The sequence below is a fragment of the Paenibacillus sp. MSJ-34 genome (genome assembly GCF_018918005.1).
Taxonomy (GTDB): domain Bacteria; phylum Bacillota; class Bacilli; order Paenibacillales; family Paenibacillaceae; genus MSJ-34.
This window is the reverse complement of the sequence record NZ_JAHLPR010000008.1, coordinates 1-57,671: the sequence shown is the minus strand read 5'-3', so window position 1 is coordinate 57,671 and position 57,671 is coordinate 1. Positions and strand designations below refer to the sequence as shown.

General features: G+C 51.5%; 46 protein-coding genes (1 of these 46 running past the window's edge). 14 read left to right on the top strand and 32 right to left on the bottom strand.

Going from position 1 to position 57,671, the window contains the following annotated elements; all coding sequences use genetic code 11:
* From sufB to KQI79_RS05865, 6 genes are all read right to left on the bottom strand, one after another.
* Positions 1 to 1,191, bottom strand: partial view of a Fe-S cluster assembly protein SufB gene (sufB, locus tag KQI79_RS05890; protein ID WP_216537296.1) — the 5' portion only. 207 nt of this gene lie to the left of the window's left edge; the window shows 1,191 of its 1,398 coding nt (coding positions 1–1,191); it begins with the start codon at positions 1,189 to 1,191; its stop codon lies off the left edge, out of view.
* Between the two features lie 94 nt (positions 1,192 to 1,285).
* Positions 1,286 to 1,717 (bottom strand): Fe-S cluster assembly sulfur transfer protein SufU, encoded by a 432-nt coding sequence (gene sufU / locus KQI79_RS05885; RefSeq protein ID WP_216537295.1) that lies wholly within the window; start codon positions 1,715 to 1,717, stop codon positions 1,286 to 1,288.
* On the bottom strand, positions 1,704 to 2,930 hold the full coding sequence (locus tag KQI79_RS05880; RefSeq protein WP_216537294.1) for a cysteine desulfurase: 1,227 nt from the start codon (positions 2,928 to 2,930) through the stop codon (positions 1,704 to 1,706). The genes sufU and KQI79_RS05880 overlap by 14 nt, the downstream gene beginning before the upstream one ends.
* The gene (sufD, locus tag KQI79_RS05875; protein ID WP_216537293.1) at positions 2,927 to 4,231 is read right to left on the bottom strand and encodes a Fe-S cluster assembly protein SufD; all 1,305 of its coding nucleotides are present in this window, start codon (positions 4,229 to 4,231) and stop codon (positions 2,927 to 2,929) included. The genes KQI79_RS05880 and sufD overlap by 4 nt, the downstream gene beginning before the upstream one ends.
* Positions 4,232 to 4,254: 23 nt before the next feature.
* Positions 4,255 to 5,037 (bottom strand): Fe-S cluster assembly ATPase SufC, encoded by a 783-nt coding sequence (sufC, locus tag KQI79_RS05870; protein ID WP_216537292.1) that lies wholly within the window; start codon positions 5,035 to 5,037, stop codon positions 4,255 to 4,257.
* A 114-nt stretch (positions 5,038 to 5,151) separates the two neighbouring features.
* Positions 5,152 to 5,751, bottom strand: coding sequence for a DUF1802 family protein (locus tag KQI79_RS05865; RefSeq protein ID WP_216537291.1), 600 nt, complete (start codon positions 5,749 to 5,751; stop codon positions 5,152 to 5,154).
* Between the two features lie 236 nt (positions 5,752 to 5,987).
* Between KQI79_RS05865 and mtnA the strand changes: the two genes are divergently transcribed.
* A complete protein-coding gene (gene mtnA / locus KQI79_RS05860; RefSeq protein ID WP_216537290.1) occupies positions 5,988 to 7,046 on the top strand; it encodes an S-methyl-5-thioribose-1-phosphate isomerase in 1,059 nt (352 codons plus the stop codon).
* 91 nt (positions 7,047 to 7,137) lie between these two features.
* Here the strand turns inward: mtnA and KQI79_RS05855 are convergent, their stop codons facing one another.
* Entirely contained in the window at positions 7,138 to 7,440 is a 303-nt protein-coding gene (locus tag KQI79_RS05855) for a YunC family protein (RefSeq protein ID WP_216537289.1), read from the bottom strand.
* A 269-nt stretch (positions 7,441 to 7,709) separates the two neighbouring features.
* On the opposite strand from KQI79_RS05855, the gene KQI79_RS05850 reads away from it, so the two are divergent.
* Positions 7,710 to 8,003: a hypothetical protein gene (locus tag KQI79_RS05850; RefSeq protein ID WP_216537288.1), complete on the top strand. Its 294-nt coding sequence runs from the start codon at positions 7,710 to 7,712 to the stop codon at positions 8,001 to 8,003.
* A gap of 48 nt (positions 8,004 to 8,051) precedes the next feature.
* Here KQI79_RS05850 and KQI79_RS05845 read toward each other — a convergent pair whose 3' ends face one another.
* Together KQI79_RS05845 and KQI79_RS05840 are read right to left on the bottom strand one after the other, a co-directional pair.
* A complete protein-coding gene (locus KQI79_RS05845) occupies positions 8,052 to 9,710 on the bottom strand; it encodes a putative bifunctional diguanylate cyclase/phosphodiesterase (RefSeq protein WP_230190734.1) in 1,659 nt (552 codons plus the stop codon).
* Between the two features lie 13 nt (positions 9,711 to 9,723).
* Entirely contained in the window at positions 9,724 to 10,101 is a 378-nt protein-coding gene (locus tag KQI79_RS05840; protein WP_216537287.1) for a DUF423 domain-containing protein, read from the bottom strand.
* A gap of 186 nt (positions 10,102 to 10,287) precedes the next feature.
* On the opposite strand from KQI79_RS05840, the gene KQI79_RS05835 reads away from it, so the two are divergent.
* The 6 genes from KQI79_RS05835 to KQI79_RS05810 all read left to right on the top strand — a co-directional run bounded on the left by KQI79_RS05835 (position 10,288) and on the right by KQI79_RS05810 (position 15,187).
* Positions 10,288 to 10,683 carry a hypothetical protein gene (locus tag KQI79_RS05835; protein ID WP_216537286.1) on the top strand — a complete coding sequence of 132 codons (396 nt, stop codon included), beginning with the start codon at positions 10,288 to 10,290 and terminating at the stop codon, positions 10,681 to 10,683.
* A gap of 243 nt (positions 10,684 to 10,926) precedes the next feature.
* The gene (locus tag KQI79_RS05830) at positions 10,927 to 11,649 is read left to right on the top strand and encodes a Crp/Fnr family transcriptional regulator (RefSeq protein WP_216537285.1); all 723 of its coding nucleotides are present in this window, start codon (positions 10,927 to 10,929) and stop codon (positions 11,647 to 11,649) included.
* Positions 11,650 to 11,781: 132 nt separating this feature from the next.
* The gene (gene yhbH, locus KQI79_RS05825; protein ID WP_216537284.1) at positions 11,782 to 12,930 is read left to right on the top strand and encodes a sporulation protein YhbH; all 1,149 of its coding nucleotides are present in this window, start codon (positions 11,782 to 11,784) and stop codon (positions 12,928 to 12,930) included.
* Positions 12,930 to 14,363: a SpoVR family protein gene (locus KQI79_RS05820; RefSeq protein ID WP_216537283.1), complete on the top strand. Its 1,434-nt coding sequence runs from the start codon at positions 12,930 to 12,932 to the stop codon at positions 14,361 to 14,363. Before yhbH ends, KQI79_RS05820 begins: the two co-directional genes overlap by 1 nt.
* 114 nt (positions 14,364 to 14,477) lie before the next feature.
* The gene (locus KQI79_RS05815; protein WP_216537282.1) at positions 14,478 to 14,870 is read left to right on the top strand and encodes a nucleotidyltransferase substrate binding protein; all 393 of its coding nucleotides are present in this window, start codon (positions 14,478 to 14,480) and stop codon (positions 14,868 to 14,870) included.
* On the top strand, positions 14,867 to 15,187 hold the full coding sequence (locus KQI79_RS05810; RefSeq protein WP_216537281.1) for a nucleotidyltransferase family protein: 321 nt from the start codon (positions 14,867 to 14,869) through the stop codon (positions 15,185 to 15,187). Before KQI79_RS05815 ends, KQI79_RS05810 begins: the two co-directional genes overlap by 4 nt.
* A 33-nt stretch (positions 15,188 to 15,220) precedes the next feature.
* On the opposite strand, the gene KQI79_RS05805 is transcribed toward KQI79_RS05810, so the two are convergent.
* The 9 genes from KQI79_RS05805 to KQI79_RS05765 form a co-directional block, all read right to left on the bottom strand.
* Positions 15,221 to 15,568, bottom strand: a complete 348-nt coding sequence (locus KQI79_RS05805; RefSeq protein ID WP_216537280.1) for a hypothetical protein — start codon at positions 15,566 to 15,568, stop codon at positions 15,221 to 15,223.
* A gap of 68 nt (positions 15,569 to 15,636) precedes the next feature.
* On the bottom strand, positions 15,637 to 18,729 hold the full coding sequence (locus KQI79_RS05800; protein ID WP_216537279.1) for an SbcC/MukB-like Walker B domain-containing protein: 3,093 nt from the start codon (positions 18,727 to 18,729) through the stop codon (positions 15,637 to 15,639).
* Positions 18,686 to 19,885, bottom strand: a complete 1,200-nt coding sequence (locus tag KQI79_RS05795; RefSeq protein ID WP_216537278.1) for an exonuclease SbcCD subunit D — start codon at positions 19,883 to 19,885, stop codon at positions 18,686 to 18,688. The genes KQI79_RS05800 and KQI79_RS05795 overlap by 44 nt, the downstream gene beginning before the upstream one ends.
* 479 nt (positions 19,886 to 20,364) lie before the next feature.
* The gene (locus KQI79_RS05790; RefSeq protein WP_216537277.1) at positions 20,365 to 21,594 is read right to left on the bottom strand and encodes an MFS transporter; all 1,230 of its coding nucleotides are present in this window, start codon (positions 21,592 to 21,594) and stop codon (positions 20,365 to 20,367) included.
* Positions 21,563 to 22,039, bottom strand: coding sequence for a MarR family winged helix-turn-helix transcriptional regulator (locus KQI79_RS05785; RefSeq protein ID WP_216537276.1), 477 nt, complete (start codon positions 22,037 to 22,039; stop codon positions 21,563 to 21,565). The genes KQI79_RS05790 and KQI79_RS05785 overlap by 32 nt, the downstream gene beginning before the upstream one ends.
* A gap of 605 nt (positions 22,040 to 22,644) precedes the next feature.
* Positions 22,645 to 23,388: an NAD-dependent protein deacylase gene (locus KQI79_RS05780; RefSeq protein ID WP_216537275.1), complete on the bottom strand. Its 744-nt coding sequence runs from the start codon at positions 23,386 to 23,388 to the stop codon at positions 22,645 to 22,647.
* Positions 23,389 to 23,408: 20 nt separating this feature from the next.
* Positions 23,409 to 23,879: a DUF3939 domain-containing protein gene (locus KQI79_RS05775; protein WP_216537274.1), complete on the bottom strand. Its 471-nt coding sequence runs from the start codon at positions 23,877 to 23,879 to the stop codon at positions 23,409 to 23,411.
* A 106-nt stretch (positions 23,880 to 23,985) separates the two neighbouring features.
* A complete protein-coding gene (locus tag KQI79_RS05770) occupies positions 23,986 to 25,638 on the bottom strand; it encodes a response regulator (RefSeq protein ID WP_216537273.1) in 1,653 nt (550 codons plus the stop codon).
* Between the two features lie 6 nt (positions 25,639 to 25,644).
* On the bottom strand, positions 25,645 to 27,462 hold the full coding sequence (locus KQI79_RS05765) for a sensor histidine kinase (protein ID WP_216537272.1): 1,818 nt from the start codon (positions 27,460 to 27,462) through the stop codon (positions 25,645 to 25,647).
* 199 nt (positions 27,463 to 27,661) lie between these two features.
* Here KQI79_RS05765 and KQI79_RS05760 point away from each other — a divergent pair, with 199 nt between their 5' ends.
* The 3 genes from KQI79_RS05760 (at position 27,662) to KQI79_RS05750 (ending at position 30,888) form a co-directional block, all read left to right on the top strand.
* Positions 27,662 to 29,020, top strand: coding sequence for an ABC transporter substrate-binding protein (locus KQI79_RS05760; protein WP_216537271.1), 1,359 nt, complete (start codon positions 27,662 to 27,664; stop codon positions 29,018 to 29,020).
* 62 nt (positions 29,021 to 29,082) lie between these two features.
* Positions 29,083 to 29,967 carry a carbohydrate ABC transporter permease gene (locus KQI79_RS05755; RefSeq protein ID WP_216537270.1) on the top strand — a complete coding sequence of 295 codons (885 nt, stop codon included), beginning with the start codon at positions 29,083 to 29,085 and terminating at the stop codon, positions 29,965 to 29,967.
* 27 nt (positions 29,968 to 29,994) lie between these two features.
* A complete protein-coding gene (locus KQI79_RS05750) occupies positions 29,995 to 30,888 on the top strand; it encodes a carbohydrate ABC transporter permease (protein ID WP_216537366.1) in 894 nt (297 codons plus the stop codon).
* 52 nt (positions 30,889 to 30,940) lie between these two features.
* Here the strand turns inward: KQI79_RS05750 and KQI79_RS05745 are convergent, their stop codons facing one another.
* Together KQI79_RS05745 and KQI79_RS05740 are read right to left on the bottom strand one after the other, a co-directional pair.
* Complete coding sequence (locus KQI79_RS05745; protein WP_216537269.1) at positions 30,941 to 31,300, bottom strand: DUF1634 domain-containing protein; 360 nt, start codon at positions 31,298 to 31,300, stop codon at positions 30,941 to 30,943.
* Positions 31,297 to 32,136: a sulfite exporter TauE/SafE family protein gene (locus KQI79_RS05740; protein WP_216537268.1), complete on the bottom strand. Its 840-nt coding sequence runs from the start codon at positions 32,134 to 32,136 to the stop codon at positions 31,297 to 31,299. Before KQI79_RS05740 ends, KQI79_RS05745 begins: the two co-directional genes overlap by 4 nt.
* A 208-nt stretch (positions 32,137 to 32,344) precedes the next feature.
* Here KQI79_RS05740 and KQI79_RS05735 point away from each other — a divergent pair, with 208 nt between their 5' ends.
* The gene (locus tag KQI79_RS05735) at positions 32,345 to 32,800 is read left to right on the top strand and encodes an Lrp/AsnC family transcriptional regulator (RefSeq protein WP_216537267.1); all 456 of its coding nucleotides are present in this window, start codon (positions 32,345 to 32,347) and stop codon (positions 32,798 to 32,800) included.
* Positions 32,801 to 33,868: 1,068 nt separating this feature from the next.
* On the opposite strand, the gene KQI79_RS05730 is transcribed toward KQI79_RS05735, so the two are convergent.
* From KQI79_RS05730 to KQI79_RS05690, 9 genes are all read right to left on the bottom strand, one after another.
* Entirely contained in the window at positions 33,869 to 34,036 is a 168-nt protein-coding gene (locus KQI79_RS05730; RefSeq protein WP_216537266.1) for a hypothetical protein, read from the bottom strand.
* Between the two features lie 149 nt (positions 34,037 to 34,185).
* Positions 34,186 to 36,231 (bottom strand): DUF5050 domain-containing protein, encoded by a 2,046-nt coding sequence (locus KQI79_RS05725; protein ID WP_367398142.1) that lies wholly within the window; start codon positions 36,229 to 36,231, stop codon positions 34,186 to 34,188.
* Positions 36,212 to 37,435 (bottom strand): ABC transporter permease, encoded by a 1,224-nt coding sequence (locus tag KQI79_RS05720; protein ID WP_216537264.1) that lies wholly within the window; start codon positions 37,433 to 37,435, stop codon positions 36,212 to 36,214. Before KQI79_RS05720 ends, KQI79_RS05725 begins: the two co-directional genes overlap by 20 nt.
* The gene (locus KQI79_RS05715; protein ID WP_216537263.1) at positions 37,429 to 38,301 is read right to left on the bottom strand and encodes an ABC transporter ATP-binding protein; all 873 of its coding nucleotides are present in this window, start codon (positions 38,299 to 38,301) and stop codon (positions 37,429 to 37,431) included. The genes KQI79_RS05720 and KQI79_RS05715 overlap by 7 nt, the downstream gene beginning before the upstream one ends.
* Positions 38,302 to 38,316: 15 nt before the next feature.
* Complete coding sequence (locus KQI79_RS05710) at positions 38,317 to 39,528, bottom strand: transcriptional regulator (protein ID WP_216537262.1); 1,212 nt, start codon at positions 39,526 to 39,528, stop codon at positions 38,317 to 38,319.
* 18 nt (positions 39,529 to 39,546) lie between these two features.
* A complete protein-coding gene (locus tag KQI79_RS05705; RefSeq protein ID WP_230190747.1) occupies positions 39,547 to 40,380 on the bottom strand; it encodes a beta-glucanase/beta-glucan synthetase in 834 nt (277 codons plus the stop codon).
* Positions 40,381 to 40,636: 256 nt separating this feature from the next.
* Positions 40,637 to 41,968 carry a M56 family metallopeptidase gene (locus tag KQI79_RS05700; RefSeq protein WP_216537260.1) on the bottom strand — a complete coding sequence of 444 codons (1,332 nt, stop codon included), beginning with the start codon at positions 41,966 to 41,968 and terminating at the stop codon, positions 40,637 to 40,639.
* Between the two features lie 3 nt (positions 41,969 to 41,971).
* On the bottom strand, positions 41,972 to 42,349 hold the full coding sequence (locus tag KQI79_RS05695) for a BlaI/MecI/CopY family transcriptional regulator (protein WP_216537259.1): 378 nt from the start codon (positions 42,347 to 42,349) through the stop codon (positions 41,972 to 41,974).
* A 102-nt stretch (positions 42,350 to 42,451) separates the two neighbouring features.
* Positions 42,452 to 45,763, bottom strand: a complete 3,312-nt coding sequence (locus KQI79_RS05690) for an ATP-binding protein (RefSeq protein WP_216537258.1) — start codon at positions 45,761 to 45,763, stop codon at positions 42,452 to 42,454.
* Between the two features lie 213 nt (positions 45,764 to 45,976).
* Between KQI79_RS05690 and KQI79_RS05685 the strand changes: the two genes are divergently transcribed.
* Positions 45,977 to 46,750, top strand: a complete 774-nt coding sequence (locus KQI79_RS05685; RefSeq protein WP_216537257.1) for a copper amine oxidase N-terminal domain-containing protein — start codon at positions 45,977 to 45,979, stop codon at positions 46,748 to 46,750.
* Positions 46,751 to 46,837: 87 nt separating this feature from the next.
* On the opposite strand, the gene KQI79_RS05680 is transcribed toward KQI79_RS05685, so the two are convergent.
* Complete coding sequence (locus KQI79_RS05680) at positions 46,838 to 54,106, bottom strand: carbohydrate-binding protein (protein ID WP_216537256.1); 7,269 nt, start codon at positions 54,104 to 54,106, stop codon at positions 46,838 to 46,840.
* A gap of 703 nt (positions 54,107 to 54,809) precedes the next feature.
* Between KQI79_RS05680 and KQI79_RS05675 the strand changes: the two genes are divergently transcribed.
* Positions 54,810 to 55,544 carry a hypothetical protein gene (locus tag KQI79_RS05675; RefSeq protein WP_216537255.1) on the top strand — a complete coding sequence of 245 codons (735 nt, stop codon included), beginning with the start codon at positions 54,810 to 54,812 and terminating at the stop codon, positions 55,542 to 55,544.
* Positions 55,545 to 55,603: 59 nt separating this feature from the next.
* On the opposite strand, the gene KQI79_RS05670 is transcribed toward KQI79_RS05675, so the two are convergent.
* The gene (locus KQI79_RS05670) at positions 55,604 to 56,527 is read right to left on the bottom strand and encodes a copper amine oxidase N-terminal domain-containing protein (protein ID WP_216537254.1); all 924 of its coding nucleotides are present in this window, start codon (positions 56,525 to 56,527) and stop codon (positions 55,604 to 55,606) included.
* A 27-nt stretch (positions 56,528 to 56,554) separates the two neighbouring features.
* Positions 56,555 to 57,397 carry a copper amine oxidase N-terminal domain-containing protein gene (locus KQI79_RS05665; protein ID WP_216537253.1) on the bottom strand — a complete coding sequence of 281 codons (843 nt, stop codon included), beginning with the start codon at positions 57,395 to 57,397 and terminating at the stop codon, positions 56,555 to 56,557.
* Between the last annotated feature and the right edge of the window lie 274 nt (positions 57,398 to 57,671).

Genomic DNA, 57,671 nt, shown 5'->3' with positions numbered 1-57,671 from the left:
GTCGTTCATGATTTCGTTGTACGGAATCGTGTCCGAAGTAGATTCGTTATCCAAAATGAGCGTGTCGCATTTGACGTTCGCTTTGGAACCTTCGGAATTGCGCCCGAATGTCGCCAGCCCGCGATACGTTACTTTGCCGCCATGCTTGCTGATCGATTTGGAAACGATCGTCGACGTCGTATCCGGAGCCAAATGATGAATCTTCGCGCCCGCGTCTTGATGCTGTCCTTTGCCCGCAACGGCGATGGACAATACCATCCCTTTCGCGCCGCGTCCTTTCAGGATAACGGCCGGATATTTCATCGTCAGCTTGGAGCCGATGTTGCCGTCGACCCACTCCATTGTCGCATTTTCTTCGGCGACGGCGCGCTTCGTCACGAGATTGTAAATGTTCGGCGCCCAGTTCTGAATCGTCGTATAGCGAACGCGGGCGTTTTTCTTACAGATAATTTCGACAACCGCGCTGTGCAAGGAATTCGTACTGTAGATCGGCGCCGTACAACCTTCAACGTAATGTACGAAGCTGTCTTCATCGGCGATAATGAGCGTGCGCTCGAATTGGCCCATGTTCTCGGAATTGATGCGAAAATAAGCTTGCAGCGGAATTTCGCATTTGACGCCTTTCGGCACGTAAATAAAGCTTCCGCCCGACCAAACCGCACTGTTCAGCGCAGCGAATTTGTTATCCGTCGGCGGAACGACCGAACCGAAATGCTCCCTGAAAATTTCCGGATGTTCCTTCAAAGCGGTATCGGTATCCATGAAAATAACGCCTTGCTCTTCCAGATCTTTCTGCATGCTGTGATACACGACTTCCGACTCGTATTGCGCCGAAACGCCGGCCAGAAATTTCTGTTCCGCTTCCGGAATCCCCAATTTGTCGAACGTTTCTTTAATTTCCGCAGGAACTTCTTCCCATGTTTTCCCTTGTTTCTCGGACGGTCTTACATAATATTGAATGTCGTCGAAGTCCAAGTCGTCCAAATTGCCTCCCCAACGAGGTACCGGCATTTTTTGGAATTGGGCCAACGATTTCAAACGGAAGTCCAGCATCCATTCCGGTTCGCCTTTAATCCGCGAAATCTCTTTGACGATTTCCGGAGTCAAACCTTTTCCGGTTTGGAAGACAGCCTTATGTTCGTCGCGAAAGCCGTATTTATACTCTTCCAGTTCAGGCATTTTCTTCGCCATTTCGAATCCCTCCTAAAAGTTTGGTAAAGGGGCGTCTCCGCCTCGAAAGCGTTCGTTCGCCATCGTTAGGCGAGGCTTCCCCGTAAGTCCACATTTAATGTTTATGCTGCTCTTGCTCTATTCCTTTGCGCAAAGCGTTCCAAGCCAGCGTGGCGCATTTGATGCGCGCCGGGAACTTATTGACTCCGGCCAACGCTTCGATATCTTCGTATTCTTCGAATTCGGCCGCTTCGCCTTTCATAAGCGAAGAGAAGCGCGCTGCCAAATCCATCGCTTCTTCCAACGTTTTTCCTTTGACCGCGTCCGTCATCATCGATGCGGAGGACATGCTGATAGAGCAGCCTTCGCCGGTAAATTTCGCCGCTTTCACGATGCCGTCTTCCACTTGCAGCTGCAGTGAAATCCGGTCCCCGCATGTCGGGTTGTTAAGGTCGACCGTTACGGCTTCCGCGTCGAATTTCCCTTGATTGCGCGGATTTTTATAATGATCCATGATAACGCGGCGGTATAAATCATCCAATTGCATCGCCGAAGAACTCCTTTGTTTGGATTAAGGCGCTCGCAAGACGGTCGACATCATCTTCCGTATTGTATAAATAGAAGCTCGCCCGCGCCGTGGCGCTCGCCTTCAGCCAGCGCATCAGCGGTTGGCAGCAATGATGTCCGGCGCGGATCGCGATTCCTTTCGAGTCGAGCACCGTCGCCACGTCATGCGGGTGAATATCGCTTAGATTGAACGTAATGAGTCCGGCGCGTTCCTCGCGCGGCCCGTAAATCGTTAATCCTTCGATTTGCGAAAGCCGGTCCAGCGCGTAGACCGTAAGCCGCTTCTCATGACGATCGATTTCATCCATGCCGATCTCTTGCAGAAAATCGATTGCGGCGCCAAGTCCGACCGCGCCGGCGATGAGCGGCGTGCCGCCCTCGAATTTGTAAGGCAGTTCCTTCCAGGTCGACTCGTACAAATCGACATGATCGATCATCTCGCCGCCGAATTCGATCGGCTCCATCCGATCGAGCAAATCTTTTTTGCCGTACAAGACGCCGATTCCGGTCGGACCGCATAATTTATGGGCAGAGAACGCGTAGAAATCGCAATTCAAATCCTGCACGTCGATTTTCATATGCGGGGTGCTTTGCGCCCCGTCGACAACCATGACCGCGCCGCGGCGGTGGGCAATTTCCCCAATTTGCTTGATCGGGTTCACGACGCCGAGCACATTGGACACATACGTCATGGCGACGATTTTCGTGCGGTCGGTAATGGTCCGCTCCGCATCGCTCAGGTCGATCGTGCCGTCTTCTTGCAGCGGGATATATTTCAACGTCGCTCCCGTCGCCTTCGCCACCTGCTGCCACGGAATCAGATTGCTATGATGCTCCATCGGCGTAATGACGATTTCGTCGCCTTCGCGGCAAACCGCCCTTCCGTACGACGAAGCGACGAGGTTCAAGGACGTCGTCGTTCCGCGCGTGAAAATAATTTGTTCCGAACGCTCCGCGTTCAAAAACTTCGCCACTTTGGCGCGGGCGCCTTCATACGCATCGGTTGCGCGGGACCCGAGCGTATGTACGCCGCGATGCACGTTGGCGTTATCGTGTTCATAGTACTGTTTCACGGCCTCAATGACCGAGACCGGCTTTTGCGAAGACGCGGCGCTGTCGAGATACACTAACGGATGCCCGTTAATTTCCTGATTCAAAATCGGAAAAAGCTCTCGAATTTGCGCGGCGTTCATTGTCCTAACTTCCTTTCAACGAGGCTTTGCAGCTGATTTTGCGTGCCCTCGTGCGTAATTTCCGCAATGACGGGAGCCAAGAAACCGTATATAATGAGCCGTTCGGCCTCTGCTTTAGAAATGCCCCGAGACATCAAATAATACACTTGCTCCGGATTGACCTGTCCGACCGATGCGGCATGTCCCGCCGTAACGTCGTCCTCGTCGATCAACAAAATCGGGTTCGCGTCTCCGCGCGATTTCGGGCTGAGCATCAACACTTTTTCGGTCTGCTCCCCGTTCGCTTTCGTTGCGCCTTTTTCGATTTTGGTAATCCCGTTAATAATCGCCGTCGCTTCGTCGCGCATGACGGCGCGGGTAATCATTTGGCTGTCCGAGCTTTTGCCGAAATGGACGGCTTTCGTCGTAATGCTCAAATTTTGCGAATGGTTGCCGATCGCGATGATTTTCGCATCGGATTCGGAACCGTTTCCTTGCAATACGGACATCGTCTCCGACATCGCATTGCCGTTATGCATCTCTCCTACGACCCATTCGATCCGGCCGTCGTTCTCAACGACGGCGCGGCGGTATGTCAAATCCGTCGCCGACTCGCCCAAATGATGGACGGAAGCGTAATGCACTTTCGCGCCCGGTTTGACGAATACTTCCACGATGCCGTTATGAACGAATGGCTCGGCCATGTCCGCCGAAAAATAACGGTCGATATACGTTACCCGGCTGTTCGAGTCGGCAACGATCAACACATGCGGCGCAAACGTCGCTCCGGCGTCGTCAGCCAGGAAGCAAGCTTGCAGCGGCACTTCGACTTCCACGTTCTTCGGCACGTAGACGAACACGCCTCCGTTCCACAAAGCCGCATGAAGCGCGGTCAAACGGTTTTCGTCCTTCTTGACGGCCGTCATGAGATGGCGTTTCACCAAATCCTCATGTTCCTTGGCGGCCGTCTCCAAATCGGTCAGAATGACGCCTTTGGCCGCCAATTCGGCAGACAATTGCTTCAAGACGGCGCTCGAGTTGCGCTGCACGACCACATTGCTTGCGTCGTCCAATTTGGCCAGATCTTGCACGGTCTGCGGCAATTCCGCCACGGATTTCACCGCATCCGCTTGTTTATAGGAACCGTAGGCGTCCAAATTCCAACGGTTGATTCTCATTTTCTCCAATGTTGGCCATTCCAACCGGCCGGCGAGTTCCAAAGCGTTCAATCGCTCGGCGGACAGCCAAGCGGGTTCGTTCTTGCTTTGCGACAAGGCGGCAACAGTTTCGCGGTCAACCGGAAGAATCGTTTGTGTACTCATGTTTCCTCATCCCTCCTCCGGTGTTAGGCTTCTTGGCCCACGGTTTCGTCAACGATGCCGAGTTCTTCTTTCACCCAGTCGTAGCCTTCGTTCTCGAGACGTTCCGCCAGTTCCGGACCGCCGGATTTGACGATGCGTCCTTGCATCATGACATGCACGAAGTCCGGTTTAATGTAGTTTAACAAACGCTGGTAGTGCGTAATAATCAAAAAGCCGCGGTCTTCTTGACGCATTGCGTTGACGCCGCTCGCCACGATTTTCAAAGCGTCGATATCCAAACCGGAGTCGATTTCGTCCAAAATTACGATTTTCGGCTCAAGCATCATCATTTGCAAAATTTCGTTCCGTTTTTTCTCCCCGCCGGAGAAGCCTTCATTTAAGTAACGGTGCGCGAATTCCGGATTCATTTCGAGCTCTTTCATTTTGCCTTCCATTTGGCGAATGAACTTGATCAATGAAATTTCGTTGCCTTCGCCGCGGCGGGCATTGATTGCGCTGCGCAAAAAGTCGGAGTTGGTCACGCCGGCAATTTCGCTCGGATATTGCATGGCGAGGAACAAACCTGCGCGCGCGCGTTCGTCTACTTCCATTTCCAGCACATCTTCTCCGTCCAATGTAACGGAACCTTCGGTCACTTCATATTTTGGATGCCCCATAAGCGCGGAAGCGAGTGTACTTTTCCCCGTTCCGTTCGGTCCCATGATGGCATGGATTTCTCCGCCATTCATTTCCAGGTTGATGCCTTTCAAAATTTCTTTTCCTTCGATGGTAGACTTTAGCCCATCAATAACAAATTTCGTTGCCATGATTTTGCTGCTCCCTCCGAGATCGTATATTTTGAAAATCAGAAAAGGTATTACGTTGTAATTATTCTAAAATGATTCTCATTGATTCTCAATATACTCATCTTATAATATTTTTTATAATAAATCAATTGAACGGCAAGCTTTTTCGATTTGTTCAAGCTGGATTTCAAATTCGCGATCGCCTATAACCGGGCTCATCCCGGAGGCCGAATTTCCCGCGTCGAGACCGACCCACGACTTGCAGCCGAGATGCTCCGGAACGATCGGAATTTCCAGCGGATCCTGCAAGCGGTAGACGCGAAGCACGATAACATGCAAAGGATGCTTTCTCTTCCATTTCAGCCGCTCTTCCGCGAAACGGTCGGTCCATATGTGTAAATGACGCAACCGGTCTAGCGTTTCTTGATCTCGTATTTCGATATCGCGGACGGCTTCCGCGTAAGCGGCGATCGTAACGGACGAATCATTCGGAGACCAATCGGCAAGCGTTTCGTTCAAGACGTGCTGATATGTGTCTTTCAATAAATGTTTACGTTGATGCTCGTATGTCGGGTATAAGTAAAAAGAATGGCTCTTCAGTTCGAAATGTTTCGTCTCTTCTACGATCCCGCCTTTGCGCATGACGATCGTTTGCCGGCCATCCAGCAACGCTTGAACGGCGACGGCCCATTCTTTCAAAGCGACGGCCTGTCCGGTTTGCGACAGATGTGCCATATCGTCCGTTTCCACCTCCCGTCTTATTAGAGTCGCCCCTATTATACCGAAATTACGCGGCGGTTCAACCGTAAATGGAAAATTTAATATTTTACCCTGCCCGAATATTCGCTATACTAGAAGAACGATCGCCCTTTCGGACGCGATACCGGAATGTTCGTTCGACAAAGACGGGCGTAGAATCCATTATTAGAATGGCCATTTTCCAATAAATCATAAATGCAAGGAGTCATAGGATGAAAACTACAACGCTTCAATCCGTCAAATGGGCGGGTACACATCTCGATTTGCTCGATCAGCGGCTTCTTCCGGGCGATATTGTCATATTGGCGTTAACGACGGCGGAGGAAGTATGGGAAGCGATCCGTCATCTGAAAGTGCGGGGCGCGCCGGCGATCGGCATTGCCGCAGCCTACGGCGTCGTCCTCGGCGCCCGCAGCTACGTTGGCGAGAACCGGGCGGACTGGCTGCGCGAAGTCGAGCGCCGGGCGGATTATTTGGCGACATCCCGTCCGACTGCGGTCAACTTGTTCTGGGCGCTCGACCGTATGAAACGGCATGCGGCCGAACTGGCAAACGGCGGGGACAAGTCCGTTTCCGAATTGAACGAAGAGTTGCTTGCCGAAGCGAATCGGATTCAAGCGGAGGACGAGGAGGTGTGCCGCCGGATCGGCGAACATGCGCTTACGTTATTCGAGAGCGGTATGGGCGTGCTGACGCATTGCAATGCCGGGGGACTCGCCACGGCCAAATACGGAACGGCGCTCGCACCGCTTTACTTGGCCCAGGAGCGCGGCATCCGTTTGAAAGTGTTCGCGGACGAGACCCGTCCGGTGCTGCAAGGCGCGCGGCTAACGGCGTTCGAGCTGCAGCAGGCCGGCGTGGACGTAACGCTGATTTGCGATAATATGGCCGGGCACGTCATGTCCAAGGGCTGGGTGCAGGCCGTCATCGTCGGCACAGACCGCGTTGCCGCAAGCGGTGACGTCGCCAACAAAATCGGCACGTACAGCTTGGCCGTACTGGCGAAAGCGCATGGCATCCCTTTCTACGTTGCCTGCCCGCTATCGACGATCGATTTGCAAACGAACACCGGAGCGGAAATTCCGATCGAAGAGCGTCCGGAGAGCGAAATTACGGAAGGTTTCGGCATGCGCACCGCGCCGCAGGGCGTGCGGGTGTACAATCCGGCGTTCGATATCACCCCCCACGATTATGTAACGGCCATCATCACCGAACGCGGCATTGTCCGTCCGTCGTACCGCGAGAATCTGGCGAAATTGTTCGAATCGTAATCGATCACGGCTTCATCGGGGCTGCCGCGCAGGCAGCCCCGTACTTTCTTCCATTCGCCCGGCAGTCGTTAACGTCGCGGAACTGCGCGGACTACAACATTTTCAGTACGGCCTCTTTCCCTTTCATTCCGGCGAATATGCCTAATTCTTCGGCGCCGTAAGTAACCGATTCCAACGGGGCTTCCAGTAAATCGCCGATGGTGCGGACCCCTACCGCCCTGCCGGCGACAATGCGGCGATCCCCCAGTTTATCGTTGAGCAGTTTCACGTCCAGCGCTCCGCACATAATGTAGCCTTTGTCCGTCGTAACGGCAAGCAGCGTCGTTTTCGGAAGTTTCACTTCGATGCCGACAACGGTCATCCCTTCGATTTGCAGCGGCTCGACTCGGATCATCTGCATGCACCTCCTTCAACCTGTCTGACTATACTATATGCGCGACTTTTTAACAGGTGCGGACATACGGGCGGGAGGCATGGCGGAACTTCCGTCCCGGCCGGGCGCTTGCCAATAAAGACCTGGTCGTTCCTTAGACGGATATTTCCTACATTCCTACTATATATCCCGACCAATTCATGGTACAATATATTGGAAATGTAATAGATATTTTATTCACTCTAACCAATTCGTCTCATTAGTCTGCTTGAAGTTGGGGGCCATTAGTAATGAAAGCATTGTCATCTACGTCAACGAACAGATCACCGGACTACTTATTCAACGTTGACCTCAGTTCGGCCATCTTATCTTCCGATATGTCCATTGAAGATGTCATTTTTGCATGCATTCAGCAAAATCGTTTAATTCGTTTTAATATAAATAAAGGATTAGGCGTAAAACTAAGCGTTCCCGGACGTTTGCTCGATTACGATCCCGAAACGCAAATCATCTGCGTGTATCACGACGACGAGAAACAGGTTTATACGTTCCAATTAAATGAAATTGACGATCTTGTCGTATAGAAAGGGAGAGCCGATTGGTCGGTTCTCCCTTTCTCGTCGTCCCGTCGGTCACATCGCGAGCAGCATCTCTTCGAGCTGCTGCACCGGAACCGGAGGGCTGTAATAATATCCTTGGATTTCGTCGCAACGGTGCTCCTTCAAAAAATCGAGCTGCTCTTCCGTTTCGACGCCTTCGGCAATGACCTGCAAATTCAAATTATGGGCCATGGCGATAATGGCCGCTACGATCGCCGCGTCGTTCGGATCCTGCATAATATCACGAACGAATGAGCGGTCGATCTTCAAGCGGTTGATCGAAAAATTTTTCAAATAACTTAACGAACTGTATCCCGTCCCAAAATCGTCGATGCTGATCCGAATGCCCAATTTGCTAAGCTCCATTAAACAATGGGATGCGCGATCGACGTCCATCGTCATGCTCTCCGTAATTTCCAAATCGAGATAGCGGGCGTCCAGTCCCGTCTTCTTCAGTACATGCTCCACCTTCTCGTACAGATTCTGGAGCAGAAATTGCCGCACGGACAAATTGACCGACACCGGAATTGGCGGCAATCCGGCATCTTGCCACGCTTTGTTCTGCCGGCAAGCTTCTTCCAATACCCATTCGCCCAAAGGCACAATTAAACCGTTTTCTTCCGCGAGCGGAATGAACACGCTCGGCGAGACCATTCCTTTGACAGGATGATTCCAGCGCAACAACGCTTCCGCACCGACGATTCGCCCGGTTTCCATCTCGATCTGCGGCTGGTAATGCAGCACGAATTCCCGGTTGCTCATCGCCTTGCGCAAATCATGCTGCAGCGTCAACCGTTCCAACGATTTCATATTCATATCGGGGGAATAACCCCGGTAATTGTTACGTCCTTGCTCCTTAACGAGCGTCAGCGCGATATTCGCCTTCTTGATCAGCGAGCCGGGATCGTCGTTGCGATCTTCGTTCATTGCGATGCCGATGCTGGCCGTCAGCAAAAAAGGATGATCCTGCAGTACGAACGGCTCCTCAAGCAGTTGGGTAATCAATTCTCCCTTTTGCAACGCTTCCGATTCCGATTCGACATCGACGAAGAACAACGCGAATTCGTCGCCGTCCATCCTCGCAACCATATCGCGCTCGGTCACGCATCTCGTCAGCCTTTCGGCAACCTGCATCAGCAGCATGTCGCCGAATTCCTGCCCGAAGGAATCGTTAATCAATTTAAATCGGTCCAAATCCAAATAGAGGACGGCAATATAGCGATCCCGATACAATTCCAGCGCATTGTCCAAATGATCCATAAATTGTTTCCGGTTCGGCAGTCCTGTCATATCGTCATAATTCGACAAGTAACGAATGCGATCGTTGATCCTCCTGCGCTCGCTGATGTCTTGGCAAATGAACAGCACGTGGCTTACGTTTTCGTCGATGGCGACCGGCGCCGCAGTAATTTGCAGATCGACGCGGTAACCGCTTTTATGTACAAGATAAGATTCGAATCTTTTTTTGTTTCCTTGCAGCACATACTGAATATCGGCGACGGGGCATTCCGACAACATATGCAGCGGGCGCCCGACCAACTCGTGGTCCTCATAACCCGACATTTCCCAAGTGTACGGATTGGTGCGGAGAATGGTTCCCGACGTATCCAGTACGATGACGGAAATGGGGCTGTAATCCAGCATCGTTTGCAGCAATCGTTCCTGTTGCAACAGCAATCGCTCGTTCATCATGCTCCCCCTCCGATTATGATTTACGAACCGCAGCGAGCGCAAGCATGAGCCAACCCGCCAAAAAAGCCACTCCTCCGATCGGGGTAATCGCCCCGAGCATTTTCAGACCGCTGACGCTTAATATGTACAAGCTTCCCGAGAACAAAATGATTCCAATCCATAACAATCTTGCGGACCATAAGACTTTCCGCGAAGAAGACGGAAGCGAACCCGCAAGCAACGCGACGAGCAAAATGCCGAACGCATGCACCATATGATATTGCACAGCCGTCTCATAAGTCGCGATCTGCGACGCGGTCAACGTCGACTTTAATATATGCGCCCCGAATGCGCCCAGTCCTACCGCCGCCAACATATTCAAACTTCCGATGATTACATAATTACGCAGCAATCCGAGACACCTCTCTTCATTGTTGTACCGCATAGTTACTAATCTTATCATAAACAAATCTATACGATTTTACCATCATGAATTGTCATACCGGAAATAATGATTGCAAAAAACGTGAAACACATAGAAAATATATGGAAGAGACCATGAATCAAATGTTTGGTTTAGAAAGGAGTATTTTGTATTATGGAAGCAACTTTCACCCCGTATCCGCAGCACCCGAACGAACGAATGAAACATTCCGGGCCGGGCATCGCCTCCTTTATTATCGGATTAGTCGGTTTAGTTTCGTTAATCGGGCTATTGATCGGAGCGGCCGTCGTCACCGTCAACTTAGTATCCGATTTTTCCGCCGGCGAACTGCCGTCGCAGGAAGTGCTGGAGCAAAGCGGCGGCATTATCGTTATCGGACTGCTCGCCATTCTCATCATTTTCATGATTTTGATCGGATTGATTTTAGGCATCGTCGGACTTGTCCTTAAAAACCGCAAAAAGGCATTCGCCATAACGGGTACGGTCATAAACGGCCTGCTGCTGATCGGCACCGTTTCTTTGATCGTCCTCGGCCAATACGCAGCCTAGAATCCGCATGCTTCCCTCTTCGCTTCGGAGAGGTTTTTTTCGATCATGCGCACAACCTCATTATTATTTATCGGCTATTCAACATCAATGAAAAAGATCATGGAACGATCGCATTGCGTGTCGCGAACGAGGAAGAACCTCCGGTCTCAGGGCCGGAGGTTCTTTTGTGATTTTCTTTATATTCAGTGCATTGCATATATCCTTATACTGTTGATGATCAGGATTATCAAAGGGGGAGAGCGGATGCGCAATATGATGCCTTTACTTCCGCGATCGAGGAATACGGATTGCTTCTCCGATACCAGCATTCGGAAGCTGCAAGAAGCGATGCTGCCGTATCGGGCCGGGGCGGACGGCTTCCTGTTTACGGAAGGAGAACCGGCGACGAAGGCGTTTTATATCGAGACAGGCCGGGTGAATTTGACCAAAGCGAGTGACGACGGGAAGGAACTCGTCTTTTTTACGTTTCGGGAAGGCGATTTGGTAGGACAAATCGAACCGTTTCGCGATACGAGACAAAGCTTTAACGCCAAACCGTCGGACAACAGTCTGTTAGGCATCGTCGATAAAAAAGATATTGAGGCGTTATTGCTGCGGCATGGCGATTTCGCGGTAGAGTTTATGAAATGGATGGGACGCATGCATGCGCTCACGCAAAACCATTTCGTCGATCTCCTGCACCACGGCAATCCGGGTGCGCTCTGTTCCGCGCTGCTCCGCTTGTCCAACCTGTACGGAACGGAACATGAAAACGGCATTTGCATTTCGGAAAAAATGGCCGTCGCGGACCTGGCCGCCTATATCGGGGCGACGGGAACGAGTGCGAGCAAGATGCTGGAACATTTGCGCCAAGAACAGATCATCAGTTATGAAAGCGGTTATATCGTCCTCAAGGACTTGGACTATTTGCGAAAGGGCTGCCATTGCGAGCATTGTCCGGAACCGGTTTGCCGCATATCGCGCTAGCCCCGTTCGCCGGTCCGCAAAGGTTGACGGATGCAATTTACGCCGATTCCCCTCACATATCATTCTCCCGTTTGAATATATTGAATAACAACGGATTTCTACTTTTATACTTCAACGAGGGGGTGTTCTCCTATGGATCCGTCCGTCTTTATCGTGTCCCGCGAGGATTGGTCGCTGCACCGCAAAGGGTTTCAAGATCAGAGCAGACACCAGCAAAAGGTGCGCGAAGCGATCAAACAAAATTTGCCCGATCTTGTAACGGAAGAGAACATTATTATGTCCGACGGCAAGCAAATTATTAAAGTGCCGATTCGCAGCTTGGATGAGTACCGTTTTATTTATAATTACAATAAAAGCAAGCATGTCGGCCAAGGGGACGGGGACAGCCAGGTAGGAGACGTGCTTGGCACCGATCCGGCGCAATCGCCGGGCAAAGGCGATACGGCGGGCAATCAGCCGGGGAGCGATATTATCGAAGCCGAGGTCAGCATTGCCGAACTGGAGGAACTGTTGTTCGAAGAACTGGAACTTCCCCATTTGGAGGATAAAGATAAGGAACAGCTCGAGACGACCGATATTCGGTTTAACGATGTCCGCAAAAAAGGGATTATGTCCAATATCGACAAAAAACGCACCATCCTCGAAAATTTGCGCCGCAACGCGATTACCGGCAATCCGGGAATTCACGGCATATCTCCGGAAGATTTGCGTTTCAAGACATGGGAAGATATCGTCACCTCCCATTCAAGCGCCGTCATCATCGCGATGATGGACACTTCCGGATCGATGGGCAGTTTCGAAAAATATTGCGCCCGCAGCTTCTTTTTCTGGATGACCCGCTTCCTCCGCCATCAATACGAAAAAGTGGAAATCGTCTTCGTCGCCCATCATACGGAAGCCAAAGAGGTGACGGAAGAGGAGTTTTTTACGCGAGGCGAGAGCGGAGGAACCATTTGTTCATCCGCCTATATCAAAGCGCTTGAAATCATCGACCGGCGTTACCCGCCTTCGCAATATAATATTTATCCGTTTCATTTTTCCGACGGCGACAATTTAACGTCCGACAACGAACGCTGCGTCAAGCTGATCCAGGAATTGCTGAGGCGATGCAATATGTTCGGATACGGGGAAGTTAACCAGTACAACCGCAGCAGCACGCTCATGTCGGCCTATCGGCATATCGACAATCAAAAATTCGCATATTACGTCATCAAAGAAAAGGGCGAAGTATATCGGGCCCTCAAGACGTTTTTCAAAAAAACGCCGGGGGTGACGCGCTAATGTCCGATGAAATCGCCCGCTTGGAATACGCGATTCGCGAAATTATGGAGGTGGCCGACGGCTTCGGCCTTGATTATTATCCGATGCGGTACGAAATTTGTCCGGCGGATATCATTTATACGTTTGGCGCATACGGGATGCCGACCCGCTTCAGCCATTGGAGTTTTGGGAAAACTTTCCATAAATTGAAGATGCAATACGATTTTGGCTTGAGCAAAATTTACGAATTGGTCATTAACAACAATCCATGTTACGCCTTCCTGCTCGACGGCAATTCGCTCATCCAGAACAAGCTGATCGTCGCGCATGTGCTTGCGCATTGCGATTTTTTCAAGAACAACGTCCGCTTCTCCGCCTCGAACCGCAATATGGTGGAAAGCATGGCCGCAACCGCCGAGCGCATCAGCCGTTATGAAATCGAGCATGGGACGGAAGCGGTCGAGAAATTTATCGACGCCGTGCTCGCCATCCAGGAACATATCGACCCGGGGCTGATCAAGCCGCAGCGTCTCGACAAAAAACGGTATACGGATTTGCTGCTGAAGCAGCAAAAAGAACGCGCGCAGCAAGGGAAGGAGCAAGGCGAGTACGACGATTTATGGAATTTGGACGATCTCGGCCACTTCCCTTCCGCCGGGTCGAAAGAACGTCATTTCCCTCCGGAACCGGAAAAGGATCTCGTTTGGTTCATCCAAGAGTTCTCCACCGTTCTCGAAGACTGGCAGCGCGACATTATGTCGATGCTCCGCGAAGAAATGCTCTATTTCTGGCCGCAATTGGAAACCAAAATTATGAACGAGGGCTGGGCTTCATATTGGCATCAGCGCATCATTCGCGAGCTCGACTTGACGTCGGAGGAAACGGTCGAATTCGCGAAGTTGAACGCTTCCGTCGTCCAGCCGTCCACCCGCAGTCTGAACCCGTATTATCTCGGGCTGAAAATATTCGAAGACATCGAGCGGCGCTGGGAGCATCCGACCGAAGAGGAGCGGGAAAAGCTCGGGCGCAAGCCGGGCCAGGGGAGAGCCAAAATATTCGAGGTGCGCGAGTTCGACTCGGATCTGTCGTTCATCCGCAACTACCTGACCAAAAAATTGACCGAAGAACTCGATTTGTACGTGTTCGAAAAGAAAGGGTCGGAGTGGAAAATTACGGATAAAACATGGGAAAACATTCGCGACCAGCTCGTCTATTCGCGCGTCAACGGCGGTTTCCCTTACATCGTCGTGCAAAACGGCGATCATTTGCGCAACGGGGAATTATACTTGCTGCATCGTTTCGAAGGAATCGAGCTCGATTTGAAATATGTGGAGCGCACGCTGCCATATGTTTATCATTTATGGGGGAAAACCGTCCATTTGGAAACGGTTGTGGAAGATAAGCAAGTGCTGTTCACATACGACGGCAAAAAGCATAATCGCAAATTTCTATGACAAGAACGCGGGGGAACCTCTTCCCCTGCGTTCTTGAGCAAATTGACTGTTGCCTGACCCAAATCTATAATTAGAGATAATCAAAGCATGCCGAAAAGGAGGCTCCCTAAAACGATGGAAGAATATCGTTGGAAGCAGCGGTTCGACAACTACCGGAAAGCCTTTTTGCAACTGACTGAATTTATAGATAAAGGCCGGCTGAATAAATTTGAAGCTCAAGGACTAATTCAATGCTTCGAGTATACGTTTGAATTAGGTTGGAAGACGCTGAAAGATTATTTAGAGCAAGAAGGTTTTGATGTAAACAGTCCTCGATCGGCGATCCAAACCGCATTCCAAGCGCAATTGATAACAGACGGACATATTTGGATCGACATGCTGGAAAAAAGAAATATGATGGCGCATACATATAATGAAAAATATGCGGAACAAGCGGAACGCCTCATTCGCGAGCATTACTTCCACGTATTGCAAGATCTTAGCGTCATTCTTGGTGCGAAACGATGAAATTCGGGCTGAGCAACGAAGACTTGAATGAAATCGTACAAATCATTTCCGCGTTCGATGCGATCGAGAAAGCCGTCTTGTTCGGATCTCGCGCCAAAGGAAAATTCAAACCCGGATCCGATATCGATATTGCTATCTATGGCGATAAAATAAACTTCCATGTCGTTTCCAAATTGCATGCACAGCTCGAAGACAACAGCAAAATGCCTTACTTGTTCGATATCGTTGACGGCACGCATCTAACGAATCTTGAACTTCGAAATCATATCGAACAAGTTGGACAAATCATTTTCTCCAAATCGGCGCCAAAACTATAACATCGCCCCGCAGCGGATCGGCGGGGCGATGTGTCATTTCTTATCGACTTGCAGAAGCGTTATGTTCTTGATGGTGTAAGTGTCCTTAATCGTATCCTCGGTAATGACGTTCAGTTTGATCAAGCTTGCAATCTTCGACGGATCGGGCCGCGAAAGCATGCGCCAAACGTCCGGATCCGGCAGCGCCGCATAAAGCTTGTTGTCGTCGTACTCCTTCCGTTCCTGGAATACGGTTCTCACCCTATAGCTCCCGATTTCGCATTCGGATACGCCCAGTTCCGCGCAATAATCCGTAATTTGTTCGCGCAGTTCCGACAGTTCCCGCTCGATTTCCCTTTGTCTTTGCTTTAACTGGTAATACCGCTTCACCTGTTCGTTCATTCGCGTTCACGCTCCTCTACTTCTACATATGTATGCGAAGCGAGGCGCGTTAAGACAAGAAACGCGAATCAGCTTACGTTGAAACGGGTATAGCTGTATCCTTCCTTCGTTTTCTTCACTTCCAGCACGGCCGGGATCGCCTGTTTCAATTCCTGGACATGCGAGATGACGCCGATCGTCCGTCCGGACTGCTGCAAATCGATCAATGTATCGATCGCCTTGCTCAACGATTCCTCGTCCAAGGCGCCGAAGCCTTCGTCGATAAACATCGTTTCCAGCGAAATTCCGCCTTCGTAGGATTGAATGACGTCCGCCATGCCGAGCGCCAGACAGAGCGACGCATTGAATTTCTCTCCGCCGGACAACGTCTTGACGTCCCGCAATTGTCCCGTGTAATTATCGTAAACGTCAAGGCCGAGACCGCTTTGCCTGCCCCGTTTTTCCAGACGGTCGCTGCGGACCAAATAATATTGTCCGCTCGAAATCCGCTGCAGCCGCTCGTTTGCGATATGAATAATTTGTTCCAAAAACTCGATTTGCAAGTACCGCTCAAAGGAGATTTTTTTGCCGTTCTCTCCGCGGACGACATCATATAAATCTTTTATGACTTGATGCTGGTATTCCGCTTCTTTCCAATTGCGCTCGGCTTCGATAATGTTCGCCTTGGCCTCCGTTCCTTTCTTGTAGTCGTTCTGAGCTTGCATATGTAAGTTGCGGACGGATTCGATTTGTTGTTCCAACGCTTGCAAACGTCCTTGAAGCTCGGCAAGATTTTGTCTTGCCTTACCCGAGAGCGTCCCGGTCAACTCCTCGATTTGCCGGCGCAAGGAGGACAGTGTGAGATGGTATTCCTCGATCTGTCTTTTCAGTTCCGTTTGGGCCGATTCGCTCATCTTGGCCGCATGATAGGCGGCTTCGTCCTCAAAGCCGGCTTGCCGCATCGCTTGGACGAAGCTGCGGCCAGCCTTCTCTTTGTCCGCCTGCGCTTCGATCCGTTGATTTTGCGCGTGGCTAACGCCTGCCGCCGCTTTCACATACCGCTCGTTTCCTTCCTTGTACTGCTGCTGCGCTAATTTCCAATCGGCCTCCAACTGCCGCTTGCGTTCTTCCGTCGTTCGCATCCGCTCCGCGAGCCTTTCATAATCGCGCACTTCTTCGGGGATCGCCGCCAGCGCTTGCTGATAAAGTGCTTTCTCCGCGGCATACGTTTCTTTCGTATCCTGGAGACTTCGATTCAGATCGTCTTTAAGCTTGCTCAATTGCTCAACTTTGGCGTCGAGCTCCTCAAGCGACTGTTTCAGAGCGGACAGTTTGACGCTATCGTCTTTTAATCCGTTCACTTCCGCGGCTAACGATTTGCCTTCTTGCACAAGCGCTTGGAACCGTTCCTGGATTCCTTCGATAAGGAAACCGTGCTCTCTCATCCGCTGCTCTTTCTCTCTCATTTGCTTGACGGTCGCCGCGAGCATCGCTTTCGATTGGAGATACTGCTGTTCCATGCCGCTCTTCTCGCTTCTTATCCGGTCCAGTTCCTCGCGAGAAGGAATATTGCCGGTTTCCTCCGCCTTCCTCGGATGCTCGGCGCTTCCGCAAACCGGACAGGGATCGCCGTCATGCAAATGACGGGCGAGAATGCCCGCTTGTCCTTCCACCCAGCGGATTTCGAGTTCCGAATAAGCCCGCTCCGCCTGCTCGAAAGCCGCTTGATGCCGCGCTTCTTCCCTCCGCTCTTGTTCCGCGGTTTGCACCAGTTTCAAGTATTCTTGCACGACAGCCGCTTGCTCCCGCAGCGCCGCGAGTTTCTCCGTTCGCTCCGATAACCGGCCGACCCGTTCCTCCAACGTTTTCAGTTGCGCCGATATCGATTCCCGCTCGGTTCGTTTCGCGGCAAGCTCCGCCTCGGCGGCTTGCAATTGCTTCCCCTTATGCGCCGTTTCGGCTTCCAATTCGGCAATGGCGTTCCGCTTCCGCTCCAAATTTTCCACGATCGGCGCCAATCCTTGCAATCGTTCCAACTCGCGCACCGCCTGCTCGCGCAGCTCGCCTTTCGCCTCTTCCCGCTCGTACCGAACGCGGGCGTCTTGCAAAGCGGCCTCCGCTTGCGAGCATTCGGCCGCCGCCTCTTCATACAGCTTCGTTCTGCGAACGAGCAGGGCGGACATTTCCGCATCGTGGCGCTCATACATTTCTAAATGGACGGCTTTCTCGGCCGAGTGCAATTGCTTCGTCTTGTGTTCGAAATGTTGGGCTTGGTCTTCAAGCTGTTGTTTATCCGCAATTTTCCGGTCCAATAGATCGAATTGTTCGTTCACGCTTTGCGCTTGATGATACAACGCCGTCTGTCGTTGGAACTCGGCCGAAAGCTCCCGCAGCTTATGGCTCAGCTCTTCGATTCGCGCCGCATAATGCTCCGTCTCCCGATCCAGCGCTTCCAGAACTTGATGCGTATTATAATGCTCCTGAGCAAATACGCGCTGCAGGTCGGAGCCTTCGCGGCCGGACAGAGCGCCTTGCACCTGGTTCATATGGTATTCCCGGATGCCCGCCAATTCCTCGCAAACGCGCTGCATCTGTCTGCGCTTCTCGTTCAACCGGTCGGCAACGATTTTATATAATCCTGTTTTGAAGATGCGGCGCAAAATTTCCTCTTTATTCTCCGTTTCGGAAGTCAGCAATTTTCGAAATTCCCCTTGCGGCAGCATGACGATCTGGCTGAACTGATCTTTCGTCAGCCCGATCATTTCGGACAGCTTCTCGTTCACTTGCGTAACGATAAAGCGGTCCGTCAGCGGCGTTTCCCGGCCGTCTACGATCCCGTACAGCTCGTAGCGGTCGCCGGTCGCGCTTTTGTTGCCTTCCTTCACATGGGCGAGCTGCCGGAAGACGCGGTATACCTGGCCTTTCAGCTCGAACTGGAAATCGACCGACGTATACGTATCGTCATCCGCGAAATGACTGCGCAGCATTTTACTGTCATTGCGGTCCTCCCCGCTCGCTTCCCCGTACAAGGCAAAGCAAATAGCGTCGAAGATCGACGTTTTGCCGGCGCCCGTATTGCCCGATACGACGAATAACCGATGGCCTTCCAGTTCGGTGAAATCGATCTCCTCTCTGTCTTTATACGGCCCGAACGCCGTCATGATAAGCTTCAGCGGCCTCATCGCGCTCACCTTCTTCCTGACGCAGTTCCTGCAGCGTTTCGACGAACAGCTGCTCCGTTTCCGGCGGAAGCACCGTTCCTCTGACTTCATAATAAAATGCTTGAAACAGCGAAAGATCGTCCATCTTGGCCCGCCCATTTGCGGCGGCTGCCGCCTCTCCGCCAAGTCCGGCGACGGGCGTCTTCCGTTCCACATGCATCGCATTCGGGTATACAGAACGAATCCGCTCCATCGGCGACAACACCGGAGCCTCGTCCAGCAAGCGCACGAACACATAGTCTTCGTTGATCCGATGCCGCTCGATCTCCTCGATTCGTCCCTCGACGGTCCGCATGTCGCGTCTTGGAATCAGCTCCCGCTTCTCGATATGCGAGTTCCCCTCGCGATCCAGCTCCACGATCAAATATCCTTTGCGGTGATGTTCCTCCGAGATGGAGTATTTCAGCGGCGAACCTGCGTAACGGATCGTCCCGCTTCCCACATGATGCGCCTGATGCAGATGACCGAGCGCCGTATAGGCAAAGCCCCGGAAATGTTCCGCGCTCACATGCTCCGCCCCGCCGATGGACAGCGGACGTTCCGAATCGCTCGTATTGTCCCTGGCTTCCCCTTGCGGCGTGACGAAAGCGTGGCCGACCAGCACATGGCGGGCTTGCGGATCCATCTTCGCGCGAATCGCTTCCGTTATTTTTCCCATGGCGTCGTTATGGGTTCTAATCCTTTCATCGCCGAACAAATGGCGCACCTTCCCCGGCTCGGCATAAGGAACCAGGTGGAAATGAACTTCGCCGTCTCCGTCCCGCATTACGATCGGTTCCAGCGGATATGTAAGCTCTCCCACGATATGTAATCCTGACGCTCGCATCAAATTGCTGCCAAAGTTCAGGCGGCTCGGACTGTCGTGATTGCCCGCAATCGCCAGAACCGGAACTTTCAATTGGAGCACGATCGTTTCCAGGATGCTGTCAAGCAATTGCACCGCCTCTGCGGGCGGAACCGCACGGTCGTATAAATCGCCGGCAATGATGACGGCATCCGGCCTCTCCGTTTCGATGTCGGCAATCAATTGCGCGAGCGTATATTGCTGATCCTCGGTCATATTGACGCCCTGCACCAATTTTCCCAAATGCCAGTCGGCAGTATGAAACAGTTTCATATTCGAAAACCGTCCTTCCCCCATGCTTGTTTCTATCCGCTATCCGTCTCAAACATACAATGGCATGATTTCTATGAATATAGCTTTGTCTTCTTCATTATAGTATACCAAAAGTCCCCTGTCATGAGCGGAACGCAGAACCTTTGTTTGCATATTTTGGGATTAACAATGCTGTCTCGTGCGACCCGCCGGTCACCATTGGAATATATACAACAAAAAACGCCATTTTGCCGAGTTAAATGATGATCTATTGGAAAACATCCAATAGATTGATCCCAATTTTGTTTTTCGGCCGCGTTTTTGCGGAATCTATTGGATAGAATCCAATGAAATGCCGCCGCGGGGTTTGCGAATAGCCAAAGCATTGGAGGAATTCCAATGCCGGTCGATTCCATAACAAAAGAACCTAAGAGCGTTCCTCTTAGGTTCTTCGACATTTCCGCGAAACAGGGGTCGGAACGACGCGACGCCTCCTCCGCTTATCCTGCCGCTTTTTCGGTTGCGGCTACCTCCACTCGTTTCGCCAAGGCGAAAGACAAGCCGTAAATGACTAGAAACAAGGCCATAAACAAAGCCGATAAACGGAACATCATCGCGTAGCTGCCAAGCTTCAATGCGATCACGCCCAAAGCGAGCGAACCGATCGCAATGCCCAAATCGATCGAATTGTAGAACATGCCGTTCGCTACGCCGCGCCGTTCCGGGTTGACCCGCTGAATCGACCACGCTTGCAGCGAGGGCTGAATCATGCCGTACCCGATCCCGTAGCAGACGGCCGATACGACCAGCATGCCGAACGACGTTGCGAACGACAATATCGTCAGGCCCGCGATAACGAATAATCCGCCCGCCGGCAAAATCGCGATATGCCCTTTCGCATCGAAAATTTTGCCCGAGAACGGCCGAACCAGCAATACGGCCATCGCATTAAACAAGAAAAACCACCCGACGTTGGCAAGATGGTTTTCTTTGCCGAATAACGTAATAAAGCTGATCAATCCTCCGTAAGTAACGGACAACAATAAATTCAAGGAGAAGGGAAGCAGCACTCTTTTATCGAAAAAATCGAATTTTTTGCTTCCCGCTCCGCTTGCGCGGGCCGGCTGAAGGATGCGTGCAGCCTTTCCGGAGCCGAAACGAATCATCGGCACGAATAACAGCACGACGCCTACCAACAAAGTGGAAATGAAAATAAGCCGCCCGAAGCCGTAAGAATCCAGAAGCCAAAGACCGATAACCGGAGCGATGGACATCGACAAACTCGTCGACAAACCGAAATAGCCCATTCCTTCGCCCATCCGTTTCGCCGGCACGATGTCGGAGACGACCGTCCCCATCGTCGTGCTTACAATACCGAAGCCGACGCCGTAAATAATGCGGATCAATACGATCAGCGCGATCGTCCCTAACCAATAATAACCGGCCGACGCCAATATATAAACAAGTAGGCCTGCAACGAAAAACTTCTTCCGGCTAACGTTCGCGAGCGCCTTTCCGGCAAACAGCCGGGCCACGATCGCCGAGAGCGCAAAAGAACTGACGACCAGGCTGATCGTAAAGCTGCTTGCCGCGAAACGGTCCGCGATATAAGCCGGCAGGGCGGGCGTAATCATTTGCAAGTTCAAGTAAATGAATAAACTCGATAATGTAAACAATATAAAATCTTTGGTCCATAGTCTAGCGTTGTTGTTCTCTGTCTGTTCCTTCAAGCATGACACCTCTAGTCTGTATAATCGTAAGCATTTGTCTGAATAAAACCATTTGTTCTTCCGGGATTCCCTCCGTCAATTGTTCCAACGTTTCCTTTTCGATCGGAAGCAATTGGGCGGCAATCCGGCGGCCTTCCTCCGTCATATAGATCGAATAGGCGCGTCTGTCGTCCGTTTTCGGTTGCCTGCGAATCATTCCTTTGCGCTCCAAGCAATCCAAAATGCGCGTCGTGGTCGGCTGATCTTTGCCGCTGCGTTCCGCCAGCTCCTTCTGCGTAATCCCGTCGTCTTCGTGCAAGCGAAACAATACCGCAAATTGTTCCAGCGTAATGTCAAACGGCTTAAACCGCATCGTCAGCACATGGCTGATTTTCCGGTAAGCTTGTCCGATTAGAAATCCGATCGATTCCTGCCCCGCGCCGTTCCTTTCGCCGTCATCCCGCATCCTTCTGTCCTCCGTCTTTCGTCTCATTCACAAGCATCGATTTCCGCATTGCCAGAATACTTGTTATACTAATTATATCTAAAACAATTAAATTTGAAAAGTATTTTCTGAAAACGAATGTTTCAAAACCGTTTCCAATCGATTTCATTGCATGAAAAAAGGCCTCGCCGGCCATGGCTATCCGGACCGTACGGCCGTTTTTTTGCGTCAAAACCGCTTATTTGCTGTTTAGGCGGACATTGGTTCCGTTATTCATTCCTCGGAGGGCTTGTTTTTGCGCTTTTGCCGCGAATAAAGGATCGTCTGTCCGCAAACCATCCGAAATCGGGCCGTCTGTCACAATTAACGTATCCTGTGTCCGCGAATTTTGGGAGCAGGGCGGTAGAAGGAATGTGTGTGAAGGATTAGCATGGTGATCCACACAGCTGTTTTAAGATTGCTAAGAAAAGTTAATGCAACGCCAAGGCCTCGCCGGCCATTGTTTGAATTCATATCGGGGAATAACTTTCATGAATTGAAAAGAAGGATAAAACGAGCAAAACCCCGGATCGACCCGTTATGCTAAACGTGCGGTCGCCCCGAGGCGGGAGAACTCGATAAGAAATTTATGGCTCGACAAATGCGCTCATTACTTTGCCGATGCTTTCCTGCAATACATAGTTGGCATGTCCGTCATATGCCGTCGGGGATTTGTTGATCAGGATCAATTTATTTCCCCGGTAATAGCGAACCAATCCCGCCGCCGGATATACCGTCAGCGAAGTGCCTGCCACGATAAACACATCCGCTTCTTCGATATGCCGGATGGCGCGGTTCAGCGTCTCTCGATCCAGTTCCTCTTGATACAACACGACATCCGGTTTCACTACGCCTCCGCAGCGGCTGCAGCGCGGTACGGCGCCCGCGTCGCCACCCCCGGCCGCAAGCACGTCGTCGAGCGAAGCAAACGCTCCGCAATCCATGCAATGATTCCGATGCACGGAGCCGTGTAGTTCCAAGACGTTAACGCTTCCCGCCAGTTGATGCAAACCGTCGATATTTTGCGTGATGACCGCCTTCAGCCGCCCTTCCCGTTCCAATGCGGCCAAAGCGGCATGCGCCGCATTCGGTTTCGCGTCTTGATAGATCATGCGGGTTCGGTAAAATTCGTAAAATTCCTCCGTATGACGCATGAAAAAATCGCGGCTTAACATCGTTTCCGGGGGATAGCGATGCCGGCTCTTCGTCTGATATAGTCCGTTCGCCGAGCGAAAATCGGGAATATCGCTTTCCGTCGACGTGCCCGCGCCTCCGAAAAAGACGATATTGCCGCTTTCTTGCACGAGCTGTTTCAAATGCTGCAAATCCACTTCGATCTTCGTCCTTTCTTCTATCCGGATTCCGGCTTGCGGTGCGTAACCATAAATTCATCGTCGGTAATATACATCGGAATCGGCGGTTTTTCCTTTAAATAACGATCCCGTAGCAACAAATCGTAGTGCACCAGGCCGTCCGGGCGATCCGGCACGACGGGCAGCTTGTTATGTTCCGACACGTAATCGTCGACCGCCGCCTGCACCGAATCCAAATATTGAGGAATCATCTTGTCGTTCTCGCCGAATATTTCATAGGTTTCTTTGCTCATATAGAAAGATTCGCTCGGCTCCCCGCCCAAAAAACGGGTTAACTGCGAAAAGTCGATACGATTGTCCTTCCCGATCAGTATCGTTCGTTTCACCGTGGGCGGAAGCTGTTCTTCAAACTGCAATACGGCGTTTTCTACCTCTTTCAGAGTTGCGTGAATGCGTTTCGATTGTTGCGGTTGTTCTTTCGCTTTCTTTTTCCGTTTCCAGAACCACATTCCGAATCACTCCTTCAACCGATTGATAGAAGCGCTTGCATCCTGTTTGCAGATGAGAAATAATCTACTACTTATATTTTACCATATATTTAATCTATTATCGATTTTATTGCAGCCCTTTCTGATATTGCGAAGGCGTCAAACCGGTCCACTTTTTGAACGTTGCGCTGAAATGCCGCTCTTCCTGATATCCGACAAGCTTGGCGACCGCGAACATTTTCAAGTTTTGGGCGAGCAGTTCTTTCGCTTTTTCGATCCGGTACTGGTGCAAATAATCGAGAAAATTGATTCCCAACTCCTGTTTGAACAAAGAGCTCAAATAAGTATTGGAGACGTAGGCCGCCCGGGCGACGGCATCCAAGGTAAGATTCGTATTATACTTTTCCCGGATCAGATCGACGGCAAGCTGTACCGTTCGATGGAGCGAACGCTGACGGCATAGAGCCTCTACTAGACTTTGCATAATTTTCTTCATAATGGTCGATAATTCGTCGAGCGTCTCGACTTGGGGAATTTGCTCCATCCAGTTGACCAAATGTTGTTTCCATTCGAAGGTCGTCGCGTTTTTCTCCTCCGCCAACCGCTGCAGTTCGAGAATGAACGCCGTCGCGCGAACGTTTACTTCGTGCTTGCCGTACCGCGGCGCCGTCTGGAAGCGTTCAAGCCAGCGCTCCATCTTGTCCAGCGCTTGCTCATAAGCGGCGCCTCGCATTTGCATGACGATTTCCCGTTCAAGCCGGTCGAAGGCTTCATCGTCCAAAATCGTCCCTTCCTCCTGCTCTCCTTCCTTGCGCGCCGTCTCGTTATACAGGAAGATTCCGCCTTTGCTCCGGTAAAATCGCACATTCATCGCTTGCAGCGCCTCCCGGTAAGAGATGTGCGCATCGTCGACCGATTCCCGGCACGTGCCGACCGCAATGCTGACGGATAAATTCAAGTAGATTTCGAGATTGCGCTGCAATAAGCCGAGATTGCTTTTCAACTCCTCATCCGCGCCGGTGCCGGTCTCGCCGGCACTTGCTTCCGCCAGCGTCGCGTTAGCGATCCATAGCAAATCGTCTCCGTCGCGAAACGCTTCGATCTTTCCCCGGTAAACCGGAGCTAACGTTTCCAGAACGATGTTGAGCGCCGCATATCGGATTAATTCCCAATCCGGTTCGCCGTAATTGGGCGAGAACCGCGTCGTATCGAAACGGATTAGTCCGACTTGCAGCATAACCGGAACGATGGCCATCTGCAATTCCGCGATCAGCCCTTCGCGGCGCTCAAGCGGTATTTTCGGATAATGAATCCATTGGGACAGCACTTGATTTTTGAGCAAATGCATATTTCTATTCCATGCCTGGTCCCGTTTATTCCGGTCGAAATTGGCCGATTGCTCGGATTCGATCGCCAACTTCGCCTCCAAAACGATCTTCAAAATATCGTCGGGCCGGCACGGCTTCAATATATAGTCCAACACTCCGAGTTTCAGCGCTTGTTTCGCGTAGGAAAATTCATTATATCCGGACAGCACGATCGCGCGAAAATCAAGGCCCGCCCGCTGCGCCTCTTCGATCAATTGCAGCCCGTCCATGTACGGCATGCGGATATCGGTCAGCAATACGTCCGGCCGGTGCCGTTCCAGCAAAGGAAGCGCCTCTCTCCCGTTCGCCGCCTCGCCGCATACATCAATTTGATGCCTCTCCCAATCGATCATCGACAGAATGCCTTCGCGTATCGTTTGTTCGTCCTCCACGATGAACAATTTTAACGCCATCGATCGTCACTCCTTTACCTGAATTTGAATTTTCACGCAAGTTCCCGCCCCTTCGGTACTGTCAAGTTCGATGACCGCATTGGGAAACGCCAACTGCAGCCGTTCCCGCATATTGGCGAGCGCGAAACCGGAACGCCGTTCCATCCGGACGGCGCCCGCGCCGTTCGCCGTCTCCGCAGCGGCGCGCAGCAAAAATTCGAGCCTGCCCGTCTCCATGCCGATACCGTTATCGAGCACCTCGATCGTGACGAGATCTCCTTCCTTGCAAGCGCGTATCGAAATATGGCCGTTGCCTCCGAGCGGCTCGATCCCGTGAATGACGGCATTTTCCACAAGCGGTTGAATCATAAGCTTCGGAATGACGAAGCCGCGGACTTCGGGAGCGAGCTCGATGTCGAAATCGAATTGGCCGGCATACCGGGTTTTATGTAAGAACAAATAATGTTTGACCAGCTCAATCTCTTGTTCCAGCGTAAAAAAATCTTTGCCGTCGTTTAAGCTTAAACGGAATACTTGCGATAAGGAATAAACCATGTCCGCGATTTCCCGCTCTCCTTTGCGTTCGGCAGACCAGCAAATCGTATTTAACGTGTTGTACAAAAAATGAGGCCGGATTTGCGCTTGAAGCGTTTTCAATTCCGCTTCTTTTTGCTTTAATTGAGAAGCGTACATATCGTCGATTAACGTTTTCATGCGCTGCACCATCGTGTTGTACCAAAAGCCGAGCTGCCCGATTTCGTCCGCGCCGGCAAAATTGACGCGCTGGGTAAAATCGCCCGTTTGCAATCTTTTCATCGACCGGGTCAATTTTTTGAGCGGTTTCGTAATCATCGTCGCCGCCATCCACGTAACGATCAAGCTTAATAATAAACAGACGACCGTCAATGTGACGCTTAACAGTCCGATCCGGCCGAGTTCCCGCACCAACGTTTGTTTCGTCTGAATGACGACGACATACCATCCGGTCGTCGGCGATTCCGCGTAAGTGATGACCCATTCGGAACGGTCCGCCTTCCTTTGCAAGCGGTCCAGCGTCGTCAGGTCCGGATTCGAATCTTGGAAATACGGCAAATCCAAATCGCGTTTGCCGACCCATTGGCGATTCGTCGCCGAGACGATCATGCCTTCCCGGTCCATGACGAACATATCCGCTTCGTCTTTGGCGGCTTCCAAGTATTGCTTGCCGATTTTATGCGCATCGATGCCGATGACCATCATGCCGGCATGCTTCAAATCGTAAATGTTCTTGATGACTTTCGTAAGGATGACTTTCTCATTGGGGTCGCCGACGAATAAAGCTTCCGACGGCTTCAATAAATGAAACACCGGTTTGCCGTCCGCCGCGATCGCTTCCCGATAATATGGCGTCTCTTGAAACTTCTCCAGCGTCATCGCGCTCGTCACTCCGGTCTGATCGACGCCGAACGGGACGAATTCGTAGTTCCCCTCCTGCAATTTATACAAAATGAGCGATTGCACCGAATTGCTGGCCACCATCATATTGGACACCGTCCGAAATACTTTCTGCCTCTCCGGCGTGGGATCCTGGGACGTAAGCAGTTCCTGCACCCCCGCGTTAAGAAATAAATTGTTGGCAAAATAGATCGTGTCTTTCGCCATCAGATCGATTTGATCCGTCGTCTTTTTCGTCAAATGGTCCTGCGCCTGCTTGATTTTGTCCACCACTTCTTTCGAGGCGATATAGTAGGAGCTCCAGCCCATAATCGCAATCATCGCCAGAAGCAGAGGAACGAACCAGAACAACAGCTTGAACTGGATCGACCGGTTTACATACCAGTTGAAATATCGGGCTGTTTTCTTCAAGTGATCACCATTTTCAATAGGAAAGGTTGTATTCGTAGTATAACGGAATTGCCGAGAGCCAGAAACAGGTTCGGACCAACAACTGAAAAATGCCTACATTCATCTGAAATTTCGCACATGTTTATTGCGTTATGAAATCGATAAGATAAAGTTGCACATTGGAGCTAGCTCTCAAAATACGAAGAAGGTGGGGAAACGAATGAAAAGTATGAAGCTGCTGCTGCTATCCCTTATACTCGCGATCGGCTTGGCAGGCTGCGGAACGAAGGACGCCGGGAATACCGGATCGAATGCCGACAAGCCGCCGGAGACGGGAACGGAGCAAGAAACGAAAACCGAAAAGACCGCCGATCCGGTTACGTTGAAGTTTTTCACGGCATTGGCCGATCGGACGAATGGGATCGGCAAGGTCGAACAAGATATTATCGACGCATACATGAACGAAAACCCGAATGTCAAAATCGAAGTCGAAGCGCTGCAGGACGAACCGTATAAATCGAAAATCAAAGTGTATGCTTCAACCAACGAACTGCCGGACATCATTCAAGCTTGGGGACAGCCTTCCTTCCTGAGCCCGCTGCTCGATAACGATTTGCTGCTCGAATTGAATCCGTCCGATTTTGCGTCAAGCAACTTCGTTGCCGGTTCTCTCGACGGCTTCTCCAAAGACGGCAAGCTGTTCGGTTTGCCGAGAAATACGGACTACGCCATTATGTACTACAATAAACAAATATTCGCGGATAACGGAATCGAAGTGCCGAAGACGACCGACGATCTGCTCGCGGCCGTCAAAAAATTGCGCGAAAACAAAGTCAATCCGATCGCCATGAACGGCATGGACGGCTGGACGCTGCCGATTTGGTACGACTATGTCGCGCAGCGCGTTACGGGAGACTTTAACGTCATGGACCAAGCGTTCGAACGGCAAATTTCGTTTACGGACGAACGGCTGGTGCAGGCTGCCGCAAACATGCAGGAATTCGCCAAGGCGAAAGGGTTCGCCGACGGCTGGCTAACCGCCGATTACGGCGCGGCCAGAAACTTGTTCGGCCAAGGCCAAGCGGCGATGTTCTTTATGGGGAACTGGGAAGCGGGCCTTGCGACGGATACGAATTTCTCCGAGGAATTCCGCAACAATGTCGGCGCTTTCCCGTTCCCGGCCTCGGATAAAGGGAAGGAAACGGATATTACGGCATGGTACGGAGGCGGTTATGCGATCTCCAAAAACTCGAAGCATCAAGAAGCGGCCGTCGATTTCATGAAATATTTTTTCCAGCCTGACCATTGGCCAAAGCAAGTATGGCAGAGCGGGGCCGGAACGCCTGCGCAAAAATTCGACGAATTTCTAACCGGCGACGAAACGGAACTGCAAAAGCAACTCATCGATATTTTCAACAACATGACTTCTTCCAGCGGCACGCCGCTGCAGGATGTCGCAACCGACGAGTTCAAGCAGAAAGTAATGGAAGCGCATCAAAGCTTATTGAACGAGAAAATGACGCCCGAGGAATTCGCCAAGGCGCTCGACGCCGCAGCGGATAAAGTGGCGGGCAAGTAAGCGGGAAGCGGGAGCGGGGGATTCCTCCGCTCCCGTTGTACCGATAAAGGCGGGATGATTCCATGCATAAAATAATTAGCGACAAAAAAACGATTTTCCTCCTCGTCGCTCCCGGTCTCCTTCTGTTCGTCTTTATGATTTGCATTCCCGTATTGATGAGCGCCTATTACGGATCGACCGATTGGGGAGGAATCGGAAAATACAATTTTGTAGGTTTGGGCAATTATAAAGAGATTTTGCTGCATGACGAGGTGTTCTGGCGGTCTTTGCGAAATGCGCTGCTGCTCGCGGCGGCAACGGTTTTGCTGCAGCATCCGGTTGCGATATTGCTCGCGATATTCCTGCAGCATTGCGGCAAATACGAGAAGCTGTTCCGTATGATTTTCTTCATTCCGGCCGTCATTTCGATTGTCGTCACGGCCAAACTTTGGGCGGGCATATTTCACCCGAATTACGGGCTGTTCAATAAATTGCTGGAGAGCATCGGTCTGGAAGCGTTGAAGCACGACTGGCTCGGCGATTCGTCCACGGCGATCTGGGCGATCATTATCGTGGTCATGTGGCAAGGGTTCGGGTACGCCCTGCTCCTGTATTACGCAGGTTTGCAAGGCATTCCGAAAGATTTGCACGAAGCCGCCAAATTGGACGGCGCGACGAATGCGAAGCTTTATCTCCATGTCGTGCTGCCGCTGCTCATGCCGATGGCGCGCGTGGCGATCGTCATCGCCGTCATTACTTGCCTGAAGCAGATGGAGACCGTCTTCCTGATGACGAACGGCGGTCCGGCGAACAGTACGCAGTTTCTCGGCAATTATCTCTATAAAGTTGCGTTCTCCTCATCGTTGTACGGATACGGCAACGCGATTTCCATTTTGTTCATCGTATTTTGCCTTGTTCTGACCGTTATCCTCAATAAAGCGTTGAAAAAAGATGTCGGAGAATTTTAACCGGAAGGAGATGCGTAAGTTTTGACGATGAATTCGACTTCGCCGCGTACCGCGGCATCCGTGCCGGCCGCAGCGCATCCCGGCAAACCGCCCGGAGCGGGCAAATGGCCGAAAATGTTGCTGTTCGTTTTTATGAGTACGATCGCTTCGATGCAGTTGTTCCCGCTCATTTGGCTGGCCGACTACTCTTTGCTCAAGAGCGGAGATTTTTTCGGAAGCTCTTTTTTGAAATGGCCGGATCCGCCGCAATGGGAAAATTATATCAATGCCTTCACCTACGGACGCGTACCGCGCTACTTTTTCAACAGTTTGCTGATTACGACGATTACGGTCGTCGTCTCGGCGGTGTTCGCCTTGATGATGGGCTACGCGTTTACGCGCATGAATTGGAAGCTGCGCGGAACGGTATTGAATCTGATTATGCTCGGCATGATTATTCCGATCCACGCGACGCTGCTGCCCAACTTCATACTGTTCAACAAGCTGGGCATGCTCAACAATATGTTTACCTTGATTTTGCCGTATATCGCGTTCTCGATTCCGATCAGCATGTTCATTATGACAGGTTTTCTGGAAACGATCCCGCGGTCGATCGAGGAATCGGCCGTCATGGACGGTTGCGGCGTGTTCGGCGTCGTATTCCGCATCATTCTCCCGATCACGAAACCGGCCATCGCCACCGTCAGCGTGCTCAATTTTATCAGTTGGTGGAACGAGTTCATTATGGCCAATACGTTCATTACATCGGAGAAGCTCAAGACGATTCCTTTCTCGATCATGAAATTCGCCGGCGAATATTCTTCCAATTACGGCGCCCAATTCGCCGTGATGACGATGATCGCGCTGCCTACCATTCTGATCTACCTGCTGTTCACCGAACAGATGGCGCGCGGCATTACGGCCGGAGCGGTAAAAGGATGATCCAACGTCCCGTTCCGCCTTAACCGGCGTAACGGGACGTTTGCGTATTGGTTTATGCTTTTCCCACCAAAAAGCTGATGATTAAAATGACGAGTACGACGGCGGCAATGGCGGTATATAGTTTGTCCCCTTCCCGCATGAATACCCATATCGAGATAGCGACACGCAGCACAGGGGTCAGGATCAGCAGAATCAAACCGGCGGTAATGACGGCGTAAGGCTTCCATGCCTGCAACCCCTTCATAATATCCGGCAGGTTATGCGGATAAGCGCCGTCGTGATAACCGCTGTCGCCTTGAACGAAAAAGAAGATCAAACCGGTAAAAATGACGGCGGCGCTTATCAGTACGCCGATTCGGAGCCAGCGGCTTACGGCCAGTTCGACATCGGTTATATCTTGTTTATTCTTCATAGACTTAGCCCCGCTCCCTGAAAGATCATTTGCAACGCCACGTATAAAAGTACCGGAATAAACAACATTCGGATCGTTTTGCTCTTCAGTCGCTGCATAATCCGGGCTCCGACCGTCGCTCCCGCGAGCACGCCCAAAGCGACGGGCCCCGCGATATGCGGATCGATATCCCCCCGCAGCAGATATACCCCGGCGCTTGCCGCGCCGGTAACGCCCATCATAAAGTTGCTGGTAGCCGTCGACACCTTCAGCGGCAGCTTCATGAACATGTCCATAGCCATCACTTTAAAGCTGCCGCTGCCGATCCCGAGCAGCCCGGAGATGACCCCGGCTCCGTACATCACCGAAAAGCCCCCGTATACGTTGCCGACATGATACGGCACATGCTGCCCGATCGCTTTGTCGTAGTAGGTTCCTTCGAGCCGCAGCTTTTCCGCGGCAGGACTCGACTTGGCTTGATCCGGCCGGTCCTCTTTCCTTTTCTTGATCATATTCAGCGCCGAATAAGCGAGCAGAACGCCAAAAATAATATAGAGCAAGTTTGGAGCGATCAACCCTCCGATAAAAGCTCCCGTAATCGCTCCGGTAGTCGTGGCGATCTCCAGAAACATGCCGACGCGAAGATTGGTAATCCGGTCGCGGATATAAGCGATCGCCGAACCGCTTGAGGTCGCGATGACCGATATAATGCTGGCGCCGATCGCATGCTCGATGCTGACGCCGAAGAGGAGCGTGAGCGCGGGAGTGACGATAATCCCTCCCCCGAGGCCCAATACCGAACCGGTAATCCCGGCGAGGACGGAGATCAGAAGGATTTCTAGCGATAATGTAATCAATGCAAGCACACCTTCCCGTAAATGAATTTCATGTTGGATTGCATTCTTCTCCGGTCTGCCTGTACACTGGAATCAGTGAACCGTCCGGGCAACCGGATCAAATCACTGTTCCATTATACAACGATTGTAAAATAATTAACATACAAACGAGCTTTATTTTTAATTATTAATTTTACATTGTAAATAAAAAAGAGAGGAAGACGCGAAAATGCGATTCAAACAATTGGACGAGAAAGACGGCCTGATTCTGGAACATTTGCTGGACAACGGCAGAATAAGCCATGCCGAGCTGGGAAGATTTGTCAATTTGACGAGGGCCGCGGTGCGGGAACGGGTAAACAGCCTGATTGAGCAAGGAATTATCGATAAGTTTACGGTCATTGTCAATCCGCTCAAGGCCGGCAAAAGCATGTCCGTTTATTTGAATATCGAAGTGCAGTGGGGCTTGCTGGAAACCGTAGCGGATACCCTGCTGGCGGACGAGGAAATTACGAGCGTATACCAGATGAGCGGCGGACCGCATTTGCACGTTCATGCGCTGATGGACGATCAGGAGCATGTCGAACGGTATTTGCGGAAATTGCAAACGATCGAAGGCATTACAAATGTACATAGCGAATTTTTGATTCGGCGGTTTAAAGAACGGGAAGGCATTCAGATTTAACGGATGCGGCCATCGAATGGCACGTTGCGGCAGGCATGGCCTAAGAGATTGGTTAGCTGTTTCCCCGTGGCATAGATGTATTGTCACAGGCTTTGCCGCAGCAACCGATCAAAACGGGTGAAAGGATGCGCAATGAATCAATTTCATCATACCGCTGGCGGCTGACGATCCGCCCGAGCGGGGTAACGAAACTGATACACGCTAATAACCTGTAAATCATCTGTTGCAATGTCTAACGAAACTCAAACACGCTAATGAGGGGAAAAAGGCGGTAAAACCGCTGATTTCCAATGAATAAGGATACGTAGTTTCGCTAAAATGGGGACGTCTTCATTTTGAGCCTAATAAGAATTGCTAGTTTCGTTAGTGCCAAACAAGGAGCGTAGGTCCGCGCGATCGCCTTCGAAATGCAGGGAGGTATCCTTCTATACGCGCAATAAAGCCAGCTACATCAACGGTGGCGAATAATAAAGTAGACTCCAATTGCGGGTTTTCGAAGCTATCAACTTCTCGATGCAACGCCAGTGCTAATGAGGGGAAAAAGGCGGTAAAACCGCCGATTTCCAATGAATAAGGATACGTAGTTTCGCTAAAATGGGGACGTCTTCATTTTGAGCCTAATAAGAATTGCTAGTTTCGTTAGTGCCAAACAAGGAGCGCAGGTCCGCGCGATCGCCTTCGACATAAGGAGGTACCCCCCTTCTCTATGCGCAATAAAGCCAGTTACATCAACGATGGCGAATGATGAAATTGACTCCAATTGCAGGTTTTGCAAGCTAACGACGATGCTCGGTGAAACGCTATTGCGGGAAATCCCTTTTTGACAAAATAAGACCCAGAACGGGTCTTATTGAGCAAAAGCGCTGCATCGTGCAGAGCAAACCGGACCGCACAGGCGTTATTGCCCGTCCAAAGCCGGCTATTCGCCGCTTAGGGAAAACGTGGGCAATGGCGTTGTATCGAGAAATGGCTATCCGGACCGTACGGCCGTTATTTTTTCGTCAAAACCGCTTATTCGCTGTTTCGGCGGACATTGGTTCCGTTATCCGTTCGTCGGAGGGCTACTATTTACGTTTTGCAGCGAATAACGGCTCCCGTGTCCGCGCACTGTCCTAATATTTGCAAACAAGATTTCAACGACACGCGGCGGAGCAGCGATTCCCGACCGGACGCAGCCGTCTCAAAAAACGAACGATCTTGAAACAAAGTCAGCAACGCCTTCATGGCCGCTTCCAACGCCAAAGCTTCCTGTTGCAGAAATGCAAAACAAACTTGATAGCATTTCTCTTCATATTTTCTTAACAATGTAACACGTTCATGAAAACCGATAAAGCATCCTCCTCCTTCGTACCCCCCTGCAATAAATCAATGTTACGGTATCGTATTTAATCCGGCACAAGCGTTTCGTTTCGGCCGTCCCGATCGATCCGATATTTTTTAAGATCCGCCTCATTAACATAGAAAATATGTTGATCGTCGCAAGCAAAGCTTAGTACGGACTTATCCGTTATCTTACGCAATGTGAAATCGCGCAAATTCATCGCATAGATTCTTTGCCGGTCCTTCCGATTCAAAAAAAGCAGCTCGTTATCGGTCAAAACAAAGTAGCGCGTGACCAGATCGGGAATCGCCGTCCCGGAATCCGTCTTTGTGTCATACGCAACTACCTGGGACTTCTCGTTGACATAATAAATCGTCCGGCCGTCGAACGCGAGGCTCCTTAAAACCGGAATTCGAAGAATGACACTCATGTCCCCGGTCAACCGGTCGATTCGCCTGATCTCGCCCTGGCCGACGAAGTAGATGCTCCGTTCATCCAGGAAGAAGGAACTGACGGTCATAAAAAAGGCCGCATCGCGATCTCCCGATTTCACCAGCCCTAAAACCATGCTCTTATCCGTACTTAACTTCTTTTCGAACACGATCCTTTCCTGAAAAGTCGTCGTATCCACTTCGATCACGGAAAATCGGGCAATATTTTCTTTGAATCCCGATTTGTCGGAATCGTATTTCATATAGTAGACACGCGTACCGTTCCCGTAAATCGAGTGCTCCGCCTTGGTGAGGGAAGACATGGGGTTTCGCACGAAATCGCGTACTTCTCCGGTTTCTTTATCCTCGAAGACAATCCGCATACGGTCCAGTTCCCGCTCGTCCACATAGAATCGATAACGCTCATTCTCGAAGGACTGTCTGGAGGAATAATTGTAAATATCGCTTGTCCCCGCGTTCCCGGAAAACCCGCAGCCGGAAAGCGCGAACGCCGCCATACTAAGGATGAGCAGCATGCAAAACGCTCTCGGCCCGAGCTTTCGTTGCCGTGCGCCCCAGCCGTTTGTACGCCGGATCAAAATTACGGCGAGCATGGCGACGCTGAGACCGAGCGTAATCGCAAACACGACGCTCCATGCGGTTAGGGAGAGTTCCCGAAAGACGACATCCAACTCATCCTTGAACGGATTGCGCTTAAACTCGTCCCCTCTCAAAAAGCCGGTCGATACCATAAACCCGAGCGGTCCCGGCAGAAAATATTTCGAGGATTCCAGACGCAGCCCGTAATAGGGGAGCAGGAGCGCTGCCGAGCAGGAAAACAGGGTAACGGCATACTTCTGCAAACATACCGAAACAAACAGAATCAGCACGGCAAAACATAAGCTGCCGAACAGCTTGCCCGCCGTTATCCAAAGAAAAGCTTGAGACAACGTCATTTCTTTCGTGGACGTCCCGAAGTAAGACAGGGATTGCAGCGGGTAATTGCCATTGCCCAAGCCATACTTCCACTGATAGAAGCCGTACCGCAAACCGGCCGTCAACAGGCACAGCGCGGCGACCGTCAGCAGCGCCAGGCCGATCTTGCAAAGCGCGTGATGCCGCGTCCCTTTCTTAACGGTAAGGAGGAGGGTGTCCATCCTGCTTTCATACTCGAAGCAAAACACCGGAGCTACCAGAAGAAGCAGCAACAACAGCCATAGGAAGTCCAAACTGTCATTCGCTAGCAACCCGTCCCAGCCGTTCGTATGCAAAAAAAAGCGGTTGGCCGGATTCTCGCGGACATAGGTATATTGCTCATAAATCAATTGAAAGCCTTTTTCGTTTTCCAGAATGCGCTCGAGCGGCCCGGACGCGGCGAGGAATTCCTCTTCCCCTATTTTCCCGTCGTAGTAATCGTCCGTCGCTTTTTGCAGAGCAACCTTGGCATCGGAAATCTTCGCGGCTTCGCTCGCAAAAAATCGCTCTGTCTTGTCCGTGTACGGACCTTGAACTTGATGCAAATAGAACGAATAGAGCGAAGCATTCATCTCGATTTCCGGGTTCGCGGGCTTGTCGAAAAGCACCATGTACGCCAAGCTCAAGACGTAAAACAGGCCGATGAATAACAAGCCCTTCTGAAGGAAAAACATCTTTTTCATCTCATAGATCCAGGACGCCACGCTTCTCTCCCCCTTTCGCAAGCGCATTCTTCCTCACGAAGAGCAAAATGCCGCATAGAAATACCGCTCCCCAGGCGGCCGCGAACAGGAAAGCGGCGATATAGCCCGGCAAGGGATGGTCCCACAGAGGAAGGAACTCCGCTTTGCGAAACAATTCCCGATTGACAATCAGCGCGAACGGGTTGACGATTTTGAACAGCACGCGCCCTGAGCCCATGAAAGACTCCTCCAGATAAATGCTCCCGAACGCGGCAAATAGGCCGATGATGAATGGGATCAAGGCATTTCGGAACAGGCAGGACAGCAACAGAAACGCCAGGCCGAATACGAGCATCCCCGCCGTTTTCGCCAGTGCGGACAACAGGGCGTATTGTCCCAGACTTGCGTTGAGCGAAGCGTGAATGAAGTCTTCCAGAACGTATAAAGGCGAGGAAGCGGCGTCCCAGAAGCCGAATATGGCGGAAAATGCCGCGAAATCAAGCAGCCAAAACCAGAACGAGACGCCGCATACGAACAGGGCGGAGGCAAAGAGCTTGGCCCAGATCGTTTTCAAGCCGCCTGCCGTCGCGGTTAGCAGCAATGTGTCCATTTCCGTTTCTTTCTCGGACAGAAATACATGCATGAGACCGTATAGACAAATGAACAGGACCAGCAACGCCGAGAAGTCGTACTGAACATAATATTTGTACATCTCCGTATACGAGAAGCTCGCAACTGACCGTCCCTGGAAAAGCTTTGCGATCGCCTCGTTCTTGTGATATTCATAGGAATTGCCTAGCGATCGATAGAAATCCATATTATCCTTCGCCGCTCCCGCCACGTCGCGCGCATACGCCTTGTAATCGTAGGCATACTTCATCGGATTCACATAATTCCAATCGAAGAAATAGAAATCCTCATAAACATTAGTCAGGTAAGTATTCGCATTGCGATAAGTCGTGCTTGCCGTACGATCGGCTGTCTGTTGTTCAAGCGGCCGATAGATCGCCATGAGCTTCCCGATTTTTTCATCGGTCATAGGGCCGCCGAAATCCCCGTACATTTTCCAATATAGTTCTTTCCAATGCGGGTATGCGAGCAGCGAGTTCCCCTCATACACGCTGTATATTTTCACGACGTTCAGAACAGAGAAAAGAAGCACCGCCACGATGACGGACGTTTTCAGAAAATGCTTGCGCCATTCGAAGCCGATTAATCTTACCATGGCTCGCCCGCTCCGAAATAGTAGAGGAACACGTCCTCCAGATTAGCCTGTACGTTCGCGGCATGGTCGTCCGGTTTGTCGTCATCGACCACCCGCAAATGAATGTCGTTCCGATCCCGCATCATATTGCTGATTTTGAGCCGCTGCACCTTCTCGTTCATCGTTTCGTCCGTCGCCTTGACCGTCCATACCTTTCCCTCCAAACCGTCCACGAGCGCTTGCGGCGTATCCTGCTTGATAAGCCGTCCGTCTTTCAGCAGAATGACCTGGTTGGCGATAAATTCGATATCCGAAACAATGTGCGTAGCCAACAGGACAATGCGGTTGTCGGAAAACTTGGTAATCAGATTGCGGAAGCGGATTCTCTCTTGCGGGTCGAGTCCCGCTGTCGGTTCGTCCAGAATGAGGATGTCGGGATCGTTCAGCATCGCTTGCGCAATGCCGACGCGCTGGCGCATCCCGCCGGACAAGGCTCCGATTTTCTTGCCGGCGGCGTCGCTCAAGTTGACAATCTCCAACAGTTCCTTCGCTCTTCTGTCCCCTTGCAATTTCGGGATCTCCTTCAGGACGCACATATATCTCAGGAAATCCATGACTTCGAAGTTCTTGTAAAATTGCGGATATTGCGGCAAGTATCCGATATGGGATAGAAAACGAACGCCCATGCTCCTTGCATCCGTGCCGTTGATCAAAACTTGTCCTTGATCGCTTCGCAGAATACCGACGAAAATATTGATCAGCGTCGTTTTGCCCGCCCCATTCGTCCCCAGGAGTCCGTATATCCCGTTCTCCAACTCTGCGGAGAAATCTTGCAGCGCATATTTTCCTTTGTATTGCTTGGAAATGCCTTGAAACGTAACTTTCATGAACCGTCCCACCTTTTAAAACCGGCCAACCTCGACCTTCGTCTTGATCTCGGCTTGTTTCGCTCCCACCAGTACGATATAGGTCTTCGTCTTATCAATGATTTTTACAATCGGGTGGTTGGCCATATACAGTTCCTCTCCGTCGCCCGATATGCGTTGCTCCGCTTGCAGTTTGCCGCTGCCGGTCTCGTATACCCGAATTTTCCAACCTGTTTTGTCGGAAACGGTAGTTGCGAAATAACGGCCCGAGTCGGAGCCCGAGACAAACCCGCTTTCCCGTTTCTCGGTCAGCTTGTGCATTTTCGTCTTGCCTCCGGGGATGTCCATGACCAGCACTCTCCCCGACGGAATCGTAAAATCCTCCGCCAAGATCAGTTGTTTGTTATAAGCCGTTAGTTCCTTGCATGTATAGTTGTCGAACGTTCGGTTCGACAGGCCGCTGCCGTCCGTATTCACCGTCCCGCAAGTATCGAAGGAGGGCTTGTCGGGTACGGCGGGAATATCGAAGCTTTGCGCCTTAAAAGCAAGGGTCTTGTCATCGCCCGCGAACCCGATCTGTTCGAAAACAGCGACGCCGGAACGAGCTTTCAGATCTTCTCCGTTCAAATCCACGACCGTTGTTTTTTGCTTCGTTAAGAAATCGTAGAGATAAAGTCCGTTCAGCGTGGCATAAGCCGCTTGCGTACCATCGGCGGAAATCGCAATCGCCTCCAGGGACAGAATATCCTCATTGTCCTTCAGCAATTCGCCAAAGCGAAACTCCGATTGTTTATTTAGCTTGCGGTCGTAGAAGACGGCGCTGTACTCCATCCCGGTGTCTATCGCCATCAAACCGCCGCTGCCGTTGCCGGTATTGATCTTGGACCCGACCGCGACGAATCCGTTTTTCACCGTGTGGAATAGAATTCCATCGGATGCTTGCAGCGAAGTTTCTGCCGCTACGGTACCGCTACTCAAGTCATATAAGTACAATTTGTCCGCCAAGATGAGAACCTGACTCCCATCGGCGTAATAGACGTTCTTGATATCGCCTTTAATTTTATCCAATTTTATATTTGCGGCGACGGGCGGCGCGGTCGAACCGGATGCGGATACCGGAATCACTTCGTTCTCGCCGTTTGACGGGGCGTTTGTTGCGGCAGGGCCGGATACGGCTTTCACCGGCGTACATCCTGCGGTTAAAATTACGAACAAGGCCAATATCATTAACAACCGTTTTCTGTTCATTTTAACTTTTTTCTCCAATCATCGATATAATAAAATAGACGCGGTCTTTTCCAATACGACAACATCATCGGGGAAATCATCCGCATTCACGGGAACCGAAACTACATAAAACGTGTTGAAGTCCTCCAATTTCTCCAGTTCAATCTCGGCATTGAACACCGCCACATCGCCTTTGGTCAACATCGTTTCGAAGAATGTGCCGTCCTTGGCGCTGATGGCTTGATGGTTGATGTAAAACGTATTCCTGTAACGCACCCCGGGATGGCCGAACAGTTTGAAGGTCACGTGAAGAGCGCCTTTTTTCCCGACCTGATAATGGTCTTGCCGCTCAGCGCCGTCTAGTTGCAGTTCACTGTACACATTTGTATCCAGCGACTCAAGATCGACCGTTCCAAACCCGCTTCTCTTCTCCAGCAAATCCTGCGTCACCGGTTCGCTTGACAGCCGGACATCGCGTAACGCCTCTTGCCGCGGAATGGAGGAAGCATCGAGCGCATCGGCGTCCTCGTTAAAGTGCAGCAATCCTTCCATCCCAAGCGTCGTATGAAAGCCTCCGTAGGAAGCCGTTTCCTTCATATCCGGCATAAACTCCGGGTTGTATACGCTGGCGATACTGACGGGAAGGGTATCCCCCTTCTTGCCTGTGACCGGGGTAAACACGAAGGTGAACAGCGTGTCCTGATCCTCCCCCTGCAGATCAAAAACATGCATGTACTCGTAAGGAGCGTCGCTCGTATTAAACTTGTAAGGCTGCGGTTTTCCGTCAACAAATACGAGAAAACCGACATTTTTGGCGTTTCCGGAAGCATGCACTTTATAATCGATTTTCAATTCGCCCCCATGATATTGCAAGGGGAGTCTCCTCCCCTGTTCGTCTAGCGGAGGGTCGGCCAACCCATGACCTATACTGTTCATTATCTGGCTATTGGGTTCGTTCGCCTCGAACGGGTTCCCAGCCGGTTCGACGGAAGCGTCAGTTTCGTCAGGCTCGATATTCTTGGGGGAACACCCCGCCGCTAATATCGCAATAATGGCCAGAAAGAATAGAAGTCTATATCCCCTTTCCTTGTTCACAATGTTCCACTCCCTATTCTTGTTTTTCTACCTGTTATCGGCGGGAATCGCCGGGACCGTCAAACAACCTAAGCGTCGGCTTATTCTCCTCCCGCTTGGCTTCCGGAGATGCCGAAACGGAAGAATTCTGCTCGGAATCCTGCACAAGTGTAAAGATGTCATCGGAAGCGCTCGGCGCTGGTTCTCCCTTACTCTCCTTCGGGTCGACCGCCTGTAATCGCGTCGTATCGTCTTCAACGGCATCGCTGCCTTCCCGGATGCCGGATTCCATGCCGTCCCCGCTCTGCTTGTCTTCCGCCGTGTCCGCCGGGGTTGCGGAATCGTCTAACGAATCGTTTGTTTCCCTTTCCGCCCCATCGACCGTCGTCATGGGCCATGTCTGTTCCGGCGTTGCGGTTTCAGACGGCGCAGGGCTTAGCTGCAACACGACCCCGGTGCCTACCGTAGCCACTACGATGACGGCCAATAGGGAAATTCCCCATTTCTTGCTTCGGGTATCCATAATCGAGAGCACCCTTTGCTTCATGCTTAGCTTGCTGTCGGAAAAACTGGTGGAAAAGGCGCTTTTTCCCCTAGATCGTTGTCTCATCACACCAATAATGGCTTCGACATACTGTTGCCGCTTCGTCAAATCGGAATGCTTGATTACTTCCTCATCGCACGCAAGCTCGCATTGAAGCGCGATCTCCCGGGCGATACGGTAGACGAGCGGATTGAACCAATGCAGAGAGGCGGCCAACAACACAATGGTTTTGAACCATACATCCTTGCGTTTCCAATGTACCAATTCGTGTTTTAATATGAGCGAAAGCCCGTCTATGGAAATAGAGTCTGACGGAAGCAATACGGTTGGGCGGACAAAGCCGAGCAGCATGGGACTGGAAATGCCGGGACAAGCGCGTAATCGGACTTGCTGCGTTACCCCCAACTTCGCTTGCACCTCATGCAATACGCCCAGCGTTTCCCGATCGGAAACGGGGGCGCCCCAACGTCTCACCATTTTCAGAAAACGTCTGTGCCGAATGGCGTGACAAGCCAGAAAAACGATCGCTCCCGCAAGCCATATGCCGCCGGCAAGCATATACCACGGAAAATTCGGCGAAGTCGCAGCCGTGTGAGAAACCGCCTGGTCCAGCGCGGCATTCGTCGTCTTCATAGCGGGTATGAGCGTATCAAGGCGGATAACCGCAGCTTGCGGATGCAATCGGAACGGAATAATAAATCCGACGATAATGACCAACCATGTATAGTAACGTCCCTTGGCCGAGAACTTCTTGGCCAGCCAAGGCGTAATCGCGATGTATAGGAGCGCAATCGCGGACATCGTAATCGAACTCTCAAGCAATGCAATCATAAATTCCCGCAACGGTTACTCCCTCCGTTCTTTGGCCCATTTCAACAGATCGTCCAATTCTTGGTCTGTCAGCCGTTTGCCGTTATACAACGTATTGACGAAACTTAAAAACGAATTTTCGTGATATTGCTTCATAAAATGCTCCGTTTCCAACGCAAGGTAATCCTCTTTGCGAATCAGCGGATAATAAGTTCGTTCTTTCCCTTCCTTTTCCGTTTGCAAAAAGCCTCGCTCCACCAAACGCAGCATCAGGGAAATGACGGTCGGAGCTTTCCACTTCCGTTCGTTCCCGATTTGCTCCATAATCATTGCGGTCGTGATCGGCGGCTCGTTCGCCCAGACCACCCGCATAATTTCAAATTCGGCATCGGGCAGCTTTTTTATATTTTTCATGCGCATACACTCCTTTTTAGACAATTGTCTTTTTTATATTTTACACTTGTCAAAATTAGACGTCAATAGCTGGCGCAAATATTTTTTACAGTTGTCGTTATTTTAAAATTCGGTTTCAAGCAATCGATCGAGTTCCGCCAGAACGTTTGCGGCGATCCTTTTGTTCCGCGCGGCCTCCGCCGCAAGCTGCGGCATCGGGCGCGCCGCGGCCGCAACGCCCGGACCGCCAAGCTCGCGGCATCGGTCGAGGTATTCCTGCTTGGCCGACTTCCGGTAAAGCTCTTCGTTTAACCGGAGCGCATCCGCCCGCTGCCCGGCAGCTTCGGGTTCCAACTTCCACGCCGCGAAGCGGACGGCAGCCTGTTCCCGCCCACCCGGGTATTGGTCCAACAGCCGTTCCAGCCGATTCTTCGCTTCGTCCGGACTCAACCTTCCGATCCCCGTCTCCAAATCGCATAACTGCACACGAAGCCTGACCTGCATGTCTCTGCGTTCGAGACGGTCGGCGATCGCCAACGCTTCTTCCGCTGCCTCTACGGCGCTCTCATATTGATTCTGACGCTGCCTCAATATACACATGAAATAAAGCGCTTCGCACGCAAAATAAGGGGTGCGCAATTGTCGAAACAAACGAACCGAGCGCCCGAGCAGAAGATCGGCCTCCTCCAACCTTTGCTGAGCCAGGAGGTTGCGCCCTTCAAAACTGAGCGCGATAGCCGCGATTCGCAAATCCTTGACCGCGACCGCTTCCTCGAGACAGAAAGCGAGGCAAGGAGACGCATGCTCATAGTGCCCGAGATACCAATAATACTTGCCAAGCATACAAAGGGCGATGGCGAACCCCATGCGGTCCCCGATCGATCGGCTAATTGCCATTTTGTCTGCAAGAAAGCCGAAAGCAAGATCCATTTCATCGATGTCCATATAGATCATCGCCAATACGCCCATGGCTTGCTCGATTGTATAATGATCCCCGCTCTCCGCGGCGAGCCCGATCTGCTTCTTGATCCAATGAATCGCTTGCTCATATTCGCATTGATCATAAAATACATGCCCTATAATACCGAAAAATCGGCAATCCTCCTGGGACCGATTTGCAACAGGCGGCAATTCCGCTCTTTTCACCTGATAATCGAGCACCTTGTCGTAATTTCCTAAATAGTAATCCAATATCCCGAGCGTTACATAGACGGAACTCAGTCCCGAATGATCGTCGATCAGTTCAAAACAGCGCAAGGCTCTTTCCAAATAAAATTTCGCTTCTTCGTATTTGGCCTGCAATCGCAAACAATTGCCCAGCGCAACATCGCATAGCGATCGTTCACGGATCGAGACGGAGTGATCGGAACGTTCGAGCCATTGTCTGTACGTTGTCTCCGCTTCGCTCCAATTGCCCGCAATGATTAACGCATCGCCCAGTTTCATCAGGACGGGCAATATTCGGTCCGTAGGCAGCAAAGTGCGGAGCTTCCGATAATACTTGATCCTTGTTTCGTTGGCGTATATTTTCTCCGCTGCCGATGCGGCCATCTCGTAATAAACGACGGCCTCCTCTTGCATGCCGGCAAGCTCGTAGTGAAAAGCGATTTCCGCCGCGACGGCTTCCGTCTTTCCTTGGTGAAACTCGAGCAGGCCGCTTGCGATTTGCCGATGGCGTATGCGGCGCCTGTTTTTCTCGTCCGCCCGGTACACGTTTTCCCTTAGAATATCATGGGTGAATTCGTACAGGCCGCCGGCTGCCTCCTGCAAAATTTTCATTTGCGTCAACCGATCGATGCTATCGAGAATCGCATCTTCTTCCATGTCCGTCAACAGCGGCAGCAGCGCAGCCGATACGGGCCGGCCGACGGCGGCGATTGCGGAGGCAAGCCGCCGCTGGTCCGGCGAAAGCCTGGCTAAGCGGTTTTCGATGACGGTTCTGGCCGTAGACGAAAGCCGAAATTCGCTCTTCCCCCCAACCGCTTGCCATTCGCTTAACATTTCCGCAATGAAGAGCGGGTTGCCGCCGGTTTGCGCGTATATAACGGGCCCATGACGGTCCGCCGGATCCTCGCCGACGGTCTCGGCGATCAACCGCTTCGTGTCTTCCTCGTTCAGCGGAGCAAGCTCGATTTCGGTCAGCTTCCGTTCGATTCGCAGCCCGGCGAGGAAATGTTCGACCGCCTGACCCGGACTCTCGTCCGTTCGCATCGTCGCGATCACTAGCAGCTTCGTTCCGGAATCGCTGCGGAGAAGGTAGGAGAGAAGCTGCAACGTTTCCGCATCGCTCCATTGAAGATCGTCAAGGATAAGCAGCAGCGGTTGCTTATCCTGCAGCGCCCGTTCGATCGCCTCATACCATCGGTTCAACTGCCAATTCTCCTTAATGGGATTCGGCATCGGCAAATCGGGGTGGCGTTCGTACAGTTCCGGCAGCAAACGGGCAAGTTCCGACAGAACCGCCGGAGCAAGTTGCGTCATGGGAAAGCTTCTAAGCCATGCCGCAACCGGAACGTAGGACAGCGATCTGATCGAAGGAAAACAGCCGGCAAATGCGGTACGTCCCCCTCTCCGTTCCATGTTCGCTTTGAACTCCTGAGCCAATCTTGTTTTGCCGATTCCCGCCTCCCCCTTCATCAGCAGCAGAACGCTTCCCTGTGCCGTTGCTCCCTTCCAAGCGCCGACCAGTCGCTCCCATTCGTCGATTCTGCCGATGAGCGGCGTCGGCTTGTATGCAGCGTCCGAACGATTGCCGTCATTACGCATGAGTCGTTCCAACAGGTTCATCGTTTCCTCCGCCGGTTCGACCCCGAGTTCGGTTTGCAATACGTTGCAAAGCTCCCGGTAAGTCTTCATAACGCCTGCCCTGTCTTGATTCAAGGCATACAGACGCATTAGGATACGATAGGTTTCCTCCTTTAACTTGTTGTGAATCAGCAGCTTATCGGCCAGTACGATCGCCGACACATATTCCCGCCGGCTTTCCAAAATCGGAATAAGCTTCGCCAACACGTTTCCGTACATTTGCGCAAGCTGGCCGCGCTTCGCTTCGAGCCATTCCTCGTAAAAACCGGGCAGCAGTTCCCCCTTGTACAATTCCTCCGCTTTTCGCAATTCGTAAAGGGTGTGACCTTGCGCCGCCTGTTCAAACTCCCGCACATCCGAATAGAAAGAAAGTTCCTTATTCCACTGAATGTAAGTGGGGGTCGCAATCAGGTACCGGTCCAATTGCGGAAGACATTCCCGCAGATCGTGAAGCAGTTTCCGCAAGTTGGAAAGGGCTTGTTTCTCGGTTGAATCCGGCCAGAAATCAAAAGCGTTTTTTTTCCTGCCTTGCGGAATGTCATAGGCGAGAGCCAAGTACGCCAACAACAGCCTCATTTTTCTGCCCGGAATCGCCGCTGCGGCCGTCACGCCGTCAAAGGCGACGTTCATACCCCCTAAAAGCTGAAAACTGCAACCTTCCAATACGATCCCCCCATTCCTTAAACCGATCGTGATCTTGACACTCATTGATTTCCATATTGAAGCGCAAATTCCTGTACATTTTCATGAGGCTAACATCTTGATTTTGAAGCGTTTTTGAAACGCTCTCCTTCTTAAAATTAATATATCGGTTTTCATTACACTTAGGAAGGATGAACAAGATTGAAGAAGCAGATAAAGCTAAACAAATGGGTGAGGGTTGCTTTGCTTGCAGCGGTTCTAGCGGTCAGTTCCCTCGGGTCCGCCTATGCGGCGGCCAATCTGGAGCCGGTCAATGCGTTTTTCAACCGGGGCGTATCGTTTGTGTTGGAGGGGGAACGATGGCAGCCTAAGAATGAATCCGGCGAACCGCTGACTCCGCTATATTACAACGGCAGTAACTATTTGCCGATCCGCGCCGTAGCCGAAGCGTTAAAAGTCGCGATCGAATACGATGCCGGAACGCAAACCATCTACATTGGCGAAACGCCGGGTGAAAAAATGCCGATATTCGCCATGCCGATGGAAATCGACAATATTTATGTGACCCAATCGAAAGATCCGAAGGAAACGAAAATAAAAGGAAAGAAGTTTCAAGAAGTGCTGAAGATCGATCAATACGGGGATATTTATTTTACTCTTGACCGCAAATATAAGCGCCTCGTCTTGGATGCCGCAGTCATAGATCCCGGAGAACATGAAGTGGACTTTACCCTGTACAACGCGGGGAAAGCGGCGGGAAACACGGCCGATACGGTTCTTGAGAAACATACTGTCAGTCCGGAGGACGATGTGAAACAGCTCATCTTTAACGTCGAAGGTCTGGAAAAAATTAAAATCCACGTGCAAAGCCCGCAGTTGAATCCTTATATTTATGCGCGAATCGTCGATACTTCCTACTTCGATAACGAGGATTATGCAGCCACTGACAGCCAGAAGGAGCCGGTTATCAAATAAAAATCCACGATCAAGAGGCTTTATCCGCCAGGCTTTCTCAAACGGCAAAAGGCCGCCCGCAGCGTGTTGCTGCGGGCGGCCTTTATGTTACATAAGCTGCATCATTCGGTACAAGATAACGGCCACTTCGGCTCTCGTCGCGTTAGCCATAGGTTTGATGCGGTTTCCGTCCCCTTGCACAATTCCTTTATGAGCCAGAATCGAAACGCTCTGCCGCGCATAGGAAGCTACTTGCTCGTAATCCGCAAAGCCGCTCGGACCCGGTTCCGTCTTTTCCCGTTGCAATTTGCCCGCTACTTCCAACGCTCTTGCCGCGAGCGTCATCATATCTTGCCGCGTTATTTTCGCGGCCGGGCGGAACTCGTCTCCCGTTCCTTTGGCAATGCCAAGCGCTTTCGCAACGGCGAGGTCGTCGTAATAATATTTCGAACGGTCCGCGTCGGCGAAATTAGTGTCCGTTTCGGCCTTGAAACCGAACGCCCGCACCAGCATAACGATGAAATCCGCTCTGGTAATATCCGCTCCCGGCGCGAATTTGCGGTCGCCGGTACCCTTCAGGACGCCTTTCGCGGCGAGTTGTTCAATCGCTTCCTTCGCCCAAGGGTAAGCGTCGATATCGTCGAATGAAACGGGAGATTCATACACGAAAGCTACCGCGTAAGTGCCTTTTTGCGCCGCTTGGAACGTGATGTCTCCGAGTTCGGCGTCATAGGTTCCGTCCAAAACGGCGGCAACCTTGCCTTGCTCGTCGAGCAGCCAGATCTTCAAATATTCCGTATGATTGCGTTCATCCGCTTTCAGCTTGTACGGAATCGTAATCGTTGCCGGCGCCTGCGGGTTATTCCAATCCAGCGCCAGGCCGTCTGCGGTTACTTGCCATGTCACGACAGGTCTGTTCCCGATGGCGCCTTTCGTGTCGGGGCTTGCCGCATCCGGCACAATTCCTTTGCCGATCGTAAGTCCGATCGTCGAAGGCGAATCAAGGCCGCTGCCCGCAAGCATCCCCGTAGACACAACGAAGCTCCCCAATTCCGTGTTCACGCGTATGCGGTCTGCCCGTGTATCGCCGGAGGCCAACGCTTGCTGCGGCAGCTCCAACGTATAGGACGTCGCGCCCGCCGTCTTTTCCATCTCGACCGTAACGGTTTTCACCCCGTTCGCATCCGCTCGCGCTTGCCGCAGCGCTTCGCTTACGGCATTGGCGGTCAGTGCGCCTTTCGCGTTCCCCGTTGTTCTGTCGAGGGTCGGGCGAATGCGGATGATTCCGTCCTTAGCGGCGCCCGGCTCGTTGGCGTTCGTACCCGAACCGCCCGCGGAACCGCCGCCCTGGCTAGGCTTCTGGCCCGGATCGGGATCAGGCCCCGGACCTGGGCCCGGTCCCGGATCGGTTCCTCCGTCATACGCGAACTCGATCCAGTCCAAATTAAATCCGTCTCCGGCAATTTCAATTTCGATCGTCTGCACGCCCGCACTTAGCCGTACGCGATCCGAAACGGTTTGCCATTGCTGCCAACCGCCGGTATTCGTCACGTTCGTCGTTGCGAGCGTTTGTCCGCCCGATTTCATGACCGCCTTCGCATTGCTTTGCTGCGTGGCGATCCGGTAACGCACCTCGTATTCTCCTGCCCTGCTTGCTCGGACTTTATATTGAATGATGTCTCCCGCATTTACAAATCCGAGATTCGTAACGCCGTTCTCTCCGTCCTGAATCGCCCCACGCGTAATCGAATGGAAATCTTCCGCTTCGATTTTGCCCGGCAGGACATGCGGCTCCGGAATTGGTTCGAACTTCAGCCAGCTAATGTCATAAGTTCCGCTGCCCGCGTGATAGAGCCGGAGCGTCTGCCGGCCTTTTTCCAGATGAACGGCGCCTTTTAATACGACCCAGTTGCCCCATAGCTGCATAATGTCGAGCGTTTGGATCGCCTCGTTTCCGCGTCTGAGCTGAAGCCCTTGCGGCGCGCCGTTCTCGCTATTGACGCGGAAGCTGACCATATAATCTCCCGCCACAGGCACATCCAACTTGTAATCCATCCAATTGCCGCGCTTCGCCACGCGAACGACGGTTCCTTCTTTCCCCGCCGTCTCAAGCGTTACGCCCGACATCAGGGCGTACGTATCCGCGCTAACCTTGCCGGGTACAGGATGATAAGGCATGCTGCCTCCGTCGCCTTCCCGCATCAGTTCTGCGGCCAAATCGGATTTCCCTTCCGAATCGGAATAGGCCGTGATCGGGACGACGAATTGAAAACGCAAGTTCTCGCGTATATCCGTCGCATTCCACTTTAACCCGATATGGACATGCCTGTTATCCGCATAGGTTACCTCCGTCACGGTTGCCGTTCCGTTGTCGATGGCGGAACCGTTCAATCGGATATCTCCGATTCGTTGTTCGACAAATGTCCCTCCATCCAATTCCAGAACGATACGATCGTAGTTGTCGCCGTCCCAATCGGCAAGAAGAGACGTTTCCTTGTATTTCCCCTTGAAGAACAACGTATCGGTGAGCCGTTCGTACACCGCATCCGTTGCCGCCAGATTATATACAACGGCAGTAACGCTCACCGGACGCTCCGAATCGTAGGCTTCCAGCGTATTGCCGATCAGCGGGATCTTCGCGCTTCTGCCGTCTTCGCCGATTTCGGCGTCTCCGGCCTGCACTCCGAGCGGCAAGTTGCCGACCATCCATTCGGATACGCCAAGTTGCGCGAAGTTGTTGTTGATCAATTCGACGCGAATCTGCTTGCCGTCCTCGCTGCCTTCCTCGATATTGCCCGTGGCGTTGATCGCATTGCCGACGGCGAACCAAGCTACATTAAAACCTTTGCCGACTTCGATCGCGATCGTCTGCTCTCCCGCCTCGAACGTCGCCATGCCTGCAACCGTCTCCCATTGTTGCCAGTCGCCGGTGTTCGGGACGGCAACAGTGACAAGTTCTTGACCGCTCTGTTTCAACTTCAAGCTTGCGCCATCCTGTTTCGTCGCAACCCGGAAACTAACCGGATACGTTCCCGCTTCGGCTATGTTTACACGATATTCCATCGTGCCGCCGTCGCGCAGATCGCCTACATTGGTTCCGCCCTCGGCGGAAGGCTCGACATAAGCGTTGCTAGCCTTGTAATATCGATCCGCATCAATTTTGCCCGGGAGCGCGAGCGGCTCGGCGGCGCGGTCCAGCCGGAACCAATCGAGATTGAACGAGCCCCCTTCGAAGTTCAACCGTAGTTTTTGCAATCCTTTGTTCAGCGTGACAGGCTCTTTGATCGTCCTCCAGTTGCTCCACCACCAAGTGGTGGGCACTTCGATTCTGCTCACAAGCCGGCCGTCGGACTCCAGCCGAATCGCCCGCGCTTGATCTGCCCAATCCCCCGTCGCGACCCGGTACTCGACCGTATATTCGCCGTCTTCCGGCACGTTCACGAAATATTCGGCCCAGTCGCCGTCGTCGATTTCGCCGATATATTGGATCGGACGTTGCCCTTCCGGCTTCTCTTCTCTTACAGCCGCGCCCGACATGCTCTCGTAATTTTCCGCTTCGATACGGGCGGGGATCGCGACCGGTTCGCTCATCCGTTTCCACAAATAGGTGCCGACCGTCTTCGCCGGCAGCTTCGCCTGAAACTGTACGCCGCCGCTTGCCACCTTGAACCATTGGTCTTCGGAGGTCTGATTAATGACGACGGCAACGATCGTGTCGTCAGGGTTGAGGAAAGCGACATTCGTCACCGTGTTCGGCGAGCCGTAATTGCTCTCGATCCGTTTCGCTCCCCGCTGCACGAATTTAGAGAATTGCCCCGTCAAGTAATACTCCGGCAACTTCCAGTAACGGTTCCGGTCAGCCGTATCCTGAATCAGCATCGTCGGATCCGGCGTTCCGACCCATTGCTCCGGCTCGATCGCTTTGTCGAGCATCGTTACCCAGGCGTTGTAGCTGATCGCCCAGTTGCGGAAATATTGCGCGATCCGGTCGGCCCCTGCCGTTCCCCATACGGAACGTTCGGACAGCATAACGTCCTTGTCCGGATACTCGTAATGCATATCCGTCATCGTCTTCGGATCGCCGCTGTAATCGTGGAAAGCGATGCCGTCGATCGCGTCGTAGCCCGCCGGATCGCTCATTATCGGCGTCATATAGGAGAACGCGTCGCTAAAGTTATGGTCGAACGCCCATAATTTCGTGGATAATCCGTGCTCCTCCAATTCCTTTTTCAAGGCGATCGCAAGCCGCTTTTGCTGCTGCGCCGTCATCCCCATACTCGGATATTCGATTTCCAGCAACGGCTCGTTCTGCATCGTCATGGCGTAGATCGGAATGCCTTGATCCTCGTATGCTTGCACGGCTTTGCGATAATAGGTCGCCAGCACGTCGACGTATTCATCCTTCAGCTTCCCCGCAATCAAGCTGTCGGACGTCTTCATCCATCCCGGCGGGCTCCACGGCGAAGCCAGAAATTTCACGTCCGGATTGATTTCCATCGCCCGCTTCACCGTGCTAATAATATGATTGTCGATGTCCTTCTGTATCGAGAAGCGGCTTAACGCCGGATCGGTTTCGCCTTTCGGCATATCGTTATAGGAGTAGAATTGTTGTGCCGTAAAATCCGGCGAACCGAAACTGATCCGCAAAAAGTTAATGCCCGCCCCATCCTGCGGATCGAGCAAATCTTTCAGCACTTGATCTCGTTTATCCACAGACATGAGAGAAAGATTGTAAATCGTCGATTCTTCCAAGGAAGTGCCGATGCCCAAAATTTCTTGGTACTGCTTGCGCGGATCGATTTGAATCGTCGGAATGGTCGCGTCGCCCCGTTCGGTCAAATTCAGATTCGCTTGCCGCTCCAGTTTGTACGCAATTTCGCTTTCCTTCTCCTGCGGCTGCAAATACCAGCGGTAATCCGAAGGGTCCTTCTCGGAGCTAAGCCATACTTGCACCGCATTCTGCACGACCACAGGCGGTTCGGACGGATCGGGATCCGGCCCCGGATCCGGACCCGCTTCGCCGATGAGCGTCAGCTCGAACCAGTTAAAGTTCCATCCTCCGTTCCCCGCCGTAATCCGCAACGTCTGCGGTCCGGCATCCAAGACGATTTCCGCAGACACGGTCGTCCAATTTTGCCATCCGCCGGTCCGAGGTATGTCCGCCGCGGCGGTTCGCGAACCGCTCTTCGCCCGGATCGCTCCCTGGGAACCATCCTGGCTGGCTACCCGAAAATCGATCCGGTAAGCCGCTTTCTTCTCCGTGCGAATCCGGTATTCCATCCAGTCGCCCGGGTCGATCCAGCCGACATTTTTACCGCCGCCGGCATCTTGCGTATTTTCCGTATCGATACCCGCGCCGGCTTGATAGTTTTCGGCCTCGATTCTCGTCGTTCCGCTTGCCGGCACATCCGTATATTGCGGCTCCGGCTTCGCCGGTTTCGGCGGCAACGGTTTCGGCGCGTCTTTCAGGCTCATGCCGAAGCCGTATTCAAACAACGGTTTGTAGTTCGCGCCGCCGACATTGAGCGGAATTTGCTCCATGTACCACGGCCAACTCATCGGCAGCTTGCCGGTAAAATCGTAATCGCCGAACAGCACTTGGGCGAGCCCGTCGCCCTCCGTGCCCGGCAGCCAGGCCGCTACGAAAGCGTCCCAATCCGCGATTTGTTCGTCCACGATCAACGGGCGTCCGGAGATCATGACGACCGCCATCGGCACGCCGGACATCTTCACGCGATGCAGCATAATGATGTCGTCTTTGGTCAGCCGCAAATCCTGGGAGTCGCCGAACATTTCCGCATACGGCTTCTCGCCGAGCACGACAACCGCCACATCATGCTTGTCCTTGCTCGCGCCTCTGCCCTCCCGATCGTAAGTCACTTGCGCTTCGGGCGCGACTTTGCGGATGCCTTCCAAAATCGTCGTCCCCGGCGTAATATCGCCCTCTTGCCCTTGCCATGCGATCGTCCAGCCGCCGGATTGCAAGCCGATATCGTTCGCATGCCGTCCGGCCACGAAAATGCGCTGATTTTTCTTCAGCGGCAACAACTGCCCGCCGCCGTTCACCTTCTCGTTCTTAAGCAAAACGGCGGATTTGCGCACCGCTTCGCGCGCGATATCGCGATGCTTCCCGGAACCGAACGAACCGGAAGCGAGCAATTCCCGATCCGTAAGAGGATGTTCGAATACGCCGGCTTCGAACTTCACCCGCAAAATGCGGGATACGGCATCGTCGATGCGAGACACCGGAACTTTCCCTTCGCCTACGAGCCCGGTGAGCGTCGTTATGAACGGCTTCCAGCTTTCGAGCATAAACATGTCGATGCCCGCATTGACGCTTTTCTCAACAGCCAGCTTATATTTTTGCTCTCCGGTCAAGTTCGGACCGCCCCAATCATGATGGTCAGCCAAATTGTTGACGCCGTTCCAATCCGAAATGACAAGCCCTTTAAAATTCAGCTTTTCTTTCAAAACGTCAGTAATTAGGTACTTGTCCCCGTGCGTCTTCAGCCCCTTCCAACTGCTCAGCGTCACCATGACCGAGCTTGCTCCGGCGGCGATGGCCTCCTTGTACGGTTCCATATACTTCTCCAGTTCGGCTTCCTCCAGCGCGACGTCCCCCTGATCTACGCCGCCTGTCGTCGCCCCGTCGCCGACCCAATGCTTGATCGTGGCGACCAGCTTCGTTCCTTTCATAAATCCGGGAGACTGCGGTTCGCCTTGCAAGCCCTTCACATAAGCGGCGCCGAAATGTCCGGCCAATTCCGGCGTCTCCCCGAAGCCTTCGTACGTTCTGCCCCACCGTTCGTCCAGCGGAACGGCAAGCGTCGGCGCGAACGCCCAATTGACCCCGGTCGCCCGCACTTCCTCGGCTGTGGCCGCTCCGATTCTTTCCGTCAACGCCGGGTCGATCGCCGCGCCGATTCCGATATTGTGCGGGAAGATGGTCGCCCCTTTGACATTGTTATGCCCGTGCACCGCATCGACGCCGTACAGGATCGGAATGCCCAGCCTCGTTTGCAAGGCGCTTCTTTGGTATTGATCCACCATATCCGCCCATGCCCGCGGCGTATTCGGCTCCGGCAGCGATCCACCGCCGCTAAGCAGCGAACCGATATAGTACGTTTTGACATCTTCCGCTGTCGTAAACTTCCGTTCCGCCTGAACCATTTGGCCGATCTTCTCCGGCAGCGACATCCTTGCCAGCAAATCCGCCACTCTCCGTTCGACCGGCGCATCGGCGTCACGGTAGACGGGATCAGCAGCCGCCGAAACCGTTTGCATAAAGCCCGTCAGCAAGGTTCCGCCCAGCATTGCCGCTATAGCGGTCAAGGCGACCGTGCGTTTCAGCTTCCGGATCGGTTTGAACCTGTTCAATGGTTAGCCCTCCTTTGTTCATATCGCTTGAATAAGTCAGCGTAGTTTTATCATAAATGGCGGCTAACGGAACAAACATGTAGCATTATTTAGAAGAGGTATGCGATTTTTACAATCTTTTCGCCGAATCCGCTCGAAATTACCTCCGCAACATACCGTTAGTTTCGTTCCTTCCTCGTTATGAACAAAATTAACTCCATCATTTACAGCTAAATGAATACAAAAACGTCAATGCTAGCGGAGCCTTGTGTTTATTAACAGGAATCGCGCTTTCGAATGATTTTGATTCTCCCGATCATCTTTACGAAATCAGGTTTGTACTTATTGTAAGTGGTTTTATAATTGGCTTATTTGGTTTTTTTAAGAATGAACAAAAATGAAATTGGTCGAAAAACACATCTTAACGATCTAACTGTTAAAGTAGTGTAACTCCGGCAAAATAGTGCTCAGATACCCCCGAACACCATTTTGTCGAAAGATATTTCCTTCGGTCCTTCCCCTACCGACGTGTCCCCCCTTCATCTTCTGCAACAATTCCACCCGGTACGCTTCGCTTTTGCCCCTTTCAAATCATTAAAATTTTTTATGTAAGGTTGTTTTTCTGTCGTCTCACTCCACCTTCTATTATGTAAGCAATCTATCGACTAACGGTGCACAGTTAGAAGAGAGATTTGCTTAACATAAAATCATGGAGGTTATGGATATGAGTAAAACAGAATATGCAAAACTTCTCACTTCTTACATTCCTGGTACGATTTATGGTCTTAGAGCTGTCGTTACACTTCCAAGTAAAACGTGGATCGCTTACCTAGTAAAAAATCGAGGAAATGGATTCCTTGACGCCTATCTCTCATTGGATCGCTATAAAAGCAATAAGCAATACCATTATGAATGCGGTCTTTCTCAAACGGTCGGTAAAGCAAGCTATTGGGGAGAGTTAGGTAGGGAAGGAGATGGAACCTGGCACTGGATGTATACAGCACCTAACGGTAATTACGACATCAACCAACCATTTAATTTGAACTCGGGGCAGCAGGTACCGATCGAGTTATCTATTAATTCCAGCGGTGGAATGGATTTTATTGTGAATTACAATACTGTAAAAACCTTTAATGAAGCATCTTTTACTGCGAGCGACGGCATAACTAACGCGCGTGTTGTAATTGGAGCGTGTGATCAGGATTTTAACTCTGTCAGTAATATTCCAGGCAATCCACTTATCGAATGGGGTACATTTACCAACCAAATCGAAATGAAGAATATCGCCTATCAGACGAAGCGAGGAGGTGCATGGACACCATTTGATCCAACGGGAAAAGTAAATGAGGTGTTCTGGCCTCAAGGTTATGATCATCGGACCACTCCGCAAAGATTTACGTACGTAACCTCAAACGGTAATTTGACTGCTTCGCTAAAGAAAGCTGGTATTAATATGTAAGTAAATAGGCAGGGCCCAGAAACGGGCTCTGCCCAATTTAATTTGTTTTATATCAATTATTAAATATGGTCGGGAAGTTTTTGTATGATGTCAGAATAAACATTGATATTTGTTTGAATTCGAACACCTTTATTTTTCTCATCGCTGTAACCTGCCTCGGCCGTGCCATCATCATGCTCAAAAAAGATTACATTACCATGGCGATAAGGATCCATGATCGGATCGGTATCTAAGCTCATTTCGGGTGAAACATTCCCTGCTACTCGACGAGGTTCCCTTCGTTCCTGATACAACTGTCCAATTGCATATGCTTTGCCGTCTTTGATTTGTACAAATGTAAAAATTCCATCATTCATAAAGTAAGTGTCTGCTCTGCCAACAGGAAACGAATAAGAATGTAAGCGATAGCCGTTTAAAGTGCCAAGTGTTTCGAAATCCGTATTGATCGGCAATGCGATAGCGGCTTTACGCGCAGCTTGAAGGTCGTCTTGCTGCAGTAAATTCGGATCAAACGAATAGTCCTTTGAGTTAATAAAAACGAATTTTCGGATGGACTCAAATTGAACGTCGTAACCCAAGGATTCAGAGATAAATCGTATGGGAACAAGTACACGGCCATTTTGATTTTGAGCAGGCATATCCATTTGGATCGGCTTTTCATTTTTATACGCTGTTTTGCTATTCACGCTTATCTTCAAGTAATCTCCATCTTTATTTTTTACGGTTGTAATCTTGGTTGACGGATTAAAGCTGTAGGAAAGACCGAGTGATGCAAGCGCTCGAATGGGAACGAATAGATGGTTCTTGTCTATAAGAGGAGGCACATCCATTTTAATAAATTCCCCATTTACTACGACTTCAATCGGTCTAACATCCGGTTTCGCATCCTTTCCAGGGTTATCTGGAAGGGCTGCGGTAGCGGGTGAATCATTCAGCAGCCCCAAACTTAATGTTAAAATGAGTACAAACATTATTTTTTTCATTGTATATATTCCTCCCTCTTAAAAGTATCATGTTTCATCAGGAATTTCTGCAATGATATCCATCTGGCCGTCCGTGTACGGTTTAACATTCTCGAAAATAATGTTGCCTTGTTCATCGTAAGTTCCGTAACGCACTTCCCCGATTTTCCACAACTCCATAAAATAATTTACTTTTCCTTCAAACACCGGACGTATTCCCCATTCCTTACCGATCGAAGGGACTATATTGGGTATTAAGTCTTCACCGTCGCCTTCAGTAGAACTAATCTGACCTTCCCACGACAACCATGAAGCGCCGTTTTTCACTTCATAATACTCCGCTTTACCTCGATACAAATAAAGAAAACTTTTCGATTCGCCATATCTAAAATAATAATTCCCTCCTGCACCACCTTCCTCGGAAGGAGGTAAAGTCTCCCCCAAACTAATGCGCGGGAGCTTCAGTGCAGCGTTTCGCATCTCAACCATATTCCCGCTGTCCAATGCATTTGTTAACGTATTATCCGTTCTGATAATAATGACCGTTTTCGACTCGGCATCCCACTGAACGTATGCCCCCAATGCTTCGCCGATAAAACGGAACGGTACATAAGTCGACCCCTCAATGATCGTCGCAGGAGTATCTAACGTTACTTTGTTTGAACCTGCAAGTGCAGTCTTGTTTCCAATCGTTATTCTCAATATATCTTTTGTTTCTGTATCTGTTATAATGACTGTTTTTGTTTTGTTGTTCCAGTCGACTTTAACGTTTGGCAATAATGATACAGATCGAATTGGAACCATCGTGGAATGATTTACGACGAGCGGGTTGTGTCCGACAGCTTCTGTCCCATTAATATTTAATGTAATCTTTGCTTCAGTTGCAGCCATTGTTAAATTACTCGTACATAATGTTGTTACATACAAAAAAGTGGCTATGCAGCTAACTATTTTCCAATTCCCAAAAAATACACCTCCATAATATTAGTTAAGCTTCTCGGAATTCACATTCCGTTGCAGACTCTAGCTTCCTAGCTAGGGTCTTCTATTGTTTCACCCCCAAACATGGGGTGCGAACAAACATTCCTCTTGACTTTTCAAAATCACCCCAATAATCGCCGAGAAGGCTTTTTTTATTTCTAATGAATTGGGTGATTTTCATGAA

Coding starts and splice junctions, on each gene's coding strand:
- sufU (WP_216537295.1), bottom strand. CDS start 1,717: ATGCAATTGGATGATTTATACCGCCGCGTTATCATGGATCATTATAAA.
- KQI79_RS05880 (WP_216537294.1), bottom strand. CDS start 2,930: ATGAACGCCGCGCAAATTCGAGAGCTTTTTCCGATTTTGAATCAGGAA.
- sufD (WP_216537293.1), bottom strand. CDS start 4,231: ATGAGTACACAAACGATTCTTCCGGTTGACCGCGAAACTGTTGCCGCC.
- sufC (WP_216537292.1), bottom strand. CDS start 5,037: ATGGCAACGAAATTTGTTATTGATGGGCTAAAGTCTACCATCGAAGGA.
- KQI79_RS05865 (WP_216537291.1), bottom strand. CDS start 5,751: ATGGCACATCTGTCGCAAACCGGACAGGCCGTCGCTTTGAAAGAATGG.
- mtnA (WP_216537290.1), top strand. CDS start 5,988: ATGAAAACTACAACGCTTCAATCCGTCAAATGGGCGGGTACACATCTC.
- KQI79_RS05855 (WP_216537289.1), bottom strand. CDS start 7,440: ATGATCCGAGTCGAGCCGCTGCAAATCGAAGGGATGACCGTTGTCGGC.
- KQI79_RS05850 (WP_216537288.1), top strand. CDS start 7,710: ATGAAAGCATTGTCATCTACGTCAACGAACAGATCACCGGACTACTTA.
- KQI79_RS05845 (WP_230190734.1), bottom strand. CDS start 9,710: ATGATGAACGAGCGATTGCTGTTGCAACAGGAACGATTGCTGCAAACG.
- KQI79_RS05835 (WP_216537286.1), top strand. CDS start 10,288: ATGGAAGCAACTTTCACCCCGTATCCGCAGCACCCGAACGAACGAATG.
- KQI79_RS05830 (WP_216537285.1), top strand. CDS start 10,927: ATGCGCAATATGATGCCTTTACTTCCGCGATCGAGGAATACGGATTGC.
- yhbH (WP_216537284.1), top strand. CDS start 11,782: ATGGATCCGTCCGTCTTTATCGTGTCCCGCGAGGATTGGTCGCTGCAC.
- KQI79_RS05820 (WP_216537283.1), top strand. CDS start 12,930: ATGTCCGATGAAATCGCCCGCTTGGAATACGCGATTCGCGAAATTATG.
- KQI79_RS05815 (WP_216537282.1), top strand. CDS start 14,478: ATGGAAGAATATCGTTGGAAGCAGCGGTTCGACAACTACCGGAAAGCC.
- KQI79_RS05810 (WP_216537281.1), top strand. CDS start 14,867: ATGAAATTCGGGCTGAGCAACGAAGACTTGAATGAAATCGTACAAATC.
- KQI79_RS05805 (WP_216537280.1), bottom strand. CDS start 15,568: ATGAACGAACAGGTGAAGCGGTATTACCAGTTAAAGCAAAGACAAAGG.
- KQI79_RS05800 (WP_216537279.1), bottom strand. CDS start 18,729: ATGAGGCCGCTGAAGCTTATCATGACGGCGTTCGGGCCGTATAAAGAC.
- KQI79_RS05795 (WP_216537278.1), bottom strand. CDS start 19,885: ATGAAACTGTTTCATACTGCCGACTGGCATTTGGGAAAATTGGTGCAG.
- KQI79_RS05785 (WP_216537276.1), bottom strand. CDS start 22,039: ATGCGGGATGACGGCGAAAGGAACGGCGCGGGGCAGGAATCGATCGGA.
- KQI79_RS05775 (WP_216537274.1), bottom strand. CDS start 23,879: ATGTGGTTCTGGAAACGGAAAAAGAAAGCGAAAGAACAACCGCAACAA.
- KQI79_RS05770 (WP_216537273.1), bottom strand. CDS start 25,638: ATGGCGTTAAAATTGTTCATCGTGGAGGACGAACAAACGATACGCGAA.
- KQI79_RS05760 (WP_216537271.1), top strand. CDS start 27,662: ATGAAAAGTATGAAGCTGCTGCTGCTATCCCTTATACTCGCGATCGGC.
- KQI79_RS05755 (WP_216537270.1), top strand. CDS start 29,083: ATGCATAAAATAATTAGCGACAAAAAAACGATTTTCCTCCTCGTCGCT.
- KQI79_RS05750 (WP_216537366.1), top strand. CDS start 29,995: ATGAATTCGACTTCGCCGCGTACCGCGGCATCCGTGCCGGCCGCAGCG.
- KQI79_RS05745 (WP_216537269.1), bottom strand. CDS start 31,300: ATGAAGAATAAACAAGATATAACCGATGTCGAACTGGCCGTAAGCCGC.
- KQI79_RS05735 (WP_216537267.1), top strand. CDS start 32,345: ATGCGATTCAAACAATTGGACGAGAAAGACGGCCTGATTCTGGAACAT.
- KQI79_RS05720 (WP_216537264.1), bottom strand. CDS start 37,435: ATGGTAAGATTAATCGGCTTCGAATGGCGCAAGCATTTTCTGAAAACG.
- KQI79_RS05715 (WP_216537263.1), bottom strand. CDS start 38,301: ATGAAAGTTACGTTTCAAGGCATTTCCAAGCAATACAAAGGAAAATAT.
- KQI79_RS05710 (WP_216537262.1), bottom strand. CDS start 39,528: ATGAACAGAAAACGGTTGTTAATGATATTGGCCTTGTTCGTAATTTTA.
- KQI79_RS05695 (WP_216537259.1), bottom strand. CDS start 42,349: ATGAAAAATATAAAAAAGCTGCCCGATGCCGAATTTGAAATTATGCGG.
- KQI79_RS05690 (WP_216537258.1), bottom strand. CDS start 45,763: ATGAACGTCGCCTTTGACGGCGTGACGGCCGCAGCGGCGATTCCGGGC.
- KQI79_RS05675 (WP_216537255.1), top strand. CDS start 54,810: ATGAGTAAAACAGAATATGCAAAACTTCTCACTTCTTACATTCCTGGT.
- KQI79_RS05670 (WP_216537254.1), bottom strand. CDS start 56,527: ATGAAAAAAATAATGTTTGTACTCATTTTAACATTAAGTTTGGGGCTG.
- KQI79_RS05665 (WP_216537253.1), bottom strand. CDS start 57,397: ATGGCTGCAACTGAAGCAAAGATTACATTAAATATTAATGGGACAGAA.